This window comes from Nitrospirota bacterium (genome assembly GCA_040757335.1).
Lineage (GTDB): Bacteria > Nitrospirota > Nitrospiria > 2-01-FULL-66-17 > 2-01-FULL-66-17 > JBFLXB01.
Genome location: JBFLXB010000010.1, coordinates 1 through 57,446 on the forward strand (window position 1 = coordinate 1; position 57,446 = coordinate 57,446).

A 57,446-nucleotide genomic window follows, 5' to 3' on the forward strand; every position below is an offset into this window, starting at 1 on the left:
CTATCAGGCGCTCACCGACCTCTCCGCGGATTTTTCCCAGTCCACCACAGTCCCGGGGTTCGCCACCACGCTGCAATCCAAGGGCAAGTTGTACCTGGCCAAGGGCAAGATGCGGTGGGACTACACGGAGCCGAGCAACCAACAGATCTACGTCAACGACCGGCGGATCCAGTACTACATCCCGGCCCACAAACAGGTCATCGTGAGCACGCTGGCGCCGGAGAACGACGACCAGATTCCGCTGCACCTGTTGATGACCTTGGAGCGGTTGGACCAAGACTTCGCCGTAGCCTGGGAAGACCCGGCGTCCCCGCGCCGCGAGGGAGAGTATCGATTGCGGCTCGTGCCCAAACAGCCGGCGGCGGAGCTGGAGTACGTGACGGTGGGCGTGGACGTGGAGCGCCGGGTGGTCACCTCGGTGGCGCTGTATCCGAAGAACGGCAACGTCTCCTCGTTCGTGTTTTCCAAGCTCGCGGTCAACCCGCGACTTGACGCATCATTGTTCTCATTTACAGTGCCTTCGGGTATTGAAGTGGTCGAGACCCCGACGCTCCGGTAGGGGAGCCTGTCCATGAGCGGTCATCTGCGGCGTTGCCGCTGCGCTTGCTTCGCCAAGCGAGAGGAACGGACCATTGCCAGCGCGAGAAATCCGCGCGAAGCGCTTTCCGCTCCTCACGTACGCACACAGTACGCTCCGGTGCGGTGCTCGCGTCGCCTTGCGACCCACCTTGGGGCATGGCAATGTCGGGAGTCCCCGAAGGGGGCATCTGGCTGTTCCTGAACAGGCTCCGACGGGCCGGCGTCGGGGAAGACCGCAAAAGGCACTCCGTAATGATGATTAATGTGCGCCACCTCCGGCGCATCTTTCAAACCAAGAAAGGACCGGTCACGGCCGTGGACGACGTGTCGTTCGCCGTGGAACGGGGCGAGATATTCGGCTTCTTGGGCCCAAACGGCGCCGGAAAGACGACCACCATCGGGATGTTGTGCACGTTGCTGCGCCCGACCTCGGGCACCGCGATTCTCAACGGGTACGACATCGTGACGCAGCCGCACTTCGTGCGCAAATCGATCGGGTTGGTCTTCCAGGATCCCAGTCTCGACGAACGGCTGACCGCCAGAGAGAATCTGGAGTTTCACGCCCGGCTGTACAGCGTCCCGCTCGACGTGGCGCGCGCCCGGATCGACCGGATGTTGGAGATGGTCGAATTGGTGAGTCGGCAGGACGATCTGGTCAAAAACTTCTCCGGAGGGATGAAGCGACGCCTCGAGATCGCGCGGGGCCTGATCCATCACCCCCGTATCCTGTTTTTGGACGAGCCGACCCTGGGACTGGACCCTCAAACCCGTTGCCTCATCTGGGACTATATCCATGAGCTGCAGGAGACGGAGGAAATTACGATCTTTCTGACGACCCATTATATGGAGGAGGCCGAGCACTGCCGCCGGATCGCCATCATCGACTACGGCACGCTCGTGGCGCTCGACACGCCGTTGGGGTTGAAGAAGACCGCGGGAGGCGACCGCATCGCGGTGACCACGCATCAGATCGACCAGGCCATGGCGTACCTGGCCGCGCGCGGGTTGTCGCCGGTCAAAGTCCGGGAGCGCGAGCTGTCGTTCGAGGTCCCAAACGGCGAGGAATTCCTCCCCGCGTTCGTCCGGCAGGCGCCGTTCGACGTCACCAGCGTGAACCTCACGCGGCCGACGCTGGAAGACGTGTTCCTTCGAAAAACCGGGCGGCACCTTCGGAGCGAAGGCGACGGTGCTCGGAGGGACTCGTGAGCGCGACCCCGTCGACGGGGCGTCTCCGACCGGCGCCGGTGTTCGGCGCCACCTCCAGTCGGTGGGCGGACGACCTCACCGGGATTTACACGATCTGGCTCCGAGAAGTGCGGAAGTTCTGGCGGGACAAACCCCGCATCATCGGCGCCACGGTACAGCCCGCGTTGTTCCTGCTGTTGCTCGGGACCGGGATCGGCCAGGGCATTCCCCACGCGTTCGGAGTCGAGACCTCCTCCCGGGAATTCGCGCCGGGCGTGCCGGACTACTTGACCTTCATCTACCCGGGCATCATCGCGATGACCCTGCTGTTTACATCGGTGTTTTCGGCCATCTCGATCATCTGGGACCGGGAGATCGGGTTTTTGAAGGAGGTGATGGTTGCGCCGATCTCGCGGGCCGCAGTGTCCGTGGGCAAGACCTTGGGCGGCAGCACCGTGGCGATGCTCCAAGGGTGCTTGATGCTTTTGTTCGCGCCCTTTCTGGACGTCCACTTTTCGTGGGCCGCGGCCGCGGCGCTGCTCCCTCTGCTCCTGTACATCTCGTTTTCCCTCACCGCGATGGGGATCGCGGCGGCCTCCCGCATGCGGTCGATGCAGGGGTTCACCGTGATCATGAACTTTCTGACGCTGCCGATGTTTTTTCTCTCCGGCGCCATGTTCCCGGTGGACGGTCTGCCGCGCTGGATGACGGTGCTCGTCACGCTCAACCCTCTCACCTACGGGGTGGACGCGCTGAGGTCGGTGGTCATCGGTTTTCACCGCTACGGCGTTCTTCAGGATTTGGTGGTGATGGGGGTATTCGGGGTGGCGATGCTGGCGCTCGCGGTGAGGGGGTTTGAATCTCGTGACTGACGACCAACGACCGCGCGGCGGGGCGCGGCGACGCGATACCACGCCCGGGTCGGGTTTCCAACGCACGCTGGCCTCCGCGTTGTTGGTGGCGGGCCTCGCGCCGCCGACGATCGCGTTCGCCGCGTGGCTCACGGCATCCCAGGAGTGGATGGCGTGGAGCGCCGGCGCCGCCATCGCGCTGTACGCGGCGTTGGCCGGGGCGGTGGCGTGGCTCGCCGTCGCGCTGTCTCGCCGGTTGGCCGGACCGGTGGCGGGGCTGCGGGAGGGCATGCGCCGGATCGGCGACGGGGATCTTGATCACCGGCTGGATATCGCGGCCGACGACCTCGCGCAACTCGCCTCGGCGTTCAACGCCATGGCGGGGCGGTTGGCGGAGTCCTGGCGTACCCTCGAGCAGACCGTGGCCGACCGGACGCTGGCTCTGACCGCCGTGCATACCGTGGCGGTCACCGCGAACCGCTCGTTGGATCCGGACGAGATCCTGGGGAGCGTGCTGGACCGCTTGCCCGTCGTCCTCAACCTCGAAGCCGCGTTTATCCGGCTGCTGGACGAGCAGGGGCTCAGGCTGCGCGCCCAGCGCGGCGTGCCCGCCGAGGTGCTGGAGGCGGCGGCCGTCTGCCCCATCGGCGAGGGGTTGTCGGGCCGTGTGGCGGCGCACGGGGCGCCCTTGGTGGCCGATGCGCAGTTCGAGGGGTTGGGCGAGTCCGGCGAGGCGGCGCTGTTTCGTGAAGGCTTCCGGTCGGCCGCGTGCGTGCCCATCACGGCCAAGGACCACGTGGTCGGCACCCTGGCCGTGGCCAGTCGCTACCCCCGCACGTTCACCCCGCAGGATCTCCAATTGCTCACGTCCATCGGCAACCAGATCGGCACGGCGCTGGAGAACGCGGGTTTGTACGAGCGCGCGTGCGCCATGGCCAAGGAGTCCGAAGCACTCAATCGGCTCAAGACCGAGTTCCTTTCCAACGTAGGACACGAACTGCGGATTCCGCTGACCGCGATCATCGGATTCGCGGAACTGCTGCTCGAACGCATCCCGGGCGATTTGAACGGAGAGCAGGAGCGCTACGTGCGCACCATGCTTGACAGCGGGCGCGAATTGCTCGGCATGATCAACAACCTGCTGGACCTCTCCAAGATCAAAGCGGGGAAGACGCCCTGGCGCGCGGCGGACTTTGACCTCCGACCGCTGCTCGAGGCGGTGGCCGACACGGTGCGGCCACTGATCGCCAAGAAACACCTTCACCTCGCCGTGGACGTGGAAGCCGACGAGGGGCCGGTGGTGGCGTTCGCGGACGAGGGGTTGGTCAAACAAGTCCTCCTGAATCTGCTGTCCAACGCCGTGAAGTTCACGCCCGCCGGCGGCACGGTCAGCGTGCGCGCGCGGGCCGCGTCCGATGCGCCAGAGGCGGTGGAGGTGCGCGTCGAAGACACGGGCATCGGCATCCCGCCGGGCGATCTGGAACGCATTTTTTACGAGTTTCACCAGGTGGACGGCAGCCCGACGCGGGATCACCCCGGAACCGGGCTCGGGTTGGCCATCACCAAGCGGCTCGTCGAGCTGCAGGGCGGGCGGATCTGGGCGGAGAGCCGCCTGGGGGAGGGCAGCCGCTTTACCGTGCGGTTGCCGCTGGGGCGGATGCCGGAAACGCCGCAGCCTGTTCCGGCCCGGCAGCCCAGCATCATGGAGTCGGTGATGGAGTCGTTGGTCGCCACCGCGGCCGCCCGGACCATCGATGCGCGGCGTACCCCCAAGTTCGTGACCGCGTCGCCGCGCATCGCAGCGCGGCTGCGCCAAAGCCTGGAACCGGAAGGCTACGAAGTGGAAGCCATGACATCGGATGGCCTGGCCACGTTGCGGGCGCGGCCGGCCAGGCCGTTTGCGGTGGTGATCGACGCGCGGGAGGAGGTCGCGGCGCGCGCGTCGTTGGGCGCCTTGCGGGCCGCGCCGGACGTGCCGGCGGTGTTGTTGGGCGTGTCCGACGACGGCATCCGCGCGTGTGCCGTGGCCGTGGTCGGCGTCGTGCCGTCACCCGTGACGCCGGAATCCCTGCGGGCGGTGCTCCGCGCGTGCGGGGTCTTGGGCGCGGTCAGGCGGCGGTCGATTACCGTGCTGGTGGTCACCGACGCCAACGCGGGCGTAGCCCTTCGGCAGGCGCTCAGGGCGGACGGGGTGGCGGTTCAGCGAGCGGACCCGGACGAAGCCGTGAACATGACGAGCGAACTCGCGCCGGACCTGCTCCTGCTCGATGTGGGGTGCGCCGACCCGTTTGCGCTCGCGCAGCGCCTCGCGTCGCACGCCGCCGCGCGGGCGGTGCCTCTGGCGCTCGCGGTTCCGGATCACGCCGAGACCGGGGCGTGGGCCCGCCTGGCCACGCAGGCCCGTCTGGCCTCGGCCGGCGGCGAATTGTTCCGGGACGAGTTGGTGGGCGCGTGCTACCGGTTGGAGCGCGCGTTGCCGGAGCGCGCGGGCCTGGTCGATCACGCCACGCGGTTGTACACCGGACGCTACCTTCATCACTGTCTGGTGGAAGAGGTGGAACGGGCCTGGCGGCTCCACCGGCCGTTCTCGGTCGTCTTGTTCGAGCCCGACGCGGCGGCGCGGGCCGAAGCAGGCGACGGGGGCAGAACCGAGCGGCTGTTGCGGGAGCTGGCCGACGTTCTGCGTCGGCACACCCGCTCCGTCAACCCCATCTGCCGATACGGACCCGCCACGTTTGCGGTGCTGCTCGCGGAAACCTCGAAGGAGAGCGCCCAGTTCGTGGCGGAGAAGCTGCGGCGCCTGATCACCGAATCGACGTTCGCGGTGCGAGGGCTCGAAACCGGCGGAGCCGGTGGAAACGCGGGCTTTTCCGTGACCGTGAGCGGCGGGGTGGCGACGTTTTTCACGGACGGCGAGACCGCGGAAGACGTGTTGACCTCGGCCCGTCGCGCGCTCAGACGCGCCAAGCAGGGCGGGGGTAACCGGGTCGAAGCCGCCGAACGCGCGGCTCGGGGAGCCAACCGGCAGACCGACGCGCGGGCAGCGGGGGAGCCTGAGAGTTAAGCGACGAGGCAAGCCCAAGGAGGTGCTCTGATGGCTGATCAGAATTCATTCGACGTGGTCTCCGAGGTCAACGTCCAGGAAGTCAAAAACGCGCTGGATCAGACCATGAAGGAGATCACCCAGCGCTTCGATTTCAAAGGCAGCAAGAGCAAGGTGACGCTGGAGGAGAACGAAACCGCGCTGGTGCTGATCTCGGACGACGAGGCCAAGCTGAAAAGTGTGACCGACATTCTCCAGAACAAATTGGTCAAACGCGGGGTGTCCCTCAAAGCGCTCGACTACGGCAAAGTCGATCAGGCGCTGGCTGGCACCGTGCGCCAGCGCGTCGCCATCACGCAAGGCATTCCGTCCGAAAAAGCCAAAGACATCAGCAAAGCCATCCGCGACGCGAAATTCAAAGTCCAAGCCCAAATCCAGGGCGACCAGCTCCGCGTCACCAGCAAGAGCCGCGACGAACTGCAGTCGGTCATCGCGTTCCTAAAGGGGAAAGACTTCGGGATTCCGCTGCAGTTCACGAACTACCGGTGACGACGAGTCAGCTGCCTCGACGAAAACGGGACCTCACCTGCGATTTGCCGGGAAGCTGTTCCGGTGCAGGATGCCATCGCCGGAAGGGATGCGTATAACGATTTAGTCGATGACCTAAATTTAGTCGATCGACTAAATTTTAGATGCCAGCTCTATTTTTTGATGAGCAGTTTCTGTCGCGACTTACCCCGGTTGGCGAGGAATCGTTGTTGACTTCGAGTTCGATTCGTTCTATTCCTGGACCGAGCGCAAGCTAACATCTAAAACGAGCGGCTAAAGCCCACCTAATTTGCTGAGATGCAAGCACAACTGACATTGTTTGAGGAGTCTGCCGAATACTCGGTGGATCTCAAAACATCGAGATCCGGCACTTTTGTTGACAACCTGTCCCTGCCGGTTCACCGGTGGTTCCGATATTCGGCTGGTTTTGCGGCGCAGTGGGTCGAGCAAGTTCTGGCAGACTGGGGGATTAAGACTGGAGGCGTGGTCCTCGATCCATTCGTAGGCTCCGGCACGGTTCCGGTGGTGTGCGATACGCTCGGAATCGAGAGCGTGGGAATAGAAGCTCATCCTATTGTCGCCCGCATTTGCAGGACAAAGTTGTTGTGGACTACACCCGTTGATCGTGTCGCCAAATTTGCTGAGGAAGTTTTGAACCGGGGGTGTGGCCTGAAGCACAAGGCGTCCGATTACGCGCCCTTAATACAGCGCAGTTTCGATGAAAACGCGCTTGCGGTCCTGACTGGCTTGAAAGAATCGTGGTCAGCACTGCAGGACAAATCACCTGAATCCGAACTCGTCTGGCTTGCGCTGACGGCAATTCTACGGCCGACGTCAAAAGCGGGGACCGCACAATGGCAGTACATCCTCCCCAATAAGACCAAGAGCAAGGTTCTAGCACCTTTGGTCGCATTTCAGCAGCAAATCGAGATGATGAAGTCTGACATGCGATGGATGCAACGCCGTGTGATTGAATCCAAAGCACAAGTTATCGCCGGAGATGCCCGGAATCTGTCCCAATCAATCAATCAAGAAGTGGATGCCGTCATCACGTCTCCGCCTTACGCGAACAACTACGATTACGCCGACGCCTTGCGGTTTGAAATGACCTTCTGGGGAGAGGTCAGCGGCTGGGGCGACATCCATGAAGCCGTACGCAAGCACCTTATCGTCTCATCGTCTCAGCACTCGTCACGTGAGCGGTTGAAACCCGAAGCCCTATTGGCAACCGAGGAGGTCAAGCCAATCAGAGACGAACTCGCAAAAGTGGTTCGGCGGCTTTCCACAGTTCGAGAAAACTACGGGGGGAAAAAGCACTACCACACGATGATCGCGGCCTATTGTCGCGACATCAGCCTCGTACTGCGCCAGTTGCGGCAAGTCTGCAAGCCAGGAGCCCGCATGTGTTGGGTCATTGGCGACTCAGCTCCGTATGGTGTCTACTGCCCCGTCGAAGCATGGATTGGCGAACTGGCCCTAGATGCAGGGTTTAAGCGTTATCAATTCGAGAAGCTCCGAGATCGAAATATCAAGTGGAAGAACCGAAAACACCGTGTTCCACTGAAAGAAGGATTGCTTTGGATCGAGGCGTGACGCGTGGCTGAATCGCTTGCACACACGTTCGGCCAGATCGTCGGAAACGTCCTCGAAGAGGCGATTGAACCTCACCTGCGGAAATTCGCTCTTGAACACGGTTTGTATTTGGACAAGAAAGGCCCGCGCAAGGCCAGAGACGGGAAGAAGGTTACGTGGACCGATCTCTATGGCAATGCCCACGACCTGGACTTTGTCCTCGAACGTGGGGGGACGGATGGGAGCAGGGGTGCACCGGTGGCGTTCATCGAGACGGCGTGGCGCCGATATACGAAGCACTCGCGGAACAAAGCACAGGAGATTCAGGGTGCAATACAAGTCCTGGCCTTGACGCACAAATATAGTTGTCCGTTTACTGGCGCCATTCTTGCTGGCGTTTTCACCGAGGGGGCGCTGACGCAACTGAAGTCGCTTGGTTTCCAAGTCCTGTTCTTTCCATACCGCTCCATCGTCGAGGCTTTCCAAACGGTGGGTGTTGACGCAAATTTTGATGAGGATACTCGGGAGAGGGAGTTCCGTAAGAAGATCAGCCGCTGGAAAAACCTGAGTAAGAAGGCAAAACGAGGCGTCGCAGAGCATCTCGTCACGAAGCACGAGAGGGACATCGCTAATTTCTTGGGTGTACTTGAGAAGACCGTGACGCGGCGAATCGACAAAGTCATTGTCATCCCTTTGCACGGTCGCGAAACAGAATGTTCATCCATCACAGAGGCCATCGAATTCCTGGCATCCTACGAATCCGCATCCGTGCAGGGCCCTGTCTTCAAATACGAAGTTCACATTCGCTACAACAACGGCGACAAGGTCATGGCCGAATTTACAGAAAAAACCGCGGCGATGGATTTCCTCAAGAAATATTGAAGATCCCTTACCGTATTGATGATGGATGTTGAGACGCATCGAAGATATCGAACCCGAACTGGCCCATATGACCACAAATGCAATCGATATGGTTTGCAGCGTCATCGATTCTAGGCCGGAGCACACTCTCTTGGCTCGTCAGGCAGAATGGCACATCTGCGGTATCCACTATCATTGCGAGAGATTCTACGAACAATACCGTCGTTTCGTGGAAGAGGCGGCTGCGAGGGTAGCTACAGGTGCCGAGGCGGTCGTGATGTATTCGCCCGACTCACAGAGAATGTTTTTCGAGTTTTATGCACTCGTAGTGCTCGCTCGTATTGTCCTGGACAACTTGCGGCACTATGTTGCCCCGGCCTTTACGACCAGGTTCGGCGAGATTCCGAAGTCCGTGACCGCGGTGTTAAAGGGCGAGACTAACTGTCCTCTGTATGAAGAGATTCGGGGCAACGCTCTCCTCGCATACTTGATTGATCTGAGGGATTGTCTTGTGCATTACCACTCATTTGCCGTAAGCGACAATGTGCTTCTGATTCAGGAAGGTGCCACTACCCCAGGGGCTATGGACAGGCACTCTTTCTTCGCCGGGATGGCTCGTGCGTTCTTCAGGCGTGTGAATAACTGTGGGGCTTCCGTCAATGTCTATCTGCCGGACAAGATATTTGAAACCCATTCCGGTCACAGGAGGCTGGCAGACTTCACTTATGACAAGAAGTGGCACATCCTGTCGATGGCAGTAGGGTTCGCGAATTTAAGTGTAAGTGCTGTCGCGAAGGCTCTTAAGGTTCTTCAAGAAACGGACACTCCGATCTTTCGTTACGCCAAACGGTGCTCGACCTGAGAACAAGCCGTGAAAAGTTTCCTCATCGACATGGATGGTGTCCTGGTCCGGGGGCCGCAGTTGGTGCCGGGGGCGGATGTGTTTATTGAAAGGCTGACCCAGCAGGGGCGGAAGTTCCTGGTGCTGACCAACAACTCGGAGCGCACGCCCAAAGACCTCGAGCATCGGCTGAAGCAGATCGGCCTCAGCGTCGGGGCGGAGCATATCTATACGTCGGCACTGGCGACCGCGCGGTTTCTCAACAGCCAGCGGCCCAAGGGCACGGCGTTCGTGATCGGGGAGTCCGGGCTCATGGGCGCGCTGCACGACGTGGGGTACGTGGTGACCGAGTATCACCCGGACTATGTCGTGGTCGGGGACACCCAGCACTACGACCACCAGCGCATCACCCAAGCCATCCGGTTGATCAACGACGGCGCGCGGTTCATCGCCACGAATCCGGACGTCACGGGGCCCACCGAATCCGGCATCATTCCCGCCACCGGATCGTTGGTCGCGCTCATGGAGAAGGCCACCGGACGCCACGCGTACTTCGTGGGCAAGCCCAATCCCTTGATGATGCGGACCGCGCTGCACCAGCTCCAGGAGCACTCCGAAAACGCGGTGATGGTCGGCGACCGGATGGACACGGACGTGGTCGCCGGGATCGAGAGCGGCATGGAGACCATCCTCGTGTTGACCGGCGTCACGCGGCGCGAAGACGTGGACCGTTTTCCCTATCGCCCGGCTCGGATCGTCGAGTCGGTCAGCGCGATCGAGTTGTAACCCCGCCCGGTGCTTGTCCCGCCCGATCGAGCAACTCGAGGCGCCAGCGCGCTCACCGGCGGTCGGCGCGACCTTTCAAGCACCCACATCCCCCTTGACTGGCGAGGCGAGATTGTCTAGCATCGCCCTCTCAATCTGACCGAGGCTGTGCGCAGCGCGGTCTGCGCCGGCTGGAAGCGGGGGAGCGTCGGGTATGAAATCGTTTCCTGTTGCCGTAGGTCCGTCGTCTGGAGAGGCGTCGGCGATTGCGGGCGTGCAATATCTGTTCGTGGCGTGCAATGTGACGCGCGTGGTCACTGTGGATGGCCGGAACGTGGGCCGAACCGACGAAGTGATCGAACTGCCTGCCGGCGAACACACGGTCAGCTTGCTCGCTCCGCCTCAAAACTTTCGTCCCAAAGAACGACGGATCACCCTCGCCGGGACGTCGCCGGAAAAGCCCATGGTGGTTCGTTTCGAGACCCGATAGCCGCGTGGAGCCACAGACGGCCGGTTTGACTTGGCCGGAATAGGTTTGTTAACATCACGGCTCGTTTTACCCAAACTGTGGTCGCCTGACGAGGACCCTGATGCCCAAGGACACCAAAACCAAGACTGAACCCAAGAAATCCCCCAAGGCGGCCGCCTCCGAGAAGGAGCGCGACCTGGCGGAGATTCGTGACGCGCTCGAGCAGCAACGCAGGGCGTTGCTGTCCGACGCAGGGGAGATGATCGGGCAAGGCATTACCTACGGGGCCGAGAACCTCCCGGATCTCGGCGACCAGGCGAGCGCGGTGACGGATCAGAACTTCATGCTGCGGCTCAAAGAGCGCGAGCAGAAGCTGCTGAAAAAGATCGACGAGGCGCTGGAGCGGATGGCGAACGGCACGTTCGGTGTGTGCGAGTCGTGCGGCGGCGAGATCGGGATCAAGCGCCTCAAGGCTCGTCCGGTCACCACGCTGTGCATCGAGTGTAAGACCAAGCAGGAAGAGGACGAAAAGGTTCGTCAGTAGTCCCACCGCTGGTTTTCCCGCCGCATGAGCGCTGCCAAGAATCTCGGCGGCTGCCTGATGGTGATCGTGGCGATCCTGGGGTTTTACGTCGCGATCACGCTCAGCTTTACGTTCTGGGCCTTGCCGATCGCGGCGATCCTGTTTTTCATCTCCCTTATCCTCTTTTCGCTCGCGCTGGGGTCATCGGATCGGCGCTGATCGACCTGCGCGAACCGATCTCCATACTCGGACATGTCCGACCCGTCAGACGCGTCTGAGCACGATCCCGAAGTCCTGGCCTTGATCCGCGACGAGATCGCGCGCCGCGGCGCCATCACGTTCGCCCGCTTCATGGAATTGGCCCTGTACGCGCCAGGCGCGGGCTACTACATGCGCGATGCGGAGCGGATCGGGCCGCGCGGGGATTATTACACGAGCAGCAATCTGCACCCTCTGTTCGGCGAGCTCATCGCCAAACAACTGGTCCAGATGGCAGAACGCCTCGGGCCCTTGCCCGTCACGTTCATCGAACAGGGCGCAGGCCGGGGCGCGCTGGCGTTCGATATCGTCCACGCGCTGGTTCACGCGACGCACCTGCCGGCGTGGAGGTACCTGATCGTCGAGAGGAGTCCCGCGATGATCGCGCGGCAGCGGCTTCTGCTCGAACCGGTTCTGGCTTCGGGGCGCGTGGAGTGGGCGGACGGGCTGCCGACGGAGCCGCTCGACGGGTGCGTGTTGTCCAACGAGTTGGTGGACGCGTTTCCCGTGCACCGCGTGGTTCAGAAGGACGGCCGGCTCCAAGAGATCTTCGTCGATGCGGCGGGCGAGGGCGTGGCGGAGCGAGTCGATACTCCTTCGACACCCGCCTTGGCCGCTTACCTGGATCGCGTGGGCGTCACGCTGGACGAAGGGCAGCAGGCGGAGATCAATCTCGCGGCGATCGATTGGATGCGCGCGGTCGGGCGATCGCTGCGCCGGGGGTTTGTGCTCACGATCGACTACGGATATCCCGCGGATGAATTGTACGATTCGAGCCGTCGGCGGGGCACGTTGTTGGCGTATCATCAACACCGGGCCGGCGAGGCCTTCTTTGAACGCATCGGGCGGCAGGATCTGACCGCGCACGTGGACTTCACCACGCTGGCATGGGCGGGCCGGGGCGCCGATCTGGAGGTGGAGGGGTTTGCGGATCAGACGAGCTTCTTGCTCGGCTTGGGCGCGCACGACGCGGCCGAGCGGCTGCTCGCCGCTGCGACCGACGCAGCCGAGCGTGAGCGCACGCTGGCGAGCATTCGCGGCCTGCTCGACCCGCACGACATGGGTCGCCTCTTCAAGGTCCTGATCCAACGCAAGGGCGTGCCCCCGAGCCGCCTCCTGGGCCTCTCCCTGGGCTCGGGCCGAGCCGGCCGGCTCGGCCCCGCAACCGCCCGATAAGCCGTCGAATCTGCTTGACACTCAAAACAGCAGTCGATTAAGATGTCACCCCTGCTCTACAGCCGGAAGTGTGGTCACGGCGGCAGAGCCGGCAATCGGTATTTCGTCTCCGAGGAGGTCCCGTGCCTGGAGAGTACGTTCCTCAGCAGTACCTGCCGATTCTGATTTTCGCCGGCATCGCGGCGGTGTTCGGGTTCGCCCAACTCTTTGTCGCGTCGTTCGTCCGGCCGCACGACCCCTATCGTGACAAGCTCCAGCCCTACGAAAGCGGCGTCCAACCGTTCTCGGATGCGCGCATCCCGTTTCCGATGCGCTACTACGTGATCACCATGCTCTTTGTCATTTTTGACATCGAAGCCGTGTTCCTGTTTCCGTGGGCCGTGGTGTTCAACCAGATCGGCCTCTACGCGCTGGTGGAAATGGTGCTGTTCATCGCCATCCTGCTCGTGGGCTACGTGTACGCGTGGAAAAAGGGGGCGTTGGAATGGGAGTAGGCGGCGCGCTCGACTCCACGCTGATCACCACGAAAGTGGACTCCGTCATCAACTGGGCGCGCAAGTCCTCGCTCTGGCCCATGACGTTCGGCTTGGCGTGCTGCGCCATCGAAATGATCGCCTCGGTGTCGGCCCGGCACGACATCGACCGCTACGGCGCCGGCGTGTTCCGCGCGTCGCCCCGCCAGTCGGACCTGATGATCGTCGCCGGCACGGTGTGCCGCAAGATGGCGCCGATCATCCGCCGGATTTACGACCAAATGCCGGAACCTCGGTACGTCATCTCGATGGGGTCGTGCGCGACGTCCGGGAACATTTACAACAGCTACTCGGTCGTGCAGGGCGTCGACCAGATCGTCCCGGTGGACATCTACGTCCCCGGGTGCCCGCCTCGCCCTGAAGCCCTCTTCGACGGGATCTTGAAGCTGCAACAGAAGATTATGCAGCGCAAGGTATTGACGAAAGCCTAGGCGTGCATCCCCTGGCGCAATTCGTCCAAGACCGGTTTCCCGGTGCGATCACCGATGTCACGGAAGCCTTCGGCGAGTTGACGGTTTCCCTGCGCAAGGATCGCATCGTGGGAGTGTGCCGGGCCCTGCGGGACGACCCCGCGTGGCGGTTCGACCTCTTGAGCGACGTGTTGTCGGTGGATTTCCCGGACGACGAGGAGCGCTTCGAGGTGATTTACCATCTCTGCTCCATCGAGAAGCACCACCGCGTCAGGCTCAAAGCGCGGGTGTCCGAGGATGACTGCCGCATCGAGTCGGTGACATCGGTGTGGCCGGGCGCAAACTTTATGGAGCGCGAAGTCTACGACCTGATGGGGATCGAGTTCACCAACCACCCCGATCTGCGGCGGATCCTCCTCACCGACGATTTCGACGGCCATCCGCTCAGGAAAGACTACCCCACCGAGGGCACGGGATGGCGCAACACGTTCGAGTTCTTGCCAAAGGGTGAGGGGCCCTCAGTCGTATGACGCTGGGAGCCTGTCCATGAAAAGTCATCTGCGGCGTTGCCGCTCTTACGGTACCACGGCCGCCTCACCGTCTCGGCGGCGCTCGTGGATAGGCGCCACTTCTTCGTGGCGCCACTCGCCTCACGTACGCACTCAGTACGCTCCGCTCCGGTGCTCAGCGGCGCCTGGCATCTGGCTTTTCCTGAACAGGCTCCGCTCTCGCAGGTTAGTCAGACAGGCTCCCGGTGAGTGTACTTATGGCTGACGCTACCAAGACCCAGCGCCCGGTCTCGAACGGGCAGCGCGACGACTTCGGCGTCATCTACCACGAGCCCGAAGCGCCGGCCGACGATCGCGCGGTGCTGCGCACCGAAGAACTGTTGCTCAACATGGGGCCCCAACACCCCAGCACCCACGGGGTCCTTCGCGTGGTGCTCGAGCTGGAGGGCGAACGGATTCTCAAAGCCACGCCGCACCTGGGGTATCTCCACCGTGGCACCGAGAAGCTTGCCGAAGGCAAGACCTATCAGCAGATCGTGACGTTGACGGACCGGCTCGATTACGTCTGCGCCATGACCAACAACTTCGCCTACGTCCGGGCGGTCGAGAAATTGTTGGGGGTCAAGGTGCCTCCGCGCGCCGAATACGTCCGGACCATCGTGGCGGAGATGCAGCGCATCTCGGGCCACCTGTTCTGGTTGGGCACCCAGGCGCTCGACATCGGCGCCATGACCGTATTTTTCTACACGTTTCGTGAACGGGAGATCCTGATCGAGCTGTTCGAGAAGCTGTGCGGCGCGCGCCTGACGTACAGTTACTATACGATCGGCGGGGTGAGCAACGACCTCACGCCGGAGATCATCAACCGGCTCCGTGCGTTCCTCAAAGCGTTCCCGGACAACGTCTCCGAATACAACACGCTACTGGAGAACAACCGGATCTGGCTGGCGCGCACTAAAAACGTGGCCGTCATCTCGGCCCAAGACGCGGTGGCCTACAGCCTCACCGGGCCCACGCTGCGAGGCTCGGGCGTGAACTACGACATCCGGAAAGCCGAGCCCTACGCCGCCTACGCCGACGTGGACTGGGAAGTGCCGCTGGGCAAGAACGGCGACACCTACGATCGCTACTTCATTCGCATCGAGGAGATGCGGCAGAGCGCGCGGATCATCAGCCAGTGCCTGGACAAGCTCCCCGACGGTCCGGTCTCCATCGACGTGCCCGGCATCACCTTTCCGTCCAAGGATCGGGTCATGGTGGACATGGAGAGCCTGATCCATCATTTCAAGATGGCTTGTGAAGGCATCAAAGCGCCCAAAGGCGAGGTCTACTGCGCGACCGAGGTGCCCAAGGGTGAGTTGGGGTTCTACATCAACAGCGACGGCGGGAACCACCCCTACCGCTTGAAAATCCGCTCGCCCAGCTACGTCCACCTGGGCGCGTTCGACTATATGGCGAGGGGGTATCTCATCGCCGACATCGTGACGATCTTCGGCACGTACGATGTGGTGATGGGGGAGTGCGACCGCTGATGAGCCCGTCCAGGAAAGGCCACGGGCTCCGCTTTCGCGGCTACCGGAGAGGCGTTGATGCTGTCTGAAGCCGCCAAGACCAGGATCCAGGAGCTGTTCCCGCGCTACCCCGACAAGCGGTCGTGCACGCTCGCGGCGTTGCGCATCGCGCAGAAGGAACAGGGATACATCAGCGAAGAGGCGATGGCCGACATCGGCGTGCTCCTGGAGCTGACCCCGGTGCAGGTGTACGAGACCGCCACGTTCTACACGATGTTCACCCTGCAACCGGTCGGCAAGTACCTGATCCAAGTCTGCCGAACCCTCTCGTGCGCGCTGGTTGGGGCGGGGAGCCTGATCCGGCACCTGGAGCAGAAACTGGGCATCACCGCGGGTGAGACCACGCCCGACGGCCTCTTTACCCTGAAAAAGGTCGAGTGCCTGGCGGGGTGCGGGGCGGGCCCGATGATGCAGATCAATGATGAGTACTACGAGTATCTGACAACGGACAAGGTGGACCGGATCCTGGAGGATCTCAGACGCGACGGCAAGTCCTCGTTGGCGTCCGGTCCATTCCTCATCCCCCTGCAGATGGCATAGGCGACCGTGCCCAAGTACGAACCGGTTCTCCTGAAGAACATCCTGACGCCCGGTTACGCCGGGGATCTGGCGGCGTACGAGCGCGCCGGCGGGTACCAGGCGATCCGCAAGGTCCTCAAGGAATACCAGCCCGAACAGGTGATCGACCTCGTCAAGAGGTCGGGGCTTCGCGGGCGCGGGGGTGCGGGATTTCCCACCGGCACGAAGTGGAGCTTCATCCCCAAAGACCCCTCGGTGCCCAAGTACCTCTGCGTCAACGCGGACGAAAGCGAACCGGGCACGTTCAAAGATCGCGAGCTGATCGAACGCGATCCGCACCAGATGATCGAAGGGACCTTGATCGCCGCGTACGCGATCGGCGCCAAGGTCGCCTACATTTATATACGGGGAGAATTCACCCTGGGGGCCAAGGTCCTGGCGCGCGCCTTGGACGAAGCCCGCGCCAAGGGCTACATCGGAACGAACGTCTGCGGGAGCGGGCGTGAGATCCAGGTCTGGCTGCACCGCGGGGCAGGGGCCTACATTTGCGGAGAGGAGACCGCGCTGATCGAATCGATCGAGGGCAAGCGCGGGCTGCCCCGAGCCAAGCCGCCGTTTCCGGCGATCAACGGGCTGTACCAGCGGCCCACGGTGGTCAACAACGTCGAAACGCTGGGCAACCTGCCGCACATCATCAACCGCGGCGTGGAGTGGTACACCTCCCTCGGCACGGCCAAAAGTCCGGGCACGCGCATCTTCTCGGTGAGCGGGCACGTCAACCGGCCCGGGAACTACGAGGTCCCGCTGGGGATTCCGCTGCGCGAATTGATCGAGGAACACGCGGGCGGGGTGCGCAACGGGCACCGCATCAAAGCCATCATCCCCGGCGGAGCGTCCGCAGCGTTCTTCACCCCGGAGCACCTCGACGTGAAACTGGATTTCGAGTCGGTCGCACAAGCCGGGTCCATGCTCGGGTCCGGCGGCGTGACGATCATGGACGAGACGACGTGTATGGTGTGGGCCGCCTACAACCTCATGGGGTTTTTCCACCACGAGTCGTGCGGCAAATGCACGCCCTGCCGCGAAGGCAGCGGCTGGCTGCACACGATCCTCGGACGCATCGAACACGGTGAGGGCCGGGCCGAGGATTTGGCTCAACTGGAACACCTGTGCGGCAATATCGCGGGCAAAACCGTCTGCGCGTTCGGCGATGCCGAGGTCGCGCCGGTTCTGAGCACGCTGAAGCATTTCCGAGAAGAATATGAAGCGCACATTCGCGAGAAGCGCTGTCCAATGGGTGAACGCGTGTTGGCCCACGCGGGGCACTAACCGGTGACGAGGCGGACATGACCACGCAGACCCCAGTGGCGACCAACACCGTCACGCTGACGATCAACGGCCAGTCCGTGACCGTTCCCAAGGGGACCTTGCTCATCGAAGCGGCCAAACATGCGGGCGCCGACATCCCCCATTTCTGTTACCACCCCAAATTGAAGCCCGACGCCAATTGCCGGATGTGTCTGGTCGAAATCGAAAAATCGCCCAAGCTGCAGACCTCATGCAACCTGCCTGTCGCCGAGGGCATGGTGGTGTCCACGCATTCCCCCAAGGTGGCGGAGGCGCGGGCGGGGGTGTTGGAGTTCATCCTCGCGAACCATCCGCTCGATTGTCCCATTTGCGACAAGGGCGGGGAGTGTCAGCTCCAGGACGAATCGCACGCGTACACACCCAACTACAGCGCGTTTCGCGAGACCAAACGCTTCTTTGACAAGGAGTACTTCGGTCCGCTGATCGACAAGGAAATGACCCGCTGCGTGCAATGTCTGCGGTGCGTGCGGTATTGCGACGAGATCGTGGACTCGCGCGCCCTGGGTTCGCGCGATCGCGGCAACGCCCTTCAGATCGGCGCGCAGGTCGGCCACGATTTGGACTGCGAGTTCTGCGGCGGGTGCATCCAGATCTGCCCGGTCGGGGCGCTCACCAGCCGGGTCGCAATGTACGACTACCGCCCCTGGCAGCTGAAGAAGATCGAGACCATCTGCCCGCACTGCGGCGACGGCTGCCGGCTCAAAGTCGAGAGCCGCGACAACGTGGTGCTCCGGATCACGTCGGACCACGGGCGCGGCCGCAACAACGGCGATCTGTGCGCCAAGGGCTACTTCGGATTCGACGTGGTGAACCGAGCCGATCGACTGCGCAAACCGCGCATCCGGCGCGAGGGGCGTCTGGGGGACGCCTCCTGGTTCGAAGCCAGCGCCCTGGTAGCCAAGCGCTTGGCGGCCATCAAGACGCAGTACGGCGGAGCCGCGATCGGGGGGATCATCTCGGCGCAGGCGCCGAACGAAGACGTCTACGTCTTCCAGAAGTTCATGCGGCTCGTGCTCGGGAGCCCGCACGTGGACAGCACGGCCCGCCTGGGGCATCACAACGCGGTGGCGGCGCTGCGGGAGATCGTGGGCCACGGACGCATGACCGCGTCGTACGAGGACATCGACCGGGCACAGACCATCGTCGTGGTCGGGGCGGACCTCACGGAAACCAATCCGGTCTTGTCGTATCGCGTCAAACACGCGGCCCGTATGGGCGGCGCCGCGCTGGTCACGATCGGGCGATATGGGACCAACCCCGGCGCGTTCGTGAGCAATCTGGTCAACCGCGCCGCGCATCCCCTGGTCACCAAACCCAATCGGGAACGCACGGTGGTCTTGGGGATGCTCAAGGCCGTGATCGAGTCCGGCAAGAGCGATCCGGCGCTGCCGGCCGGTCTGCTCGACCGCGTGCGGCAATTGGTCGGCCGCGTGAGCTGGGACACGATCGCGGCGCACGGCGGCGTATCCCGTCCGACCATCGAGGCCGCGGCCGCGGCGTACGCCGCGGCCGAACGCGCCGTCATCCTGTTCGGACGCGACGTCGTGCGCTCTCCCGAGGCGGTGGACACGATTCGCCTGATCGCGGATCTCGCGATCGCGGCCGGAAAACTTGCCAAACCCGGCTGCGGCCTGTGCCCGGTTTGCGACGAGGCCAACGAGCTGGGCGCGGTGGAGCTGGGCGCGGCCCCGGAATACTTGCCGGGCCTCGCGCCGGCGAACGATCCCAAGGCCCGCCAGACCACGGCGGCGCTGTGGAAGGACGAACTGCCCGCCGGCCCCGGCTGGTCCATGATGGACATGCTGGAGCAGGCGCGCTCGGGAAAACTCAAAGCATTGTATCTGGTCGGCGAGGACCCGCTGGGCGATCTTCCGGCGTCGGCCGACCTGCGCGGGGCGCTCGAGAAGCTGGAGTTGCTGATCTGTCAGGACTCGTTCGCGGGGCCGTCCGCCGAATGGGCGCATGTGTGCCTGCCGTCGGCGAGTTTCGCGGAGAAAGAGGCGACCTGGACCAACCAAGAAGGACGGGCGCAACGGGGCAAACAGGCCGTGGAACTGATGGAGCAGGCGCGCCCCGACATCGACATCTTTTCGGAAATCGCGGGGGCGATGGGGTATCCCCTTGCCTACGCGGGTCCGCGCGACGTGACGGCCGAGATCGCGCGCGTGGCGCCCGCGCTGGCGCCCAAAGCCGCGGCCGGTCATCCCGGCGCAGTCCACCCGTCGGCCTTGGAAGGGTACCTCGCCGGCGGATACGCTCGGGACATGGAGCGGCGATTCGCGGTGGGCGCGGCGCCTGACGGGACCTCGGAGTATCCGTTCCACCTGACCATCACGCGATCGTTGTTTCGATCCGGGGCGTTGCTTGCGCGGTCCGAGGTGCTGGCCAACGCGCCGCACCAGGGCGTTCTGCTGATGCACCCGGACGACGCGGTCAGGCTGCGCGCGGGTGATGGATCGACCGTGCGCCTGCGATCCCGCCTGGGCTCGGCTTCGGTCAAAGTCAGGGTCAGCTCCAAGGCGCGACCGGGACAGGTCTTGTTTCCCGAACACTATTCGGACGCGGTGCGCGACCTGGTCGGCGTAGAGGTCAACCCCCTCACGCGGGTACCGGTGTTCGGCGACGCCGCGGTGGCGGTGGAGATCGAGCGATGAGTGGAGTGGGACAGATCGTGGTGATTTTGCTCACCATCGGCGTGGTCATGGGGACGGTGCTCATTCACGTCGCGTACCTGACCTTGGCGGAACGGAAAGTGTTGAGCTGGATGCAGGATCGGATGGGACCGATGGAGGTGGGCCCGCGCGGACTGTTGCAGCCGATCGCGGACGGCATCAAGCTTCTGCTCAAGGAAGACATCGTTCCCAGCGGAGCGAACAAGATCATCTTTACGCTGGCGCCCATCCTCTCGCTGATCCCGGCGCTGATCGGGTTTGCCGTCATTCCATGGGGCGACGGGAAGGTCGAGCTCTTTGGGTTGGAATTCCGGCCGTTCATCACGGACCTCAACATCGGCATCCTGTATTTGCTGGCGTTGTCCTCGGTTGGCGCCTACGGCATCCTGCTCGGCGGGTGGGCGTCCAACAGCAAGTATTCGTTGCTCGGAGGATTGCGTTCGGCCGCGCAGGTCATCAGCTACGAACTCGCGCTCGGGATGTCCCTCGTCGGGGTCCTGCTTATGGCGGGGTCGCTGTCGCTGGTCAAGATTTCCCAGGCGCAGGCCGGGGGCTTCTGGCACTGGTACGCGTTCGCGCTCCCGTTCCCGCAGATCGTTGCGCTGGTCCTGTACACGATTTCGGCGGTCGCCGAGACCAACCGCCTGCCGTTCGACCTTCCGGAGGCGGAAAGCGAGCTGGTGGCGGGTTTCTTCACCGAGTACAGCGGGATGCGGTTTGCGTTTTTCTTTCTCGCGGAGTACGGCAACATGATCCTGGTGTCCTGTATCGCCACGGTCGTGTTCCTCGGCGGCTGGCACGCGCCGTTCCCGTTCCTGGACTTCGTTCCCGGCATCGTGTGGTTCCTGCTCAAGGTGTACGCGTTCCTGTTCTTCTTCATCTGGATCCGCGGGACCCTGCCGCGCCTGCGATACGACCAGCTGATGACCTTTGGGTGGAAAGTGATGATCCCGCTGGTGCTGGCGAATATTCTGATTACGTCCATCGCCGCGTACTTTTGGATGAACTAGGAGCCGATCCATGAATGGCCATCTGCTGCGTTGCCGCTGCGCTTCCGGTCCTCACGTACGGAGTCAGTACGCTCCGGTCCGGTTCTCACGGCGCCTTGCATCTGGCGCATTCCTGAACCGGCTCCGGTCATCGGCCTCGGGGATACTCTCTTAGAAGAGGTTGCGCCATGTCGCTCGCGAACGCGGTCAACAAAGTCATTTTCGGCGAGATCCTCAAGGGGCTGGCGTTGACCTTCGGTCACCTGTTCCACAAGCCGATCACGCAACAGTACCCGCACACCAAACCCAAACTGCCCGACGGCTACCGCGGGATCATGTCGCTCCTGCGTTACGACGATGGGACCGAGCGGTGCGTGGGCTGCGCGCTCTGCGAGATCGCGTGTCCCTCCGGCGTGATCAAGGTCGTCAGCGCCGAGGAACCGGACCGGCCGCTCAACCGCTACGCCAAGACCTATACCTTCGACGTCACGCGCTGCGTGTTCTGCGGGTTCTGCGTGGACGCATGTCCGGTCGATGCATTGGCCATGACCAAGGAGTTCGAGTGGGCGTCCGAAAACAAGCGGACGTTGTTCCTGGACAAGGAGCAGCTGCTGGCCAACGGTGACCGCTGCTTCCCGGTCCGCGGGAAAAAGCCCGCGTACCTTGGGTCGATCGAGGGCGATTGGTACCTCGACAAGGTCAAAAATAAACATTATCCCACGCACGCCGAGACCGATTGATGGCTCAGGTCCTGTTCTTCTATTTCGGCGCGATCGTGGTGGGCACCGCGGCACTGGTGGTGACGCTTCGCAACCCCGTGTACAGCGCCATGTCCTTGTTGATCACGTTCTTTCACGTGGCGGGGTTGTTCGTCCTGCTGAACGCGGAGTTTATCGCCGCGATTCAGGTGCTGGTGTACGCCGGCGCGATCCTGGTCCTGTATCTCTTCGTCGTGATGTTGTTGAACCTCAAGCGCGAGGAGCGCTACCACCAACAGTACCTGCTGGGGGCGCTGTTGGGCGCGGTCATTCTGACCGAACTGGTCCTGATCTTGTTTCGCACCCGGTTTCAGCCCGCGATCGGCGCGTACACGCCCGCGCAGATCCAAGCCATCGGCAACACCGAGGCCGTGGGCAAAGCCCTGTTCACCACCTACCTCCTGCCGTTCGAGGTGGCCTCGCTGGTGTTGCTGGTGGCCATGATCGGCGCGATCGTCTTGGCCAAGCGAGTCGTACAACCCTGATGGTGCCCCTGTCCTACTACCTTGCGCTGTCCGCCGTGCTGTTCGTGATCGGCGTGGTGGGCGTGTTGATCCGCAAGAACATCATTATCATTCTCTTGTCGATCGAATTGATGCTCAACGCGACGAACATCAATTTCGTCGCGTTCTCCCACTACCTCCAGGACATCACCGGCCAGGTGTTCGTGTTCTTCGTGATGACGGTGGCGGCCGCCGAAGTGGCGATCGGCCTGGCCATCATCATCGCCTTGTACCGCAACCGCTCGACCATCAACGTCGAAGACATCAGTTTGATGAAATGGTGATACCGGTATCGCGCCCGGGGAACCCGTAATGGCCTCGCTTGTCCTCATCCCATTGTTGCCCTTCCTCGCGTTCCTGATCACCGGCCTGCTCGGGAAGTGGATCAGCGATCGCGCGCATTGGGTCGCAGTATCCGCGGTCGGAGTTTCGTGGCTGCTGTCGGTGATGGTGTTTTTCGAGGTGGCCTCGGGGAGCGGGCCGCTGCACGTCACGGTATACGAGTGGATCGCCTCGGGCTCGTTGCGCGTGAACATCGCGCTGTACGTGGATCAACTCGTCGCGGTGATGCTGCTGCTCGTCACCACGGTCAGCGGGCTGGTGCACCTCTACACCGTCGGCTACATGCACGGGGACAAAGGGTACGCGCGGTTCTTCTCGTACATCGCGTTGTTCACGTTCTCCATGCTGATGCTGGTGATGGCCGACAACTTCCTGCAACTGTACGTGTTCTGGGAGGCGGTCGGTCTGTGTTCGTATCTTCTGATCGCGCACTGGTACGAACGCAAGTCCGCCTGCGACGCCGCGACCAAGGCGTTCGTGGTCAACCGCGTCGGCGACTTCGGGTTCGGGCTGGGGATCTTGCTGGCGTTCGTGACGTTCGGCTCCCTGGACTACGCGACTGCGTTCCAACTCGCCCCGGATCACGCGGGGCGGACCGTGAATCTCCTGGGCTGGGCCGGCGGCGATTGGCAGGTCGGCGTGATCACCCTGATCGCGCTGCTCCTGTTCGTGGGGGCGATCGGCAAGTCCGCACAGCTCCCGCTGCACACGTGGTTGCCCGACGCGATGGAGGGTCCCACGCCGATCTCGGCGTTGATCCACGCCGCCACCATGGTGACTGCCGGCGTGTTCTTGGTGGCCCGCTTAAACCCGATCTTTTCCCTCTCACCCGTGGCTATGGACGCGGTGGCTTGGGTGGGCGGCTTGACCGCGATTTTTGCGGCCACCATCGCCATCACGCAGTTCGATATCAAGCGGATCGTGGCGTATTCGACCGTGAGCCAGCTCGGGTACATGATGATGGCCTGCGGCCTCGGGGCGTACACGGCCGGGATCTTCCACCTGCTCACGCACGGGGCATTCAAGGCGTTGCTCTTCCTGGGTTGCGGCAGTGTGATCCACGCGCTGGCGGGGGAGCAGGACTTGCGGCGGATGGGCGCGCTGCGCTGGGCCATGCCCATCACCTACTGGACGTTCGTGGCGGGCGCGGTCGCGCTCGCGGGGCTCCCGCCCTTCGCGGGCTTCTTCTCCAAAGACGAAATTCTGTGGGAGGCGTTCTCAGCGGGCGGGGTGGGCGTGGCGTTCTGGTTCATCGGGCTCGTCACCGCGTTTCTAACCGCGTTTTACATTTTCCGGCTGGTGTTTTCGGTCTTTTTCGGCACGTCGCACGTTCCCAAGGAGGTGCGACATCACCTCCACGAGTCGCCCGCGGTAATCACCGTTCCGTTGGTGGCGTTGGCGGTGCTTTCGTTGGTGTCGGGCTGGGTGGGGGTCCCGGTCGAAGGGCTGAACGCCATCGGCCCGTTCTTGGCTCCCGTACTCGACGCGCACCCGGCTGCAGTGCACGCGGAGAGCCACGCGCTGGAGTACGCGCTGATGCTGGTCTCGGTGCTGGTGGCAGCGGCCGGGGTCTGGCTCGCGTACCTGTTCTACGTGCGTTCGCCTGAGCTGCCGGGCCGACTGGCCGCATCCGCGGCCGGCTTGTACCGCCTGTCGCTCAACAAGTGGTACGTGGATGAGGTGTACGACCGCCTCTTCGTGCGCCCCACCGTGGCCGCGGCTCAGGCGTTGTGGAGAGTGATCGACGTGTTGGTGATCGATGGCGCCGTCAACGGCGTCGCCCGGGTCACGCAAGCGTGGGGTACCGTGCTGCGGGTGATGCAGAGCGGGCAGCTCCAGCACTATGCGTTGTTTATGGCGGTGGGGGCGGTGTTGGTCGTCGGCGTCTACCTCTTGCGGTAGTGGTGGGAGCCTGTCCATGACTGGTCATCTGCGGCGTTGTCGCTCTCTTAAGGTGCCACGGCCGCCTCACCGTCTCGGCGGCGCTCGTAGCTTGGGCGCCACTTCTTCGTGGCGCCACTCGCCTCACGTACGACCCAGTACGCTGCGGTGCGGGCGCTCGCTCCGCCTTGCATCTGACGCAGTCCTGAACAGGCTCGGCTTCGCCGGAGACGCAAAGAGTCAAAGGCAAGCAGGAAAAGAGAATGGGTGACTCTTCGTTCCCGATAGTTTCTCTGGTGGTCTTTCTGCCGCTGGTGGGGGCGCTGGTGCTTTTGGCGCTGCGCGACGTGGAAGCCGTGCGGTGGACGGCGCTGGGTGCGACGGTCGCGGCGCTGCTGGCATCGCTTCCCCTGTGGTCGGATTTTGATCGGGGCAGCCACGCGTTCCAGTTCGTCGAACGCTACGACTGGATCCCCACGTTCAATATCGAGTACGCGGTGGGCCTGGACGGGATCAGCCTGTTGCTGGTGCTGCTGACGACTTTTCTGTCGCCGATCGTGATCCTATGCTCGTGGCGGTCCATCGAGAAACGGGTCAAAGAGTTCATGGCGTCCGTCCTGCTCATGGAGACCGCCATGCTCGGCGTGTTCGTGGCGTTGGACTTCGTCCTGTTCTACGTGTTCTGGGAGGCCATGTTGATCCCGATGTACCTCATCATCGGGGTCTGGGGCGGACCCAACCGGATCTACGCCGCGATCAAGTTTTTCCTCTACACCCTGGCCGGATCGCTCTTGCTCCTGGTCGCGATGATCGCGTTGTACTTCGCGGGCGGCCACACGTTCTCGATCCCGGCGTTGATGGGACAACCGTATTCCCCGCAATTCCAGTTCTGGGTGTTTCTGGCGTTTTTCCTGGCGTTCGCGGTGAAGGTCCCCATGTTTCCGTTCCACACCTGGTTGCCGGACGCGCACGTGGAAGCGCCCACGGCCGGGAGCGTGATCCTGGCCAGCGTGCTCCTGAAAATGGGAGGGTACGGATTCATCCGGTTCTGTTTGCCCATGTTGCCCCAGGCGTCGGCCCTGTTCACGCCCCTGATCCTGGTGCTCTCGGTGGTGGCGATCATCTATGGGGCATACATGGCGCTCGCTCAGAGCGACCTCAAGAAGCTCATCGCCTACTCCAGCGTGAGCCACATGGGGTTTGTCATGCTCGGCCTGTTTGTGTTCACGGTGCAGGGCATCGAGGGCGCGATGCTGCAAATGGTCAATCACGGAATCACCACCGGCGCCCTGTTCCTGTGCGTGGGCCTGGTCTACGATCGGACGCACAGCCGCCTGATCGCGGACTACGGCGGCCTCGCCAAGACCATGCCGATCTATGCCGCCATGCTGGTGATCTTCTCGCTGTCATCTTTGGGGTTGCCAGGGACCAATAGTTTCGTGGGAGAGTTCCTGGTGTTGTTGGGGGCGTTCATCACGTACCCCGTGTTCGCTGTGGCGGCGTCGCTCGGCATCATTCTCGCCGCCGTGTACATGTTATGGATGGTGCAGCGCGTGGCGTTCGGCGAGGTCAATCCCAAGATTGCCCGCCATCCTGATCTGAATCTGCGAGAGCTCGCGACCGTGGCCCCGCTCGCGGTGGCGGTGTTCTGGATCGGAGTCTACCCGGCGCCGTTGCTCGATGTTCTGCACGTGTCGGTGGATCACCTGCTCGAGCAGACCCGGCTGACGAGCGGCGATGTTGCGGGCTTGGGGTGGTCCGACTTGTGGGGCATGGTCCGGGCCGCTTTCGCCTCATAGCACGGTTGAGGGCATGATGGAATTTTCGTGGATGCAATTGATGGCGATCGCCCCGGAGATGGTGTTGACCGCGGGCGCGTGCGCGCTCCTGCTCTTTGATCTGGTGATCCCCAAGGAGCAGAAGGATAAGCTGGGGTACTTCGCGATCGGCGTATTGTTGATCGCCTGCTACGGGAGTTGGAAGCTCGCTGACGTGGAAACCGACGTGTTCTCCGGGATGTTCGTGCTCGACCCCTACTCCGCGTATTTCAAGGTGTTGGTCTACCTCGCCGGCGCGCTGACGATCCTGCTGTCGATGACGTACCTGGAAGTGGAGCGCATCCACTTGGGCGAGTACCACGCGTTCGTGTTGCTCGCGACCGCGGGCATGATGGTCATGGTGTCCGCGGGCGACCTGATCATGATCTATCTCGGGTTGGAGCTGCTCTCGATCTCGTTGTACACCTTGGCGGGGTTCAAACGGCACGAGAGTCGGTCGGTCGAGGCGTCGGCGAAATACCTGATCCTAGGATCGTTCTCCTCCGCCATCCTGTTGTACGGGATTTCCCTCCTGTACGGCATCGCCGGGACGACCAATCTCAAGGCGTTGGGGGCGTTTTTCGCCCAGGGCTCGTTGGACAACCCCGGTCTGTTCATGAGCATGGGGTTCCTGGTGGTGGGATTCGGATTCAAGGTGGCCGCCGTGCCCTTCCACATGTGGACGCCGGACGTCTACGAGGGGTCGCCCACCCCGGTGACGGCCTACATGTCGGTCGCACCCAAAGCCGCGAGCTTTGCGGTGTTCTTGCGGGTGTTCGCCGAATCGTTGGGCGCGCTCAAAGCGCACTGGCAACCGATCCTCATCACGCTCGCCATCGCGACCATGATCATCGGTAACGTGGTGGCCATCGTGCAAGACAACATCAAAAGGATGCTCGCGTACTCGTCGATCGCGCACGCCGGCTACGCCCTCATCGGAATCATCGTGGGCGGAAGCCTCGGCACGATGAGCCTGATGTTGTACCTGATGATCTACGCGGTGATGAATCTCGGCGCGTTCGGCGTGGTCATCCTGCTGCGCAAAGGCACGCTGCGCGGGGAGGAGATCGCGGATTTCACGGGCCTCGCCAAAACCAACCCCATCGCCGCCTTGATCATGTTGATTTTCATGTTCTCGCTCGCGGGTATTCCACCCACTGCGGGCTTCGTGGCGAAATTCTATGTGTTCATGGGCGCGGTGGAGGCGGGGATGGCGTGGCTGGCCGTCATCGGGGTCTTGTTGTCAGCCGTGTCCGCCTACTACTACCTGCGCGTGGTCATGGTCATGTACATGCGCGAGCCCGAGGGCCGGTTTGACCTGGCCACGTCCCCGGCCACGCAGTTTGCCCTGGTCGTCACCACGGTCGCCATCCTCTTCTTCGGCATTTACCCCACCCCGCTGATCGATTACACGAAGGCCGCGATCCTGCAGGCTCCGTAGGCGCCTGTCCAGGAATGGTCATCTGCGGCGTTGCCGCTGCGCTTCCGCTCCTCACGTACGCACCCAGTACGCTCCGGTGCGGTGCTCGCGGCGCCTTGCATCTGACGCATTCCTGAACAGGCGCCGCTTCGCGGTAGTGGGACATTCCTAGCGGGCTGACTGTCCGATCGCGGCCCGTGCGGCTCGATGATTCGGCTCGACCAGCAAGATTCTCTGGTAGCGCGCCAGCGCCTCGTCCCGTCTACCCATCCGCGTCAGCAGTTTGGCGGCCCGCTCGAGAAGGTCCGCGACCCACGGCTCGTCCGGGATGCCTTGCTCGTACGCGGCCAGCGCGAGATCCCACCGACCCGTCCGCTCGTAGGCGTTGCCCAGGTTGAGTCGGGCGTTGATGAAGAGCGGGCTGAGACGAACCGCCGTGGTGAACTCCGCAATCGCGCGATCCAAATCACCGAGTTGTGCGTAGGCGATGCCCAGGTAGTTGTGCGTGACGGCAAAATCAGGAGCCAGGGCGGCTGATTGCTCAAAGGCGTCTCGGGCCTTGGTCGTCTCACCGGCCTCCAACCATCGCATCCCTTGGTGGTTGCGGGCCAGCACACTGGTCGGATACCGATCGAGGGTGTGCGCCCAGAGCCGGTCGGCGTCGCGCCAGACCGACGTTCGGGCCGCGTCCACGGCGACTGCGAGGGAGGTCAACGCGGCCGTCAGCACTCCGGCGCCCACTCCGAGCGGCGGACGGCTCACCAGCGCGTGGCCGATTCTCCGGAACACTTCACCGCCTGCCCAAGCCAGTCCGATTCCGGCTAAGTACACGCGGTGGTCCTGATACAGGGTCACCCGGCTGATCAACGGCAGGGCGGCGAGGGGAAGGAGCGAGACCCAGAACCAGGCCACGCACCAGCCGATGCGGCGATCGAATCTGTACACGACGAGCGTGGCGATCGCCGCAACCAGTATCCCCCCGACGAGCACGGCGCCCTCGGTCGGTGCGATCCGCCACAGCCACCCGTGATCCACGGCCGAGCCGATTGGCACAAACCAGGACCAGAGCGAGGTGAGGAAGATCTTGATCGCGAACAGGGCGGGCTGCCAGATGCCCTCGTCGATCAGGCGTTCTGTCTGGCTGCCGGAAAGAATGAACGTGCGCCATGCGAGGTAGGCGGAGATGAGTCCCCACCAGGGGAGCGATTGGCGGATCGTTGCCGCGAAACTTCTCTCCCGATCCGACGTTGCGCGATCCCATACGATGATTAAAAGCGGGAGGACGACCGAGGTCTCCTTGGTGCCCAAGGCCAGCCCGCCCAGGATCAAACTGGCCGCAAGCCACCTGATGGCGGCGGGGCGACCGTCGCTCCATCGAGCCCACGCGGCCACGGCCCCCAGCGTGAAGAAGGTCGACAGCAGGGAAGACCTGGCGGAGACGTAATTGACGGCTTCGGCGTTGATCGGGTGCAGGGCGACGAGTCCTGCTGCGAGGACGGCACTCCACGGCTGGCCCCACAGCCGGATCGCCAGAACCGACGTGAGCAGAATCACGCTGAGGTGGATCGCGATGTTCACGGCGTGAAACCGCGCCGGGTTACGGCCCCACAATGCGACGTCCAGTCCGAAGCTCGCGGTAATCACCGGCCGGTAACTGGCTTCGAATCGCGCGCTCCAGGTTTCCGGTCGTGTAAACCACGACGGCATGGACTTGAGCGAGTCGATCGCGCGGTTGTTGACGATGGTGTGGGAGTCGTCCCACACGAAACCGTTGCGCAGCGCACCGTGGTACGCAAACACGGTTGCAAACAGGAGGACGACGAGGGCTGCGCGATGGAAGCCGGTCATCGACTCGCTCCGGTCAGGTCAGCGGGATCCCCGCGCGGCGAACCGTTTGGCGTGCGCCTGCGCTTCGGCCAACACGCGTCGTTCGATGTCCGGAGTTCGCGCAACGATGAACGGCGGGAGGCGTTCGTTGGTGGCGGGCGTGGTATGGTCGCGTTCGTCCAGGAAACGCGGCGAGAGTCCGGCGGCGGCCAACACCCCGAGCCCGCCGACGATGTCCCAGGGATTTTTCGGCGTCACGCTGACGACCGCATCGGCTTCCCCGTAGGCCACGAGGGCAAGCTTGTACGCGATGCTGCCGATGGCGGTGAGCGGAAGCTCGGGACTCCATCCCGCGAAACGATCTTTGGAGAGGTCGGTGCGGCTGACCAGGATGCGAAGACCGGTCGCGGCGGCACGCGCGCCGGGCAGGGTCCGTGTGTCGGCCGGTCGGCGGCCGGTGGTGACGGCTCCGGCCATCACGACCCCGCTGGGAGGGTGCGCGATCGCCCCGGCGACCACGCGGCGCCGCCACACCAGGCCGACCGACACCGCGTATTCGGGCAGGCCTTCGACGAACTCGCGCGTGCCGTCGATGGGGTCGACCACCCAGGTGAACGCGCCTTGCACCGAGTCCACGAGGCTTTCTTCCGACAGCCATCCGTCCTCGGGAAACCGTGCATCTTTGGCGGCGCGGATGATCCGATCCGCGGCCCGGTCGGCGTCGGTCACCCAGTCGTTCGGTCGTTTCTCTACCGCGACGAAACGGTCCCGGAGCGCCCACACGGCGCTCGCGGCATCGCGCGCCGCGGTTTCCATCGCCGCGAACCGCGTCTCGATCGCCTCCTTCCACGCGGGCGAGGCGTCATCAAGGATCGATGATTCTGGTGGACGTGCCGTCACGATCGTGGCTTGAACGGTGTTGCTCCATCATGGCATTGATCGCGCGTGAAGACAACCGCGCTCGTCTGGACGTGCTTTTAGCGCCGTGTTAGGATGGGACGCGACCCATGGTACAGAAACCGCTGCTCATCATCGCCGCCAGCGAAGTCGACTCCAACCTCTACTACGCCACCCGCTTTCTGGCGCCCGACGCGTTTGTGTTCCTCCGCGATCGCGGCCAGTCCATCATGCTCATGAGCGATCTGGAAATGGATCGAGCCAAGGCGCAGGCCCGGGTCGACACGGTCCTCTCGTATACGGCATACGAAGAGCGTGCCAAGGCCAAGTTGAGCGAGCGGCCGCGGACCGTGCACGTGGTCCACGAGCTCTTGAGTGAACGCGGGATCAAGGAACTCGATGTCCCCGCAAATTTTCCGATCGAGTACGCGGATCTGTTGCGAAGCATGGGCTACGCGATTTCGGTGCGGCCCGATCCGCTGTTTCCAGAACGTGTGCTCAAGCAGCCGCACGAGGTGGAAGCCATTTCCGCCACCCAGCGGGCGGTTGAAGAGGCCGTGGCCGCGGCGATGCAGACCCTTCGCGACGCGGACGTCCGCAACGGCGTGCTTCACGTCGGCGGCGACGTGCTCACTTCCGAACGGATCAAACAGATCATCAACGTCAAACTCATGGAGCGCGACTGCGTCGCACAGCATACCATCGTCGCGTGCGGGTTGGACGCGTGCGATCCGCACAACGAGGGGTCGGGCCCGTTGCTTGCGAACCAGCCGATTATTTTCGACGTGTTCCCGCGATCCAGCCGTAGCCGGTATTTCGCGGACATGAGCCGCACCGTGGTCAAGGGGCGCGCGAGCGACGGCATGAAGCGGTTGTACGACACCGTGCTCGACGCCCAGGAATGGGGTGCGGCGCAGGTCAGAGCGGGGGTCGACGGCCAGACGATTCACGAAGGGATCTGCGAGCGCTTCAGGAGCAACGGATACGAGACCGGTCTGAAAGACGGCCGGATGCAGGGGTTCTTTCACGGCACGGGTCACGGCGTGGGCATCGACATCCACGAAGCCCCGCGCGTGAGCAAAATCCATCACGTGTTGCAGGCGGGCGAGGTCGTCACGATCGAACCCGGTTTGTATTATCCGTCCATCGGCGCCGCGCGGATCGAGGACATGGTGTTGGTCACCGCGGACGGCGGTATCAATCTCACGCGCTTCCCCAAAGAGCTCGAACTGTAGAGCCTGTTCATGAGTGGCCGTCTGCGGCGTTGTCGCTGCGCATCCGGTGCTCACGTACGCACACAGTACGCTCCGCTCCGGTGCTCGCTCCGCCTTGCATCCGACGCACTCCTGAACAGGCGCCAGCCGACTAGTCGGCTGGTAAGGGCGTGACGACGTGGCGGGTTTGCGTTCTGAAAAAACTGTGGCCGAGTCGGCGTCGGAAATGGTTCAGGTCGTATTGCCCAACGACACTAACCCCTTGGGCAACGTCCTGGGAGGCCGGGTGATGCACTGGATCGACCTGGTGGGGGCGATCGTGGCCTATCGTCACTGCCACGGTCCGATCGTGACGGCGTCGATCGACCGTCTGGATTTCCGGCATCCCATCAAGCTGGGAGAAATCGCGCTCCTGAAGGCGCGCTTGATCTACGTCGGGCGAACGTCGATGGAGGTCGTCGTGGACGTGTACGTGGACGATCCGCCGAGCGGGACGCGCAAACAGACCAGCACCGCGCGCGTCACCTACGTGGCCATCGACAAGAAGGGCCAACCCGTCCAGGTGCCGGGTTTGCGCCTGACGTCGGACGAGGAACGTCGTCTGTTCGAGGAGGCGTTGGCTCGACGCCGAGCCGAGGGGCGGGCCTAAAGAGCGTGGGGTTCCGTTTTTGGGATTCTCGGCTATCCTGTCTGCGATAACTCCATGCGCGCCACCGTCCAGGTTCAGAAGTTCAATCCCGAAACCGACGCCGCGCCCCGGCTGCGCGAGTATCAGCTCGACGTGGCGTGGCGCGGGAACACGGTCCTCGACGCCCTATTTCAAATCAAACACGAGCTGGATGGCTCGTTGACGTTCCGCGCCTCCTGCCGGAGCGCCATCTGCGGATCGTGTCCGATGGTCATCAACGGCCGCGAGCGGCTCGCTTGCCAGACGCTGGTGGCAGACGAGATCGACCGCTGCGGGCGGATCGAGGTGCGGCCGTTGCGGCAGATGCGGGTGATCAAAGACTTGGCCGTGGAGCTCGATCCCTTCTGGGGCAAGGTCCGCGCGATCACCCCGTACCTAACCCCGAAACCGAACCGTGACGCCGTGGCGCTCCCTCAAGATGTCGAGGGCGGGTTCCACAACGTGGACGCCTGCATCATGTGCGGAGCGTGCGTGTCGGCCTGTTCGAGTCTGGAGGTCTCGCCGGGCTTTCTCGGGCCGGCCGCGCTGGCCAAGGCGTACCGGTTCGTCGCCGATCCTCGCGAGGGCCGGACGCGCGACCGACTGGAGTCGCTGGGCGGCGAACATGGGATCTGGGATTGCGTGCGCTGCAATTTCTGCGTGGAGGTCTGCCCCAAGGACGTCAAACCCATGGAAGCGATCATTCGGCTACGCCGCGAGGCCCTGCGAGAGGGACTGACGGACCACCCCGGCGCCAGGCACATCACCACGTTCATGGCGATCGTGCGACGCGAGGGCCGACTCAACGAGGCACGGATGCCGGTGGCCATGGTGTGGCCGAACCTGCGGCGGATGCTCGCCATCGTTCCGCTCGGGATCAGAATGTTTCTGAAAGGCAAAGTTCCGGCGTGGTTTCACCGGCCGATCCCGGGCATCCGGGAGATCCGCCGCCTGTTCGATGCCAGGGAGACCTCCAAATGAAGTACGCATTCTACACAGGCTGCGCCGCCAAAGGCGCTTGCCCCGAGCTCTATCAGTCGGCCGTCAAAGTGGCCAAGCTGCTGGGCATCGAACTGGACGAAATGACCAGCGCGGCGTGCTGCGGAGCGGGCGTCGTTCGAGAGGGGGACGCCGACCTGAGCCTGGCCATCAATGCCCGGACGTTCGCGCAGGCGGAAGCCAAGGGGCTGCCGGTCTTGACCATCTGCGGCACCTGCCAGGGCGTGTTGGCGAATGCGAATAAGACGCTCAAGGAGGACCCTGCGGCGCGCGATCGGGTCAATGCAATGCTGGCGCCCGACGGGATCGCGTACCGCGGCACCGTCGACGTCAAACACTTCCTGTGGGTGTTGATTCAAGACGTGGGGCTGTCGAAGCTGCGTCAAGCGGTCAAACGTTCGTTGGCCGGGCTGCGCGTGGCCCCGTTTTACGGCTGTTATATCCTGCGCCCGTCCAAGGATTTGGGGCTCGACGATCCGAACAACCCCACGTCGCTGGAGGAGTTGATCACCGCGTTGGGTGGGGAGCGCATCGACTACAGCGGCCGGATCAAATGTTGCGGATTTCCGCTGGTCTTGGAGAATGAACCAATGGCGCTGGCCATGGGCGGAAACGCGACCGCCGAGGCCAAAGGCGAGGGCGCCGACTGTATGGTGACCCCGTGTCCGTTGTGCCACATGAGTTTGGATATTTACCAGGAACGCGCCGGTCGCCAGCGCGGCGAGCGTTTGGACATGCCGGTGTTTCACCTTCCGCAACTGGTCGGCCTTGCCCTCGGTCTCTCGGAGCAGGACCTCGGATTGTCGCGCCACATGGTTCCGGTGACGAAGGCGATGGGTAAAATCGCGTCGCCGACCTCGTAATCGACCGGGCATAGGGCGACTGCCGGGTCGCCCAGCTTCCCTTGCAGAAGGCCGCGCAAGTGGGCTAAGATGCGGCTCTTAGCTTCAGAGGGTTCGCCACGTCCATAGTTAGGGAGCGGGGGATGGGACGGCGCAAGATCAGTGTGATCGGGGCCGGCAACGTCGGCGGCACCACGGCCCAGCGGTTGGCGGAGCGGAACCTCGGGGACGTCGTGTTGTTGGACATCAACGAGGGACTCGCCAGGGGCAAGGCGCTCGACATCATGGAATCGGCGCCGCTCGAAGGATTCGACACCCGGGTCACGGGCACCGCGAACTACGAGGACACGGCAGAATCGGACCTGGTCGTGGTCTCGTCCGGCGTTCCCCGCAAACCAGGGATGAGTCGCGACGACCTGCTCAGGATCAACGCCGAAATCGTGCAGACCGTGGTCCGGGAGGTGGCGAAACGCTCTCCCCGGGCGATTCTGCTCATCGTCTCCAATCCGCTCGACGCCATGACCTACGTGGCGTATCGAGAAAGCGGGTTTCCGAAGGAACGGGTGATGGGGATGGCGGGGGCGTTGGATGCGGCGCGGCTGCGGACGTTTATCGCCATGGAGTTGGGCGTGTCCGTGGCCAACGTCCACGCGTTGGTTCTCGGTGGACACGGCGACACCATGGTGCCGCTCATGCGGTACACCACGGTCAACGGGATCCCGGTGGATCAACTGATCCCGGCCGACCGGCTGGACGCGTTGGTCAAGCGAACGAGGGAAGGCGGGGCGGAGATCGTCAATCTGCTCAAGACGGGCAGTGCGTTCTACGCCCCGTCGGCAGCGGCGGTGGAGATGGCGGAGGCGGTGTTGGCCGATCGGCATACCGTGATTCCCAGCGCCGTGTATTGCATGGGTGAATACGGAATCCAGGGGCTCTTCGTGGGCGTTCCCGCTCGACTCGGTGCACGTGGTGTCGAGTCGATCGTCGAAGTGGATCTCTCGGCTTCGGAGCGGTCGCAGTTGGAACGGTCCGCCGCGGCGGTCCGCGAACTCTGCGATAAAGTTGACGCCGCCCGAAAATAAGAAAAAGTCCGTCCCAGTGTCAGTCACAACGATTCTCCTCGAAGGCGTCCCACCCGACGGCACTCTCGATCTCGCGGCGTATGAAAGGGCCGGTGGCTACGAGGCGCTCCGGAAGGTGGTCGCGGGGTTGGCCCCGGAAGACATCGTTGAGGAGATCAAGCGCTCGAATCTTCGGGGCCGCGGCGGAGCGGGGTTCCCGACCGGCAAGAAGTGGGAAATGGCGCTTGCGAAGCGCGGCCGGGTCAAATACGTGTGCTGCAACGCCTCCGAAGGCGAACCCGGAACGCTGAAAGATCGCCACCTCATTCGGGCCAATCCCCACCTACTGATCGAGGGCGTCATCATCGCCGCGTACACCGTGGGCGCGGATGAGGCGTACATCTTCCTGAAGGACAAATTTCACGAAGAGCATCGGATCCTAGCCGGCGCTCTGGACGCGGCGCGAAATAAGGGATACTGGGGATCGTCGGTGCTCGGCTCGTCTTTTGGGGTGACGGTGCACCTCTTCCGCGGTCCAGACGCCTACATCGCGGGCGAAGAAACCGCGATGCTGGAGTCGATCGAGGGCAAGACGCCCCGACCGCGGCAGAAGCCGCCGTATTATCCGATCCAATACGGGCTGTTCGGCCTGCCCACGCTGGTCAACAACGCCGAGACCCTCGCCAACGTTCCCAAGATCGTGCTGCGGGGCGGCGCGTGGTTCGCGGCCGTGGGTTCCCCGACCAGCCCAGGCACCATGCTCTTCAGCCTCACCGGTTCCGTGGTGCGACCCGGCGTGTACGAACTCCCTCTGGGAACACCGCTGCGCTCGCTCATCTACGAGACCGGAGGGGGGATCCCCGAGGGCCGTGCGCTGAAGGCGGTCTTCCCCGGGGGGCCATCGCAGACCGTCCTGACGGCGAAAGACCTCGATGTTCCCCTTGATTTCGATTCGCTCAAGCGGATCGGGTCGGGATTGGGAACAGCCGGGGTGATGGTGTACGACGACCACACGTGCCTGATCCGCGTGGCGATCGAGTTCGCGCGGTTCTACCAGGAAGGATCGTGCCGGCAGTGCCCGCCGTGCGAGCTGGGCACGCAAAACATCGCCGACCTGCTGGCCAAGGTCGAGAACGGGGAAGCGGCTCCCAAGGACCTGGACTTTTTGGTCCAGGTGTTCGGGTTGGTGAGGGGGCGAGGATATTGCGACCTCGTGAGCAGCGCGGTGCGATCAGCCGAGGGCACCCTCAGGCTTTTTCGCGACGAATACGACGCGCATATCGCTGGTCACGGCTGTCCGTTCCCCCAAGCCGTACCGCGTCCAAAGGCCCTATGACCCCGCGTTTTGTTGCCCGGATGGCCTAGGACTCCGCGCTCATTGACAAGGTTTCCAGCCCGATGCTACGATACCAACACTTTTCAAGTATTTTTGCAGCGGTTTCAATCACATCGGCGAAGACAACGAGGGCGACTCATGTTGGTTATCACGGAGAAGGCGAGTGCCAAAATCAAGACGCTACTGGCTGACGAAAACAAGCCCCACCACGGTCTGCGGGTGTATGTCTCGGGTGGGGGGTGCCAGGGATTCCAGTACGGAATGACGTTCGAAGAGCACGCGAATCCCGACGACACGATCGTCGAGGCGCATGGCGTCAAGGTATTCATTGACGCGCAGAGCGCGCCGATGCTCACCGGCGCGGAGGTCGACTACGTCGACAGCCTGCAGGGATCAGGGTTTGCGATCAAGAATCCGCAGGCCAAGTCTTCCTGCGGGTGCGGAAGTTCGTTCAACGCGTAACGGCCAGGCCACGTGGCGAGCGCTCGTTATCAACCGGAATGGGACAATGCGGAGCGCGCGCTGGCGGATCGCCCGCGGCTGGACGCGGATGAATTCTGCACCGCGGCGTGGCGCGAGTGGTTGACGGCGATGGTCGTAGTCGAGATGGCGCGGTCCGAAACGCGCGTTTCGTGGCACTAGTCGGGACGTGGCGCATCCAGTGACGGAGCTCCTGGCGGTAACGGACGTGTTGGGCCGGCGGGACGACAACAGAAGGAGGAAGGCGTATGTCGGTCAGGATCACTGAGGAATGTATTTCATGCGGGGCCTGCCTGCCGGAGTGCCCGAATGAAGCGATTTTTGACAGCCGGGCGGCGGCTGAGGCCGCCGGGTGGCACGTTTCCGAGGGAGACGGAATGGCCGACGGCCTGTACGTGATCACCTATGATCGGTGCACCGAATGTGTGGGCCACTATGACGCGCCGCAGTGCGCGGCCGTGTGCCCGGTGCCGGATTGCTGCGTGTCGGATCCCCAGCATCCCGAGACCAAAGACGTGTTGCTCGAGAAAGCGCGACGACTCAATCCCGACAAGGAGATCGACCCGAACAAGGTCTGGTCCGGCGTGCGCGGTTAATCAAACCCGCGAAATGAGACACGAGAGGCTGGGCGGGCGAACCCCGTCCAGCCTCTCGTCTTTTGCGTCGACACAGGATCGAACGCATGGAGGCCTTTTCTCGCGACGAGGTGGAATTCCTCAAACAGGAGGGCCCGTTTGCCTGGAAAGAACGTCTGACCCAGCGAATCAAGACCGCGCTGGAGGCTCTCCACGACGCGCTGGCCGCACGGCTCACCCCGGACGCTCTGCTCGCTCCCGAGGAGATGGACTGGACGAGGTGGCAGCTCGTTCGCGGCGAACGGTTCGGCGACCGACCCTACGCCTACGTCGACTTCCCGCAGCATTTTTTCCGAGACGAGAAGTTTACCTACCGGTCGATGTTCTGGTGGGGGGAAGGGTTGTTTTTCGCACTGATCCTGGAAGGGAACCTGCTCGATCGGTATCGGGCCAATCTCGACAAGTCGTACGCAGCCGTGGCGGACCAGGAGTTGTCCTTATCGCTGGCCCAAACTCCCTGGGTGTGGCGCGCTGCAGGACCCAGCGTCCTTGCGATTCAGACGGACAACCGGGACTCGGTGATATCAGCCGCGCGAAACCGAACGGTGCTCAAACTGCAGCGCTGGGTGTCGCTCAATCGGCTGATCGAGCCCGACATGATCGTGCGTGAAGGCGTGGAAACGTTCAGCCGGCTGTTGCCGGTGATTGCCAGGAACTCCTGAGAGCAAGCGACAGCGAGCCCGGCCAGGAATGCGTCAGATGCAAGGCGCCGCGAGCACCGGACGGAGTACTCCCAATGGGCTTTTACGTGAGAACGCGGTTTGTGCGTGGCGAAGCAACCGGATGCACAGCGGCAACGCCGCAGATGGCCATTCCTGGCCGGGCTAAAACTGGTTTTTGAAGTAGACCAGGAGGTCGCGCACTGACAGGACACCCACCATCTTGCCCTCTTCGGTGATCACGAGGTGACGGATGGCGCGTTCGCTCATCAAGGCGTTGGCTTCAACCGCGCCCTTCTTGATGTCCAAGGTAATGATTGGGCTGCTCATGACGCGGTGAACGGGCGAGTGGTCGACATCGAGGCCTTCGGCGACCCCTCGGCGGACCACGTCGGTCTCGCTGACGATTCCGATGTACTCTCCGTGCGACTCGACCAGCAGCGACCCCACGCCTTTCTCGCGCATCAGACGGGCGGCGTCGCGCACCGACGCGTCGCGATCGATGGCCTTGATGTCGCGGTTCATGAGGACGGCGAGTGGGAGCATACCGGCGTTTGCTCGGGGAGTGACGGCATCCGAGCACTCGACGGCGGGATTATACAGAGGTCGAAAGAAAGGGGTCAAGCCGCGAGCGGTGCGCTGGCGCCGGTTGACAGGCGTGAGACCGAGCCGCTATCCTCACGCGACCGAGGTCACTCATCGTGGTCCAACTCGACGTTCCAATACAGGTAGTCTTTCCAGACCGATGGAGTATGAGACAGGCCGATGGTCATGGCCAGCGCCGGATTCCAGGCGGGTCTGACCGGCGCCTTGATCAGCTTCATCCGAGCCTCGCCCGGCGTGCGGCCGCTCTTGTGGTTGTTGCAGCGCCAGCACGCGGTGACGATGTTCTCCCAGCTCTTTCGTCCGCCCCGCGCAATGGGTACGACGTGGTCGAACGTGAGATCCTCGGTCCGAAAGCGTTTGCCGCAATACTGGCACTGGTAGTGGTCGCGGATGAAAATATTCGCGCGCGAGAACTTGACGCCGCGGCGAGTGGGTTCGATCCGGACCAGTTTGAGCAGGCGGAGCACCGCAGGCAACGGAAACGTGGTGGACACCCCGCGAATGCGCCGATCGTAGACTTCGAGGACCTCCACCTTTTCCTGCCACAACAGCGTGATAGCCTTCTGCCAGTGGATGATCCGAAGGGGTTCGTACGTGGAGTTCAGCAGCAGGGCTTGATCCATCAGCGCAGCTCGTTCCCGGTGCGTAAAATCCAGTTTATCAACTTTGGGTGCGAGGCGCAACGAGCCTGCGGCCGGGCTCCGGTCCCGTCGTGATCCGGCCCTACCGAGACAAAACGCCAGTGATCGACCCCTCGGTCTACGTTGACCCGGGAGCCCAGATCGTCGGGGACGTGGTGATCGGCGCGCACTCGAGCGTGTGGTGTAACGCCGTGGTGCGCGGCGACGTGAACGTGATCCGTATCGGCGCCCGGACCAACATCCAAGACCTCGCCATGCTCCACGTCACCCGGCGGACAGCGCCGTTGCACGTGGGAGACGAAGTCACGATCGGGCACGCGGCCATCCTTCACGGCTGCACGGTCAAGAATCGATGTCTGATCGGAATGGGCGCCATTATCATGGACGGGGCCGTCATTGGCGAGGAATCGATCGTGGGGGCCGGAGCGCTGGTGACCGAGGGAACCGTGATCCCCCCGCGAAGCCTGGCGGTTGGGGCCCCGGCCGCGGTGCGACGCGCGTTGCGTGCGGAGGAGATCGCGTTCTTGGCGGAAAGCGCCGCGAATTACGTCAGCGACGCGGCCGACTATCGAGCCGATCCGTCGAACAACCAGCGATAGACTGCGTCGTGGATCGCGGGGCGGAACGCGGCGATGCTCTGGTTGTCGCGGGTCGGGTGGACGCGATTGGTGAGCAGGATCACCGTCAGGTCGCGGTCGGGATCGACCCAGACCGAGGTGCCGGTAAACCCGAGGTGACCGTAGGCGCGCTGGGAAAAGAACCGGCCCGACGTTGACGGCGGCGTCGGCACGGTCCACCCGAGCGTCCAGCCGCCTTGTCCCAGATCGGACTGGCGGGTCAAGAATTGGGTCGTCAGATCGGCCGGCCATAACGCGGAGCGACCGAGCGTCGCCTCCCGCCACGCTCGAACCAAGCCCCGCACCCCCAGCGCATCGCCGAACAGTCCGGCGTGGCCTGCCACGCCGCCCATGGCATAGGCGTTTTCATCGTGGACCTCGCCCCGCAACACCCGACCTCGCCACGGGCAGCGTTCGGTGGCGGCCACGCGGCGCCCGGTCGACCATTCACGCTGCTTCGGGTCTTGGACCGGAAGGTATCCCACTGACGACAGGCCGAGCGGCGTCAACAGGCGCTGGTGGGCCAACTCATCCAATGGGTGGCTCCCGCTCTGCTCCGCGACGGCGCCCAGCAAGATGAATCCCAGATCGCTATAACGACTTTCGGCGCCCGGTTCGCTCAGGAGAGGCTCCTGTACAACGGTCGTCACGATGTGACGCTTGCCCTCCGGGGTGGCCACGAGCGCAGGTTCCAGGTCCTGATACAGAGGGCGCCAGGCGGGCAATCCGGCGGTATGGGTCAACAGGTGCCGCAACGTGACGCGAGCCTTGGCGCCCTCCGCCCAGCCGGGGAGGTGGGTGGCCACCCTGTCGTCGAGCGAGAGCCGGCGTTCCGCGACCAGCGACAAGGTGAGGGCGGCGGTGACCAGCGGTTTGGTGAGGGACGCGAGGTCAAACACCGTGTCAGGGGTCATCGGTTCCGCCACCGGGTCCGCGGCGGCGGAACCGTAGGCGTCGAAAAACACGATCTCTCTCGCCACGTCCACCAGGAGCACGCCGCCGGGAAACACGGCGTTGGAGACGGCATCCGTCATGGCGGCATGAAGGGGATGAGGCACGGCGGACATTATACTCCGATCGTGGTGTGAAGCGGCCCGCACCCGTGGTTCTGTCCAGCGCCCTTGTGCTATGATAGCGGCGTGTTTCGCCTGAGCAAATCGCCGTCTTTACCGTCGCAAACCCTTCAAACCGCGCAGGCGAGCGCCGAGAAAATCCACCCATTGACCGACGGCGCGATCGCCGCCCTGGTGACGTTGTTGGAACGCGAATCCAAACGGGAGAACGTGGCCATCATCCGCTGTCGTCTGGAAGAACTGGGAGCCCTGGCGTTGCCGTGGCTGGACGCTGCGGCTGCGGAACGAGACACTCGGGACGGAGCCGCCGCAGCGTTGGCCACCCATATCCGTCGCCAAGCCCTCGACGCGGAGTGGAGCCGCTGGGCGGGCGCCCTCGACGCGGATCTCGAGGGCGGCGCGTTGTTGATCGATCGGTTCGGCGACCCCTTGCGCGATCCGTCGGAGGTCTCGCACCGCTTGGACCAGTTGGCCGACCGGCTGGGCCGCCAGCTGACCGGGGCGTCGGATGTCGAAGAGAAACTCACGCGGCTCAGGGCCTTCCTCTTTTCGCAGGTGGGATTTCGCGGCAACACTGCGTCGTATGACGACCCCCGGAACAGCTACCTGTCGGATGTCCTGGCTCGTCGACGGGGTATTCCGGTCTCGTTGTCGGTCGTGGTGATGCTGCTGGCGCGGCGGCTCAACCTGCCCATCGTGGGGGTTGGCATGCCCGGCCACTTCCTCGTCCGATACGGAACCCAGCCGTCCGGGCCCTACCTGGACGCGTTCGGAGGCGGGCGGGTGTTGACGCGTGAAGACTGCGCGGCGTGGTTGCGTGCGTCGGGGTTGACCTTCGATCCCCGCATGCTGCGCCCGGTGGGCCCCCGCTACATCGTCGCGCGCATGCTTCGCAACCTGGTGGCGGTCTTCACCAAACGAGGAGCCTCGACCGAAGCACAACTGTTGACCGGATATCTCAAGCGCGTCGTCGGCGTGTCCGAATCCGGCGCCGCGGGCGTGGCTGGGGTCAAACTTCCGGACGCTGACGGTCCGGCGTAACGCGAACCCCATGCGTTCGAGCGCTCCGTGAAGATCCCATTTCCGACCACACCGCCGGCCGCCGCGCTGGTCGATATCACGATTCTCGGCCGACGGTACCGCGTCCGGTCCGACGTCTCGTTGGTGTGGGCGCTCTATGACGAAGGCTACATCGCCGCCAGCAATCGGTTCTGTTGGAACGGCACGTGTCTGTACTGCACGGTGACGCTGGTGCTGCCGAACAGCACCCTCGCCGTGAAGGCCAAAGCCTGCGAGGTGTATCCCACGCAGGGACTGGCCGTGATTAAACTCGGCGGGGAGTTCTGTCTGCCGGCGCGCCTCGCGTCGTGAAAGTCGACCTTACTCCGTTCAAATCGCTGCTGAGCCCGCACCGAGGTGCGATGGTCGAGGCCTCGCTGCTCGTGATGGGGGTCGCCACGCTCAACCTGGCGCTCCTGTGGCTGTTCCGGTACTTCGTCGACCATGTGTTGGTCCGCCACGACACCACCGCCCTGTGGCGCATCATCTGGGCCGCGCTCGCCCTCTTCGCGCTGCACAGCGCGATGTCCGTCCGTCAATATGTGGTTATCGCCCGCGTCGGCCAGCGCATCGTCACCGCGTTGCGGCTGCGTGTGGTCGAGCATCTGACGACACTCTCGCTGGATTTTTTCGTCAAGCGGCGGACCGGAGAGCTCATGTCCCGCGTGACCAACGACGTCGGGACCGTCCAGCAGGTGGCCACGACCCTTCCCGTGGACCTGGCCAAACAGGCGGTCACCTTCGCGGGCGCGATGGCTTTGTTGCTGTATATGAACTGGCGCCTCTGTCTGGCCGTGTTGGCGGTGGTGCCGTTGGTCGTATTGGTGGCGCGAATCTTCGGACGTCGGCTGAAGACGCTCTCGACCGAGAGCCAGGACCGCACCGCTGAATCCGCCACCATCTTGGAGGAAATGATTTCCGGTATCAAACTGGTGAAGTCGTTCGTGATGGAGCGCTGTGAGCGTGAGCGGTTGGCGGCGCAACTGGCTCGGGCGGACGCCGTGGCGTTGCGGCGTGCGACGCTGCTCGGGGTGTTCGTGCCCGTGATCACGTCGCTCACCCTAATCGGGGCGTTGGGCGTGTTGTGGTACGGCGGGGTGCAGGTGATCCGGGGGGCCATGACCCCCGGGGACCTCGTGGCGTTCCTGTTGTTCGGCGGAATTCTGATGGGACCGTTTTCGGCCGTCGCGCGGCTGTTCACCCAGATCAAAGAGGCGCAGGGCGCCATGCAGCGCGTGAACGAAATCCTGAACGAACGGCCGACGGTGCAAGACGCGGCGCGGCCGGCCCCATTGGGAGTGGTGACGGGACGGGTCGAGGTCCGCGACGTGGTGTTTGCCTATGACAACGGCCGCCCGGTTCTCCAGGGCGTCAGTCTGACCGCTGAGCCGGACCAAATCGTGGCGTTGGTCGGGCCGAGCGGCGGCGGCAAAACCACGCTGGTGCATCTTATCCATCGGTTCTACGACCCCTCGTCGGGCGCAATTTTCGTCGACGGTCGCGACATCCGTTCGATCCGCCTCGCGGACCTCTATGCGCTGATCGCGTTCGTCCCGCAGGAGACCATACTCTTCGGGGGCACGGTGGAGGAGAACATCCGGTTCGGGCGGCCCGCCGCGACGCGCGAAGAGCTCGCCGCGGCGGCGGGAGCCGCCCACGCTCACGCCTTCATCCAAGCGTTGCCGAACGGCTACGAGACCGTGGTGGGTGAAAAAGGCGTCCGCCTGTCCGGCGGACAACGGCAGCGCATTGCCATCGCGCGGGCGATCCTCAAAGATCCGCGCATTCTGTTGCTGGACGAGGCGACCTCGGCGCTCGACAACGAGTCCGAAGTGCTCGTGCAGGACGCACTCGATCGACTCATGAAAGGTCGGACCACCATCGTGGTCGCCCACCGACTGTCCACGATCCAGCGCGCGGATCAGATCCTCGTGTTGGATCAAGGGCGGATCGTGGAGCGGGGGACTCACGTCGAATTGCTGGCCACCCGCGGCCTCTACCACCGCCTGTCTCTGGCGCCTTCGGCTGGGACGGGTCTGTGAGTCGGGCGGGTGCGTCGGCTGACAGGGCCGGAGGAGGGTAGGAAACGTGCTCGAAGCGTTCGAACCCGTTAAACAAGCCGTTGCGGAGAACCGCCTGCGGCTGGCGATCCAGAAACCCAAGGCACGCAAATTGTTGATCCTGCCGACGCCCGACCAGCGGCGGTGGGCACCGGCCGGTTTGGTGTGGTTTGCCCGCGCGCTGGGGGTACTGTTCATCGGTTCGTCGCTGGCTGCTGCCTACGCGTGGTTGACGTGGGAACTGATGCATATGATCTTCGCCTGTACGATCAGCCTGGTGTCCTTGCGATACCTCGATCGCATTGCGGCCCACTTTACTCAGGACAAAGCCTTGTCCGACGAAGCGTTCTTCCACGCGGGCCGTGAATCCGGGTTGATCGAGCTTGAGCCCGTCACCGGCAGCGCGGAATCCCGCTGATCGTTCCGATACGAGTCGCGCACCGCACCAAAGAGACGCGTCTGTGGACAGCCGACTGAGCGTCCTGGACCATCCGTCCGATCGCCCGCGCGAACCGGGGCGACGTGTTGCATTGGCGGTGGGTCTGGTCCTGCTCGTCTTCGCCGCCCACGGCGGTTCGCTCGCCGGTGGATTTCGGTACGACGATCATCACGTCATCGTGGAGAACCCGGCGATTCGTTCGTGGACCGCCAGCACGCCGTCAGAGGGCGCCGGCTTCCGACCCGTCACCATGATGTCGTTTGCGATCAACCACGCGGTGTTCGGCGACGGACCGGTCTCGTACCTCGCCGTCAACCTCGGACTGTACGCGTGTTTGACGCTGATGGTGTTCGCCGTGGGAAGCCTGTTGCTGGGCAGCGTGGCTTGGGGGGCGGTTGCCGGAGCGATCTTTGCGGTCCATCCGGTCAACACGGAGTCGGTCAATTATATCTCCGCGCGGTTCTCGCTGTTGGCGGGCTTGTGGACCGTGATCTCTGTGTGGGGGTTCGTGAAGGCCGTAGACTCCGGGCGGGGGAGATGGCTCGCCGTGGCGCTCGGGGCATTCGTGCTCGCACTGCTGAGCAAGGAGTCGGCGTTGGCCGTCGTGATCCCGTTGGCGGCCTATGCGTTCGTCCTGCCAAGCGGATTGCTCGCTGACGCGCGTCGCGGACAGGTTCACCGTCGGCTGCTGGCGGTCGTCCCATTTGGAATCGTGGCGATCATCTACCTGGCGGCTCGGTCTTCCGTGGTTGGACAGGTGCCCGTGGAGCCGCACACGGCGGTCCATCCGGTCTGGACCTTTGTCGAAATCGTGTGGCGCTCGCTGAGCCTCTGGGTCTGGCCGTGGCCGCTCGGCACGGTGCACGAGCTGACGTTCGTCCAGCGCGCCGACATCGCCCTCGGCGCGCTGCTGGTCGCGGCTTCGGTGGCGTGGCTTGCGCTCGGCCTCGCGTGGTGGCGGCGCGCACCTCTGGCCGTGTGGCTGTCGATCTGGATCGTGTCGTCGTTCCTCATGCTGGCGCCGCTCCCGTGGATCACCACCAAGGCGTTGCTGATGGAGAACCGCATCCTCATGGCATCGGCCGGTCTGGCATGGCTCACGGCCCGCGGCGTTCAGCTCGCGTGGCGACGATGGGCGGATCGGTTGGGGGCTCGCTCCGCCGGGAGGACGACGGTCCTCGTCGCTGGGACCGCCCTGCTGGTCGTCGCGGTGCTGGTCGATCGGTCGCGGTCCGCGGTGTGGAGCGATGAGCGCCGGCTGTGGGCCGAGGTGGTGGAGCGAGCTCCGGACAACGCGTCGGCGTACGTGGAACTCGGTCGAGCCTATCGCGACCACGGGGAGCTGGACAAGGCGGAGGCGGTGTTGCGTCGCGCGGTGACGCAGCTTCCCGACTATCCGTTGGGATACTGGAATCTCAGCGCGGTCTACGCATCACAGGGGCGATACGACGAGGCCCGGCTGATGGTGATCCAGGGGATTGCCCGCGAGCCCGGGTTTTGGAAGGGTCACCACCTCTTGGGTGAAATCGAACTCAAGACGGGACGACTTCAGGATGCCGCCACCGCGTTTACGCGAGCGGTGGCACTCAATGCGTGCGACGTGGAGGCGCTGACCCGCCTGGCCGCGATCGCGTACCAGCAAGGCGACGCGACGGAAGCGAGGAGGCGATATCAGGACGCGGTGGCCTGCGATCCCGGCAACCGAGAGGCGCTGAACAGCCTCGCGGGGCTGGCGATCGCCCGCCGAGACTGGGAGGAAGCGCTCGCGTATGCGGACGCGGCGCTCCGCGCAGCCCCAGAGTTTCTCGAAGCGGAGTATCACCGTGCCGTGGCGTTGACCGGTCTCGGTCGCGGGGAGGCGGCGCGCGAAGCGCTTGAGCGCGTGTTGGCCCGTATGCCTGAAGAACCGCGGTACGCGGCGTATCGCCAGGCGGTCGCGGATCTGCTCAACGCGAGCAGGCCCTGATCACGAGCCGCGCGTCGGATCAGGCGGGCTTTCGCATGGCGTCGATCAGAATTTGCGCGACCTCGGCCCGGGAAAACTCCGGGGGCGGCATGACGCCGGTGCTCAACATCTCTCGGACCTTGGTACCGGACAGGGCGACGTGATTGGCCGCGTCGTGGGGACACGTTTTCGCGGACGCCATGCTGCCGCACGTCTTGCAGTAGAACGTGTTGTCGAAAAATAACGGGGTGATGCCCAACTCACCGTCCTTGAACTCGGCAAAGATATGGTGCGCGTCGAACGAGCCGTAGAAGTTGCCGACGCCGGCGTGATCGCGCCCGACGATAAAGTGCGTACACCCCCAATTTTTCCGCACGATGGCGTGAAAGATGGCTTCCCGCGGTCCCGCGTATCGCATCGCGGCCGGGAGCAGGCCGAGCAGGGTCCGGTTCTTGGGGTAATAGTTAGCCAGTAAGGCCTGGTAACAGCGCATTCGTACGTCTGCCGGAATGTCGTCCGACTTGGTTTCGCCGACCAAGGGATGGATAAAGAGCCCGTCCACGATTTCGAGCGCGCACTTCTGGATGTACTCGTGCGCGCGGTGAATAGGGTTGCGGGTCTGAAAGCCCACCACGGTCTTCCAGCCTCGTTCGGCGAAGGCCTTTCTGGCGTGGGCGGGGTCGAGACGATACTCGTGAAAATCCGGGTGAACCTGCCGCCGCAACACATCGACCTTCCCGCCCAGCAGCACCTCGCCGCGTCGGAACAAGTAGTCCACCCCGGGGTGTTTGCGGTCCTCGGTGCGGTAAATCGCGCGCGCCGCGTGGGCCTTGTCGCGCTGATACCGCTCTTCGAGGTGCAGAATCGCGGCCACCGCTCCCGACTCGTCCACCAGCGAGAGGTCGCGGCCGTCTCGGAGCGAACTCGCCTGGTCCTGATCAACCGCCAGGATGATGGGGAGACTCCACGGCAAGCCGTTGGCCAGATGCATGCTGTCGCGCACGCTCTCATAGTCCTTCCGCCCCATAAAGCCCTCGATCGGGCTGTACGCCCCGACCGCGATGAGATCGAGGTCCGATCGCTCGCGCGCGTTGAGCGTCACCTTGGGCAACTCGCCGGCGCGACGTTCGAGCTCGGCTCGCTGGTCGGGGGGGACCATTCGGTTGATGAGGACCCCACCGTGGGGGATGGACAGCGTGGACATGTTCGGCAGCTCCTTTACTTCCAATTGACGAGCGAAATGGATGATGGCCAAAAGAGAGGGGCGTTCCAGGGAACGCCCCTTCACGCGGACATCGTTGAATGCTATGACGCTTTATTTTCGATCACGAGCTTGTAGTGGTCCCCTTCCTGCTCCATCGAGATGACGCGATACCCGTCGGATCTCACGCTGCGCGGGACGTTTTCAGCGGGTTCCCCCGCGTCCAGCAGGACCTCGAGGATCTGAAGGGGGTCCATCTCCTCGAGCTGCAGTTTGGTCTTCACATAATTCATGGGGCACGCCACGCCCAACAGGTTCATCTTAATGACCGGGGCCGCAACCGGTTGAGGCGTCGGCGCGGCCGACACGGCGGGCCCTGCATTCAGTTGCGGTGTCCCCTGCGCCACTTTGAGCGAGGCGTCGATCTTCGCGAACGCCTGCCGACAGGCGTCGGCGAGCGCCTTGGCGTCGCGGACAAACGCTTTCGCGTCATCGAGTGTGAGGTGCGACTTGATCGTCTGGCTCCGCCGCATGGCCGCGTCGTACGCCTCGCGCGGCACCACGCCCTTGTCCACCATCCGTTCCGCGAACTCTTTGAGCACGAGTTCGTTGCTGGTCGGCTCGATGGCCTGGGTGACCAACAGGCCCTTGGCCGCGGCCACGATGCCCAGTTCAGCCCGCATCACGGCGTCCACCGGCTTGTGTTTCTCGATCAGGACGCCGGCGTGGGCGAGTTCGTACTTGGCGTCTTCCAGGTGTTGTTCCACCATGTTGATGACGCCGCCCGCGCACTCGCCCGCCCCGGCCTCGTCCAAGGAGAAGGGTTCGTACGCGCCGTAGTCCAGGTACTGGGCGGGCGCCTGGTCGTGGGCGGGAAGCGTGGTGTAGGGCTCCAGCGCTTTGACGATCGGAGCTTTGCCCACGCGGTCGGTAAACGCGGTGAACGATTCGCCTTGTTGGCGGTGTTCGCGGTAGTAGGCCAGCAAGGCGTCCACCACTTCCGGGATCCGCTTCGCCGGATACTTACCGGCCAGTTGACCGAACGCCACGCCCTGATCGGTCGACCGGCCGCCTAGGTGCAATTGATACGCCGGGATCAAGTGGCCTTCGATGCGATGCCCCAGGCCGTGAAAACCGATGGACGCGATGTGGTGCTGGGCGCAGGAGTTGGGGCAGCCGCTGATCTTGATGTCGACCCCCTTCAGGTCCTCGGCGAACGCGGACCCGCTGTGGGCCAGATGGTCGGTGAGCGCGCTGCCGACTCCCTTCGAGGAGGTGATGCCCAATCCGCACGTATCGGCACCGGGGCACGTGATCACGTCACCCACGCGGTCCGCGCCCGGATTGCCGAGCCCCAATGCGGTGAGCGCGTCGTACAGGGCCGACAAGTCCGCGTCGGCGACCCATCGGAGCAGGAAGTTCTGCTGCACGGTGATGCGGATCGACCCGTGGGCGAATCGCTCCGTGACATCGGCCAGGCCCCGAAGCTGCGCGGTGGTGAGGTCTCCGATCGGAAGGGTGACGAGCGCAGTGGAATAGCCGGGCTGTTTCTGGGCCTTGACGTTGGTGGCGAGCCAGGCGTCGAACCTCGGCGTGCGGCTACCGTTCGTGTGTGTTCGCTTGGCGCCGTTGGTCGGAATCGGTTCCGGTGTCAGATCGAACGGTGCGAGCGTGGATGCTTCGCGACCCTCGCGAATGAACGCGTACTCCTCGGTGTACAGGGCGTAGAATTTCTCAAAGCCGATCTTCTCGATCAGGAACTTGATGCGCGCGAGGCTTCGGTTCTTGCGGTTTCCGTGTCGGTTGAACACGCGCAACACCGCCTCGCAGCGCGGGCGCAGCTCGTCGGCCGGGACCCATTCCTCAAGCAGGTAGGGCTTTTTGGGGCTCGGTCCCAGACCCCCGCCCACGGTGAGGCGGAACCCGGTCTCGGTGCGGCCGTTGACCACCCGGTTCACGGCCAGCACCCCGAAGTCGTGAATCCCGGTCAGGGCGCAATCGCTGGCGCACCCGGAAAACGCGATCTTGAACTTTCGGGGCAAGTTTTCGCACACCGGGTTGCGCAAGAAGTGATACGCCACGCCCTTGGCGTACGGTGTGACGTCGACCACTTCGCCCTGGCAGACCCCGGCGTAGGGGCAGGCGGTGACGTTGCGAACCGTGTTGCCGCACGCTTCGCGGGTGGTGAGCCCCACCTCGGCCAACTGCCGCATGATGGCGGCCGTATACTCCAGCTTGACGAAATGGAGCTGGATGTCCTGCCGAGTGGTCAGATGTGCGATCCCGCGGGAGTAGCGATCGCCGATGTCGGCTACGCGACGAAGCTGGTCCGCGTTCATCCCCCCGAACGGGATCTTGATCCGGACCATCTGCACGCCGTCTTGCCGTTGGCCGTAGATGCCGTGTTGGAGCCGAAAGCGCCGGAAGACCTCGGGGTGGATCTCGCCGCGCAGGAATCGCTGCGCCTCGCGCTCGTAGTTGGCGATTTCTTCCTCGATCTCCTGGGGGATGGTTTGAGTGGCGACGGCCGTCGGTGTCATGACGTGCTCCTTACCGTGAACGCGTTAGCGCGCGACCTTCGTGCTCGCATGCGTGTGCAATCCGCATTCTTTGTGCTCAGGGGACTCCCACCACCAGCGTCCAGCCCGGATGTCCTCGCCCGGTTTGATTGCTCGGGTACAGGGCGCGCATCCGATGCTGGGGAATCCCTCGTCGTGCAGCTTGTTGTACGGCACCTTGTGGGCCTTGATATAATCCCAGACCTGCGATTCTGACCAGTGGATCAACGGGTTGATTTTGGCGATCCCGCGGTGCGCGGCGTCGTGTTCGACCATCGGCGTGTCGGATCGGGTCACGGCCTGGGCGCTTCGCAGCCCGGTGATCCACGCCTGCAAACCGGACAACGCGCGATTTAACGGCTCGACCTTCCGCACCCCGCAGCACTCCTTGCGGTTCTCGATGCTCTGATAGAACAAATTGACCCCTTTGCTGCGAACCATCTTCTCGACCGCGTCCGCTTGAGGAAAATAGGCCTCGATCGAAATGCCGTAGCGGTCGCGAACCGCGTCCATGACCTCGTATGTTTCCGAATGCAGGCGGCCCGTATCCAGGCAGAAGACCCGGGGAGAAGGATGCAGCTTGCGCAGCATGTCCACCAAGACGACGTCTTCGGCCCCGAAGCTGCAGGCCAGCGCCACCTGTCCCTGAAACGTGTCGAGCGCCCACTTGAGCACGGCCTCGGGCGGTTGGGTGGTGAACCGCTGATTGATCGTTTGAAGTTGTTCCTGGCTGTGGCTGGCAGTGGTCGTCATGATCGAGTCAGCTCCTCTTCATAAGTGCTTAAGAAAGGTAAGATTCCCGCTCGAAGCTCGGACTGTTCAGAGCCCAGACGGTCCAACCCCTCTGAATTACTCAGGATTTAGATACTATAGGGAGGGACAATGGAGCATGTCAAGGTATTTCCTGGGAAGCGGGCTTTCCGGGCGCCTTGTCAGAATTCGGTCCGATTTGTTATCGTTACGGTCAGAGTGTCCCGCCCAGATTCTGCGTGAGATAGAGTTGCCCTGGTATTCGATATTCGCCATCCTGGCCCTGGTCTTGGCCAACGGGTTTTTCGCAGCCGCGGAGATCGCCATCCTCACGGTCCGGAAGGGCCGGATCTTGCAACTGGTCGAGGCCGGAAAACATCGGGCCAAAGATGTACAACGGCTTCAGGCCGATCCCGAGCGCTTTCTAGCCACCATTCAAATCGGCATCACGGTGATCAGCGCCCTGACCGGTGCGGTGGGCGGCGTCACCGCGATCGAGAACCTGAAACCCTATCTCGAAGGCATCCCGAATCCCGTGCTCCGAAGCGCCAGCGAGGGCATCGCGCTCACCATCGTGGTCGTCTCCATCTCCTATCTCTCGCTCGTCTTCGGGGAACTAGTCCCGAAGTCCCTGGCCCTGCGGTATCCCGAGCACATCGCCCTCTGGGTCGCCTGGCCGATCGACGCGCTGGCGCGACTGTCCTCGGCGGCGGTCAAAATTCTCACGTGGTCGAGCCGGCTCATCTTGAGACCGTTGGGCGCTCCGTCGCGACCGGCGTTTATGCCCGAGGAGGAGATCAAGAGCCTCTTATTACAGGGCCGTGAATCCGGCGTAATCGATTCGACCGAACAGGAGTTGATCCACTCGGTCTTCGAGTTCGCGGACATTTCGGTCAAGGAAGTCATGATCCCTGCCCCGCGGATCCACGCGATCAAGCTGGATACACCGCTCGACGCGGTCTTGGCCGACATTGTCGAGAACAAGTTCTCCCGGTATCCGGTCTACCGCGAGGAACTCAACGACATCTGCGGCGTCGTGTACACCAAAGACATTCTGGATGCCATGGTGCGGCGCTTGCCCATCGACATCAAGGCCCTCATGCACCCGGCCTACTTTGTGCCCGAGAGCATGAAGGTGAGCCACCTCCTCAAGGAGATGCAGCGACGCCACGCTCAGATGGCCATCGTGGTCAATGAATACGGCGCGGTCGAGGGCGTGGTGACCATGGAGGATTTGATCGAGGAGATCGTGGGCGAGATCAGGGACGAATACGATCTCGAGGAACGGGCGGTGGAGCGCATGAAGGACGGCTCCTTGGTGGTGGACGCGTCGCTGTCGGTCCGCGATCTCAAGGAAGAGTACGGCCTCCCCATTCCCGAATCCCCGCTCTACGAGACTTTGGGCGGGTTCGTGATGGCCCAGTTGCAGAACATCCCGCGAAGCGGAGCCATCACACACTACAATCAGCTCAAATTTACGATCGTGGACATGGAAGGCCGGCGAATCATGAAGGTGAAAATAGAAAAGGTTCCAGGTTACGACAAGACGGCAGTGTCGTAGTTTTCTCTCGTTTATCTCGTTCCAATCGTTTCCCTTACAAACTCCTGATATCTCCGTCGTAGCGCCAGCGTAACAGGACCGGGCTGTCCGGACCCTATGAGACGTCCGTCCACCCGCGTAACCGGCAGCACTTCCATTCCGGTACTCGTCAGAAACACCTCGTCGCCCTCCCGCAGCGACTCCGGCGAGATGGAGCTTTCCTCGGTGACGAAGCCGTCGCGGCGGGCCAGATCCAGCACCACCTCGCGGGTGATGCCTTGAAGGATGCCGTCGGAAAGGGGAGGCGTCCGAAGGCGTCCGTCCTCCACGCAGAAGATATTGCTGACTGTTCCCTCGGCGACGAATCCTGATCCGGTACAGAGCACGGCCTCATCTGCGCCCTGTTCGGTGGCTTCGCGTTTGGCCTGGACGTGGGCCATGAGGCTGAGCGATTTGACGTGCGGCGCCAAGGCTGCAGGCCGCAGGCGGCTCTCGTTCAGGACTACGATCGAGGCGCCGGACGTGTACAACCGCTCTGGGTAACCGGAGAACGGCTGTTCCACGGCCACCAGGGCCGGATCAACGGCCTCACTCGGCTCCCATCCCGGAGACACGCCGCGGGTCAGCGTGGTACGGACCAGGGCGTGCAGGGGCTCGTTGCGGTCGATCAACTCGCGGATGAGCCGAGCCAACGTCGGCGGATCGGGGAGGGGGGTGATGCCCAGCGCGCGGGCTCCGTTGAGCAGGCGCGCGACGTGGCGTTCGAGCAGGAACGGTCGTCCCTCGTACACGCGGAGCGTATCGAACACCCCGTCGCCGTAGCGAAACCCGCGGTCGTGCACCGAGACGACCGCCTCGCTGTCGCGCACAAAGGTTCCGCCCACCAGGGCCCACATGCTCAGCGGACTGCGTCGATCAACGCTTGCGCTTTGTACAGAGTCTCGGCGTGCTCTTTTTCTGGGTCCGAGTCCGCGACGATCCCCGCGCCCGCGTAAAAAGCCAATTCGCCGCGGGAGAGCGTCAACGTTCGGATCACGATGTTCCAGTCCATGTGCCCGGACCAGGACACGTAGCCGATTGAGCCGGTGTACAAGCCTCGCGAGACCGGTTCCAGCTCCTCGATGATTTCCATGCAGCGGATCTTGGGCACGCCGGTGATGGTGCCGCCGGGAAACATGGCGTCCAGTACGTCGAAATTCGTCGCGTTGTTGCGTAGCGTGCCGCGGATGTTGGACACGATGTGGATCACGTGGGAGTAGTGCTCCGTGACCATGAGCTCATCCACCTTGACCGATCCGTAGGCGCAGACGCGGCCCAGGTCATTGCGTTCCAAATCGACCAGCATCAGGTGTTCGGCCCGCTCCTTGGCGTTCAGCAGCAGATCGGTTGTCAGCCGCGCGTCGTCAGCCGAGTTCGCGCCGCGGGGCCGCGTGCCCGCGATGGGCCGAGTCTCCACTTCGCGCCCCGCGCGGCGCACCAGTCGCTCCGGAGATGAGCAGATCACGTGCGTGTCGCCGAGGTCCAGAAACGCGGCGAAGGGCGAGGGATTGATCGTGTGGAGGCGTCGATACACGTCCAGGCCGTCGCGTCCCGCATACGGAGCGGTGAACCGCTGCGCCAGATTGGCTTGAAAAATATCGCCGGCGGCAATGTAGGCCTTGGCCCGCTCCACCATGGCGCAGTAATCCTCGCGGGACATGCCGGTTGCAACGATTGGGCGCGTCTCCCGGAGATTGGACGGCGACGCCACCGGATGCGTCACTGTAGCCAGGAACGCCTCCAACCGTTCTCGCCCCTCCTTCAAGAGGCCGGCGCGCGACTCACCGGCAAACCGCTCCGGAGCTGGGCAGAACGACGCAGTCAAGGTGCGTTCCGCGAGATCGAATGCGCCAACGAGGTCCACGAAGAGCCAGTACAGATCGGGAAACAGCGCCGCGCGAGCGGGATGACCGGGCCGGAGATGGCGGCGGGACAAGCCGTACCCCAAACAGCCGACCACGCCGCCGACAAACGGCGGCGCGCCGGGAGGCATGCTAACCCCAGAGCCGTCCATCAGGGCAAACGCGTCGCGGAGCGGATCAGCAGTCGGCGTCCAACTTTGCCACTGATCGTGCGGCGTCCATTGCCTCAGGAGTCTGTTGCGGGCTTCCAAGATCTGGTACGGGGACCCGCCGATAAACGAGTAGCGCGCTTGGGCACCACGGCCGGCCGGGGCGCCGCTTTCGAGTAGAAACGAGGGCTGATCACGTAAGATCGCGTGATACGCGTCGAGGGGCGTGAGATGGTGAAACGGGATTCTGGCCAGCAGCGGAACCGGGCCGGGGGCATTCAGAAATTGCGAGGCGTTGATGAGCACGCGCCATCTTCCCGCGGCGTCCCGGACAGTGTCAAGCGCGTTGGGTTTGCGTGAACCCTGCGTCAGCGTTGACACGCCTTTGCCCGCGGATATACTTGCCCCGGTTGCGCGAGGCTGGGCAAGGGTTTCCGGCCCGCGCAGGTCTTTCTAGCACACTATGGCGAGCGACACCGTGCAGTCTGCCCCGTCGGGTTCCTCGCCGACGTCGGATCCCGACGATCCCCAGTTGGTCGAGTCGGCCCGCGAGGTCATGCGGGCGCTGACCAAGGCCGTCAAAGCCTCCAAGATGTACCTCCCTGAGCATGACATTTGTCGCCGCTTTCGCGACGAGTTCGCGACGCGACTGGCGCGACACCTGGATGAACACGGGAACCTCCCGCTGACGATCCGAGGGTATGAGTTCTTGGTCGGGACCACCCCGGTCTATGAGGAACCCACCCGATTCGAAAACCTGGCGTTTCGGTGTTCTTCGGACGGGCTGAGAGAGCTCGTCTTACACCAAGGACTGACCAGGGGAGAACTCGATGCCGTGCTGGGGGTGTTGACTGCTGAGTCGCGGCCGTTGGACAGCGATATGGTGACCAGGTTGTGGGAGTTAGCGCTGCCGCACGTGACCTACCAGGTCGCGGAAGTCCAGGACGGTCCGGAGACCAGTAACCCAGGGCTCTCGTCCTTGCCGGCGCCAACCGCTGCGCTGGCCGGCGCGGATCGGCCGACCTCCGGCACGGAATCCGCTCCTTCGGTTCCGGAACCAGAGTTGATTCCCGAAACGCCGATTGATTCGGGCAGCGTCGTGTTCACGCTGACGGATGAAGAGATCGCCTCGCTGCAGCAACAGGTGACTGACGACACCGCGCAGGACTACGTGGAACAGTTGATCGATATCCTGGTGTCGATCCTTGCGCTGGACGATGACGAGCAGTCGTTTCTGGAAGTGTTGCAAGTGCTGGACGATATCGTGGCCACGTGCGTGCGACAGGGCCGGTTCATTCGCGCCAGAGACATCGTCGCGAGGCTGCTCGCGCTGCGTGACGACGAAGCCAGGGTGTCGGAGCGTAGCCGAGAACTCATTCGGGTCGTGTGGACCCAACTCGGGCGCTGGGAGCGCGTGGCGGTGCTCGAAGAGGCGCTCAATCAACCAGGCACGTGGGACCGCGACGCATTGGCCGCCTACATGGGCGTCCTCCCGCCGGCGGCGGTCGAGGCGTTGATCACGTTGCTCGAACGCGCGCAGACGGCCACGGGGCGACGGATGGTGTGCGACGCGCTCGAAGCGTTCGGGGCGGAAGGCGTGGAGGCGATTCTTCTGGGACTTCCCTCCGCGCCGTGGTACGTGGCGCGGAACCTGATCCACGTGCTCGGGTCGGTCAAGGACCTTCGCGCGATGCCGGCGTTGGAAACTGCGATGCGTCATGCCGAGGTACGGATCCGCAGGGAGGCGCTCAAGGCCATCGACGCGCTGGGCGTGGAACATGTGAAACACGCGCTCCCCAAATGGTTGAACGATGCGGACGAAGGCGTGCGGCTGCACGCCCTCAAACTGGCGCGCCGGCACGCGTGGCCCGGGCTGTTCAACGCGCTGTCCGACGTGATCGCGGACCACGCGTTCGTCCATCGCAGCGAGGTGGAGCAGCGCGAGTGGTTCGACGCGCTGGCCGCGGTGGGGGCTGACGCCGCGCTACCACTCATCGCCCGATACTTGACGCCGGAACGCGCGTGGCCGTGGATCTTCGTGACGCGCCACGATCCCCGCGCTCGTCACGCGGTGGCGGCGGCTCGACGCATCGGCACGCCGGCTGCGACCGCTCTGCTGCGAGACGCTGCGGCGCGCCGTGGACCGGTGAGCGACGAGGCGCGTCGCGCCCTGCGCGAGTTGGAACGGGCCGCGTGATGAAGGCCGGGGCCGCTCAAAACGCCGCGCCCAAGTTGTTCGAAGCGCTCAAGGGCAGCCGCATTCGGGACGAGAACCTTCACCGTATCGGCAAACGTCTGGTCTACCAGATCCACATCCTGCTCAAGA

At 63.6% G+C, this 57,446-nt stretch carries 56 protein-coding genes (1 of these 56 running past the window's edge); 46 read left to right on the forward strand and 10 right to left on the reverse strand.

Features of this window, described 5'->3' with window-relative positions:
* The 27 genes from AB1451_07170 to AB1451_07300 all read left to right on the forward strand — a co-directional run.
* On the forward strand, positions 1-559 hold a 559-nt coding region (locus AB1451_07170; GenBank protein ID MEW6682690.1), incomplete at its 5' end, for an outer membrane lipoprotein carrier protein LolA.
* A gap of 272 nt (positions 560-831) precedes the next feature.
* The gene (locus AB1451_07175) at positions 832-1,785 is read left to right on the forward strand and encodes an ATP-binding cassette domain-containing protein (GenBank protein MEW6682691.1); all 954 of its coding nucleotides are present in this window, start codon (positions 832-834) and stop codon (positions 1,783-1,785) included.
* The gene (locus AB1451_07180; protein MEW6682692.1) at positions 1,782-2,636 is read left to right on the forward strand and encodes an ABC transporter permease; all 855 of its coding nucleotides are present in this window, start codon (positions 1,782-1,784) and stop codon (positions 2,634-2,636) included. Before AB1451_07175 ends, AB1451_07180 begins: the two co-directional genes overlap by 4 nt.
* Positions 2,629-5,679, forward strand: a complete 3,051-nt coding sequence (locus AB1451_07185; GenBank protein MEW6682693.1) for an ATP-binding protein — start codon at positions 2,629-2,631, stop codon at positions 5,677-5,679. Before AB1451_07180 ends, AB1451_07185 begins: the two co-directional genes overlap by 8 nt.
* A 30-nt stretch (positions 5,680-5,709) precedes the next feature.
* Positions 5,710-6,207: a YajQ family cyclic di-GMP-binding protein gene (locus AB1451_07190; protein MEW6682694.1), complete on the forward strand. Its 498-nt coding sequence runs from the start codon at positions 5,710-5,712 to the stop codon at positions 6,205-6,207.
* A 297-nt stretch (positions 6,208-6,504) separates the two neighbouring features.
* Positions 6,505-7,800, forward strand: coding sequence for a DNA methyltransferase (locus tag AB1451_07195; GenBank protein ID MEW6682695.1), 1,296 nt, complete (start codon positions 6,505-6,507; stop codon positions 7,798-7,800).
* A 3-nt stretch (positions 7,801-7,803) separates the two neighbouring features.
* Positions 7,804-8,661 carry a DNA methylase gene (locus AB1451_07200; protein MEW6682696.1) on the forward strand — a complete coding sequence of 286 codons (858 nt, stop codon included), beginning with the start codon at positions 7,804-7,806 and terminating at the stop codon, positions 8,659-8,661.
* Positions 8,662-8,686: 25 nt separating this feature from the next.
* Complete coding sequence (locus tag AB1451_07205; protein ID MEW6682697.1) at positions 8,687-9,502, forward strand: hypothetical protein; 816 nt, start codon at positions 8,687-8,689, stop codon at positions 9,500-9,502.
* Between the two features lie 9 nt (positions 9,503-9,511).
* The gene (locus AB1451_07210; protein MEW6682698.1) at positions 9,512-10,267 is read left to right on the forward strand and encodes an HAD-IIA family hydrolase; all 756 of its coding nucleotides are present in this window, start codon (positions 9,512-9,514) and stop codon (positions 10,265-10,267) included.
* A gap of 193 nt (positions 10,268-10,460) precedes the next feature.
* On the forward strand, positions 10,461-10,736 hold the full coding sequence (locus AB1451_07215; GenBank protein ID MEW6682699.1) for a PEGA domain-containing protein: 276 nt from the start codon (positions 10,461-10,463) through the stop codon (positions 10,734-10,736).
* Positions 10,737-10,836: 100 nt separating this feature from the next.
* Entirely contained in the window at positions 10,837-11,259 is a 423-nt protein-coding gene (gene dksA, locus AB1451_07220) for an RNA polymerase-binding protein DksA (protein ID MEW6682700.1), read from the forward strand.
* A gap of 24 nt (positions 11,260-11,283) precedes the next feature.
* A complete protein-coding gene (locus tag AB1451_07225) occupies positions 11,284-11,457 on the forward strand; it encodes a hypothetical protein (protein MEW6682701.1) in 174 nt (57 codons plus the stop codon).
* Between the two features lie 33 nt (positions 11,458-11,490).
* Positions 11,491-12,672 (forward strand): SAM-dependent methyltransferase, encoded by a 1,182-nt coding sequence (locus AB1451_07230; protein ID MEW6682702.1) that lies wholly within the window; start codon positions 11,491-11,493, stop codon positions 12,670-12,672.
* 122 nt (positions 12,673-12,794) lie between these two features.
* Positions 12,795-13,166 (forward strand): NADH-quinone oxidoreductase subunit A, encoded by a 372-nt coding sequence (gene ndhC / locus AB1451_07235; protein MEW6682703.1) that lies wholly within the window; start codon positions 12,795-12,797, stop codon positions 13,164-13,166.
* Positions 13,157-13,636 carry an NADH-quinone oxidoreductase subunit B family protein gene (locus AB1451_07240; GenBank protein MEW6682704.1) on the forward strand — a complete coding sequence of 160 codons (480 nt, stop codon included), beginning with the start codon at positions 13,157-13,159 and terminating at the stop codon, positions 13,634-13,636. The genes ndhC and AB1451_07240 overlap by 10 nt, the downstream gene beginning before the upstream one ends.
* Before the next feature lie 2 nt (positions 13,637-13,638).
* Positions 13,639-14,145 carry an NADH-quinone oxidoreductase subunit C gene (locus AB1451_07245; GenBank protein ID MEW6682705.1) on the forward strand — a complete coding sequence of 169 codons (507 nt, stop codon included), beginning with the start codon at positions 13,639-13,641 and terminating at the stop codon, positions 14,143-14,145.
* 338 nt (positions 14,146-14,483) lie between these two features.
* A complete protein-coding gene (nuoD, locus tag AB1451_07250) occupies positions 14,484-15,656 on the forward strand; it encodes an NADH dehydrogenase (quinone) subunit D (protein MEW6682706.1) in 1,173 nt (390 codons plus the stop codon).
* Positions 15,657-15,713: 57 nt separating this feature from the next.
* A complete protein-coding gene (gene nuoE / locus AB1451_07255; protein ID MEW6682707.1) occupies positions 15,714-16,235 on the forward strand; it encodes an NADH-quinone oxidoreductase subunit NuoE in 522 nt (173 codons plus the stop codon).
* Between the two features lie 6 nt (positions 16,236-16,241).
* Positions 16,242-17,543 (forward strand): NADH-quinone oxidoreductase subunit NuoF, encoded by a 1,302-nt coding sequence (nuoF, locus tag AB1451_07260; protein ID MEW6682708.1) that lies wholly within the window; start codon positions 16,242-16,244, stop codon positions 17,541-17,543.
* 17 nt (positions 17,544-17,560) lie between these two features.
* Positions 17,561-20,236, forward strand: a complete 2,676-nt coding sequence (gene nuoG / locus AB1451_07265) for an NADH-quinone oxidoreductase subunit NuoG (protein MEW6682709.1) — start codon at positions 17,561-17,563, stop codon at positions 20,234-20,236.
* Positions 20,233-21,264 carry an NADH-quinone oxidoreductase subunit NuoH gene (nuoH, locus tag AB1451_07270; GenBank protein MEW6682710.1) on the forward strand — a complete coding sequence of 344 codons (1,032 nt, stop codon included), beginning with the start codon at positions 20,233-20,235 and terminating at the stop codon, positions 21,262-21,264. Before nuoG ends, nuoH begins: the two co-directional genes overlap by 4 nt.
* Positions 21,265-21,431: 167 nt before the next feature.
* Entirely contained in the window at positions 21,432-21,983 is a 552-nt protein-coding gene (gene nuoI / locus AB1451_07275) for an NADH-quinone oxidoreductase subunit NuoI (protein ID MEW6682711.1), read from the forward strand.
* The gene (locus tag AB1451_07280; GenBank protein MEW6682712.1) at positions 21,983-22,486 is read left to right on the forward strand and encodes an NADH-quinone oxidoreductase subunit J; all 504 of its coding nucleotides are present in this window, start codon (positions 21,983-21,985) and stop codon (positions 22,484-22,486) included. The genes nuoI and AB1451_07280 overlap by 1 nt, the downstream gene beginning before the upstream one ends.
* Entirely contained in the window at positions 22,486-22,788 is a 303-nt protein-coding gene (nuoK, locus tag AB1451_07285; GenBank protein ID MEW6682713.1) for an NADH-quinone oxidoreductase subunit NuoK, read from the forward strand. The genes AB1451_07280 and nuoK overlap by 1 nt, the downstream gene beginning before the upstream one ends.
* 28 nt (positions 22,789-22,816) lie before the next feature.
* A complete protein-coding gene (gene nuoL, locus AB1451_07290; GenBank protein ID MEW6682714.1) occupies positions 22,817-24,748 on the forward strand; it encodes an NADH-quinone oxidoreductase subunit L in 1,932 nt (643 codons plus the stop codon).
* A 242-nt stretch (positions 24,749-24,990) separates the two neighbouring features.
* Positions 24,991-26,526 (forward strand): NADH-quinone oxidoreductase subunit M, encoded by a 1,536-nt coding sequence (locus tag AB1451_07295; GenBank protein ID MEW6682715.1) that lies wholly within the window; start codon positions 24,991-24,993, stop codon positions 26,524-26,526.
* A 16-nt stretch (positions 26,527-26,542) separates the two neighbouring features.
* A complete protein-coding gene (locus tag AB1451_07300; GenBank protein ID MEW6682716.1) occupies positions 26,543-27,985 on the forward strand; it encodes an NADH-quinone oxidoreductase subunit N in 1,443 nt (480 codons plus the stop codon).
* A gap of 147 nt (positions 27,986-28,132) precedes the next feature.
* Here AB1451_07300 and AB1451_07305 read toward each other — a convergent pair whose 3' ends face one another.
* Together AB1451_07305 and AB1451_07310 are read right to left on the reverse strand one after the other, a co-directional pair.
* Positions 28,133-29,812: a tetratricopeptide repeat protein gene (locus AB1451_07305; protein ID MEW6682717.1), complete on the reverse strand. Its 1,680-nt coding sequence runs from the start codon at positions 29,810-29,812 to the stop codon at positions 28,133-28,135.
* A gap of 18 nt (positions 29,813-29,830) precedes the next feature.
* The gene (locus tag AB1451_07310) at positions 29,831-30,691 is read right to left on the reverse strand and encodes an inositol monophosphatase family protein (GenBank protein MEW6682718.1); all 861 of its coding nucleotides are present in this window, start codon (positions 30,689-30,691) and stop codon (positions 29,831-29,833) included.
* Positions 30,692-30,798: 107 nt separating this feature from the next.
* Here AB1451_07310 and AB1451_07315 point away from each other — a divergent pair, with 107 nt between their 5' ends.
* From AB1451_07315 to AB1451_07360, 10 genes are all read left to right on the forward strand, one after another.
* Positions 30,799-31,923 carry a Xaa-Pro peptidase family protein gene (locus AB1451_07315; GenBank protein ID MEW6682719.1) on the forward strand — a complete coding sequence of 375 codons (1,125 nt, stop codon included), beginning with the start codon at positions 30,799-30,801 and terminating at the stop codon, positions 31,921-31,923.
* 205 nt (positions 31,924-32,128) lie between these two features.
* Positions 32,129-32,551: an acyl-CoA thioesterase gene (locus AB1451_07320; protein MEW6682720.1), complete on the forward strand. Its 423-nt coding sequence runs from the start codon at positions 32,129-32,131 to the stop codon at positions 32,549-32,551.
* Between the two features lie 54 nt (positions 32,552-32,605).
* A complete protein-coding gene (gene sdhB / locus AB1451_07325) occupies positions 32,606-33,550 on the forward strand; it encodes a succinate dehydrogenase iron-sulfur subunit (protein ID MEW6682721.1) in 945 nt (314 codons plus the stop codon).
* On the forward strand, positions 33,547-34,431 hold the full coding sequence (locus AB1451_07330) for a CoB--CoM heterodisulfide reductase iron-sulfur subunit B family protein (protein ID MEW6682722.1): 885 nt from the start codon (positions 33,547-33,549) through the stop codon (positions 34,429-34,431). The genes sdhB and AB1451_07330 overlap by 4 nt, the downstream gene beginning before the upstream one ends.
* A gap of 122 nt (positions 34,432-34,553) precedes the next feature.
* A complete protein-coding gene (gene mdh, locus AB1451_07335) occupies positions 34,554-35,492 on the forward strand; it encodes a malate dehydrogenase (protein MEW6682723.1) in 939 nt (312 codons plus the stop codon).
* A gap of 16 nt (positions 35,493-35,508) precedes the next feature.
* Entirely contained in the window at positions 35,509-36,807 is a 1,299-nt protein-coding gene (locus tag AB1451_07340) for an NADH-ubiquinone oxidoreductase-F iron-sulfur binding region domain-containing protein (GenBank protein MEW6682724.1), read from the forward strand.
* 138 nt (positions 36,808-36,945) lie between these two features.
* Positions 36,946-37,269, forward strand: a complete 324-nt coding sequence (erpA, locus tag AB1451_07345; GenBank protein MEW6682725.1) for an iron-sulfur cluster insertion protein ErpA — start codon at positions 36,946-36,948, stop codon at positions 37,267-37,269.
* A gap of 12 nt (positions 37,270-37,281) precedes the next feature.
* Positions 37,282-37,449, forward strand: coding sequence for a hypothetical protein (locus AB1451_07350; protein ID MEW6682726.1), 168 nt, complete (start codon positions 37,282-37,284; stop codon positions 37,447-37,449).
* An 86-nt stretch (positions 37,450-37,535) separates the two neighbouring features.
* Positions 37,536-37,883 carry a YfhL family 4Fe-4S dicluster ferredoxin gene (locus AB1451_07355; protein MEW6682727.1) on the forward strand — a complete coding sequence of 116 codons (348 nt, stop codon included), beginning with the start codon at positions 37,536-37,538 and terminating at the stop codon, positions 37,881-37,883.
* Positions 37,884-37,969: 86 nt separating this feature from the next.
* Positions 37,970-38,584 (forward strand): hypothetical protein, encoded by a 615-nt coding sequence (locus AB1451_07360; GenBank protein MEW6682728.1) that lies wholly within the window; start codon positions 37,970-37,972, stop codon positions 38,582-38,584.
* A gap of 162 nt (positions 38,585-38,746) precedes the next feature.
* On the opposite strand, the gene AB1451_07365 is transcribed toward AB1451_07360, so the two are convergent.
* Positions 38,747-39,127: a CBS domain-containing protein gene (locus tag AB1451_07365; protein MEW6682729.1), complete on the reverse strand. Its 381-nt coding sequence runs from the start codon at positions 39,125-39,127 to the stop codon at positions 38,747-38,749.
* A 146-nt stretch (positions 39,128-39,273) separates the two neighbouring features.
* The gene (locus AB1451_07370) at positions 39,274-39,810 is read right to left on the reverse strand and encodes an HNH endonuclease (protein MEW6682730.1); all 537 of its coding nucleotides are present in this window, start codon (positions 39,808-39,810) and stop codon (positions 39,274-39,276) included.
* Between the two features lie 89 nt (positions 39,811-39,899).
* Here AB1451_07370 and AB1451_07375 point away from each other — a divergent pair, with 89 nt between their 5' ends.
* Complete coding sequence (locus AB1451_07375) at positions 39,900-40,427, forward strand: gamma carbonic anhydrase family protein (protein MEW6682731.1); 528 nt, start codon at positions 39,900-39,902, stop codon at positions 40,425-40,427.
* On the opposite strand, the gene AB1451_07380 is transcribed toward AB1451_07375, so the two are convergent.
* Positions 40,394-41,512 carry a serine hydrolase domain-containing protein gene (locus AB1451_07380; protein MEW6682732.1) on the reverse strand — a complete coding sequence of 373 codons (1,119 nt, stop codon included), beginning with the start codon at positions 41,510-41,512 and terminating at the stop codon, positions 40,394-40,396. The two genes, AB1451_07375 and AB1451_07380, sit on opposite strands and share 34 nt — an antisense overlap.
* Before the next feature lie 72 nt (positions 41,513-41,584).
* Between AB1451_07380 and AB1451_07385 the strand changes: the two genes are divergently transcribed.
* From AB1451_07385 to AB1451_07405, 5 genes are read left to right on the forward strand one after another with little or no spacing between them, the layout of a single operon-like run.
* Complete coding sequence (locus AB1451_07385; GenBank protein ID MEW6682733.1) at positions 41,585-42,559, forward strand: transglutaminase-like domain-containing protein; 975 nt, start codon at positions 41,585-41,587, stop codon at positions 42,557-42,559.
* 27 nt (positions 42,560-42,586) lie between these two features.
* Positions 42,587-42,889 (forward strand): hypothetical protein, encoded by a 303-nt coding sequence (locus AB1451_07390; GenBank protein ID MEW6682734.1) that lies wholly within the window; start codon positions 42,587-42,589, stop codon positions 42,887-42,889.
* A 50-nt stretch (positions 42,890-42,939) separates the two neighbouring features.
* Positions 42,940-44,619: an ABC transporter ATP-binding protein gene (locus AB1451_07395; GenBank protein ID MEW6682735.1), complete on the forward strand. Its 1,680-nt coding sequence runs from the start codon at positions 42,940-42,942 to the stop codon at positions 44,617-44,619.
* Positions 44,620-44,665: 46 nt separating this feature from the next.
* Complete coding sequence (locus AB1451_07400; protein MEW6682736.1) at positions 44,666-45,055, forward strand: hypothetical protein; 390 nt, start codon at positions 44,666-44,668, stop codon at positions 45,053-45,055.
* Between the two features lie 43 nt (positions 45,056-45,098).
* Positions 45,099-47,042: a tetratricopeptide repeat protein gene (locus AB1451_07405; protein ID MEW6682737.1), complete on the forward strand. Its 1,944-nt coding sequence runs from the start codon at positions 45,099-45,101 to the stop codon at positions 47,040-47,042.
* Between the two features lie 19 nt (positions 47,043-47,061).
* On the opposite strand, the gene sat is transcribed toward AB1451_07405, so the two are convergent.
* From sat to AB1451_07420, 3 genes are all read right to left on the reverse strand, one after another.
* Positions 47,062-48,225, reverse strand: a complete 1,164-nt coding sequence (gene sat / locus AB1451_07410) for a sulfate adenylyltransferase (GenBank protein ID MEW6682738.1) — start codon at positions 48,223-48,225, stop codon at positions 47,062-47,064.
* 101 nt (positions 48,226-48,326) lie between these two features.
* Positions 48,327-50,762 (reverse strand): sulfurtransferase TusA family protein, encoded by a 2,436-nt coding sequence (locus AB1451_07415; GenBank protein MEW6682739.1) that lies wholly within the window; start codon positions 50,760-50,762, stop codon positions 48,327-48,329.
* A gap of 24 nt (positions 50,763-50,786) precedes the next feature.
* Positions 50,787-51,533: a phosphoadenylyl-sulfate reductase gene (locus AB1451_07420; protein ID MEW6682740.1), complete on the reverse strand. Its 747-nt coding sequence runs from the start codon at positions 51,531-51,533 to the stop codon at positions 50,787-50,789.
* 247 nt (positions 51,534-51,780) lie between these two features.
* On the opposite strand from AB1451_07420, the gene AB1451_07425 reads away from it, so the two are divergent.
* Positions 51,781-53,091, forward strand: coding sequence for a hemolysin family protein (locus tag AB1451_07425; protein MEW6682741.1), 1,311 nt, complete (start codon positions 51,781-51,783; stop codon positions 53,089-53,091).
* An 11-nt stretch (positions 53,092-53,102) separates the two neighbouring features.
* Here AB1451_07425 and AB1451_07430 read toward each other — a convergent pair whose 3' ends face one another.
* A complete protein-coding gene (locus AB1451_07430) occupies positions 53,103-53,966 on the reverse strand; it encodes an aminotransferase class IV (protein MEW6682742.1) in 864 nt (287 codons plus the stop codon).
* Between the two features lie 2 nt (positions 53,967-53,968).
* Entirely contained in the window at positions 53,969-55,426 is a 1,458-nt protein-coding gene (locus tag AB1451_07435; protein MEW6682743.1) for an anthranilate synthase component I family protein, read from the reverse strand.
* A 172-nt stretch (positions 55,427-55,598) separates the two neighbouring features.
* Between AB1451_07435 and AB1451_07440 the strand changes: the two genes are divergently transcribed.
* Both AB1451_07440 and AB1451_07445 read left to right on the forward strand, forming a co-directional pair.
* The gene (locus AB1451_07440) at positions 55,599-57,317 is read left to right on the forward strand and encodes a HEAT repeat domain-containing protein (protein MEW6682744.1); all 1,719 of its coding nucleotides are present in this window, start codon (positions 55,599-55,601) and stop codon (positions 57,315-57,317) included.
* A protein-coding gene (locus AB1451_07445) for an HD domain-containing phosphohydrolase (protein MEW6682745.1) crosses the window boundary here: on the forward strand, positions 57,317-57,446 show its start. The gene runs 1,337 nt beyond the window's last position; only the first 130 of its 1,467 coding nucleotides appear in the window; it begins with the start codon at positions 57,317-57,319; its stop codon lies off the right edge, out of view. Before AB1451_07440 ends, AB1451_07445 begins: the two co-directional genes overlap by 1 nt.

Excerpts from the sequence above, each read along its gene's own strand:
- erpA (MEW6682725.1), top strand. The coding sequence starts at position 36,946 with ATGTTGGTTATCACGGAGAAGGCGAGTGCCAAAATCAAGACGCTACTG.
- nuoI (MEW6682711.1), top strand. The coding sequence starts at position 21,432 with ATGTCGCTCGCGAACGCGGTCAACAAAGTCATTTTCGGCGAGATCCTC.
- nuoG (MEW6682709.1), top strand. The coding sequence starts at position 17,561 with ATGACCACGCAGACCCCAGTGGCGACCAACACCGTCACGCTGACGATC.
- AB1451_07330 (MEW6682722.1), top strand. The coding sequence starts at position 33,547 with ATGAAGTACGCATTCTACACAGGCTGCGCCGCCAAAGGCGCTTGCCCC.
- AB1451_07360 (MEW6682728.1), top strand. The coding sequence starts at position 37,970 with ATGGAGGCCTTTTCTCGCGACGAGGTGGAATTCCTCAAACAGGAGGGC.
- AB1451_07365 (MEW6682729.1), bottom strand. The coding sequence starts at position 39,127 with ATGCTCCCACTCGCCGTCCTCATGAACCGCGACATCAAGGCCATCGAT.
- AB1451_07280 (MEW6682712.1), top strand. The coding sequence starts at position 21,983 with ATGGCTCAGGTCCTGTTCTTCTATTTCGGCGCGATCGTGGTGGGCACC.
- AB1451_07430 (MEW6682742.1), bottom strand. The coding sequence starts at position 53,966 with ATGTGGGCCCTGGTGGGCGGAACCTTTGTGCGCGACAGCGAGGCGGTC.
- AB1451_07240 (MEW6682704.1), top strand. The coding sequence starts at position 13,157 with ATGGGAGTAGGCGGCGCGCTCGACTCCACGCTGATCACCACGAAAGTG.
- AB1451_07230 (MEW6682702.1), top strand. The coding sequence starts at position 11,491 with ATGTCCGACCCGTCAGACGCGTCTGAGCACGATCCCGAAGTCCTGGCC.
- AB1451_07370 (MEW6682730.1), bottom strand. The coding sequence starts at position 39,810 with ATGGATCAAGCCCTGCTGCTGAACTCCACGTACGAACCCCTTCGGATC.
- AB1451_07420 (MEW6682740.1), bottom strand. The coding sequence starts at position 51,533 with ATGACGACCACTGCCAGCCACAGCCAGGAACAACTTCAAACGATCAAT.
- AB1451_07305 (MEW6682717.1), bottom strand. The coding sequence starts at position 29,812 with ATGACCGGCTTCCATCGCGCAGCCCTCGTCGTCCTCCTGTTTGCAACC.
- dksA (MEW6682700.1), top strand. The coding sequence starts at position 10,837 with ATGCCCAAGGACACCAAAACCAAGACTGAACCCAAGAAATCCCCCAAG.
- AB1451_07295 (MEW6682715.1), top strand. The coding sequence starts at position 24,991 with ATGGGTGACTCTTCGTTCCCGATAGTTTCTCTGGTGGTCTTTCTGCCG.
- AB1451_07225 (MEW6682701.1), top strand. The coding sequence starts at position 11,284 with ATGAGCGCTGCCAAGAATCTCGGCGGCTGCCTGATGGTGATCGTGGCG.
- nuoE (MEW6682707.1), top strand. The coding sequence starts at position 15,714 with ATGCTGTCTGAAGCCGCCAAGACCAGGATCCAGGAGCTGTTCCCGCGC.
- nuoL (MEW6682714.1), top strand. The coding sequence starts at position 22,817 with ATGGCCTCGCTTGTCCTCATCCCATTGTTGCCCTTCCTCGCGTTCCTG.
- sat (MEW6682738.1), bottom strand. The coding sequence starts at position 48,225 with ATGTCCACGCTGTCCATCCCCCACGGTGGGGTCCTCATCAACCGAATG.
- AB1451_07215 (MEW6682699.1), top strand. The coding sequence starts at position 10,461 with ATGAAATCGTTTCCTGTTGCCGTAGGTCCGTCGTCTGGAGAGGCGTCG.
- sdhB (MEW6682721.1), top strand. The coding sequence starts at position 32,606 with ATGCGCGCCACCGTCCAGGTTCAGAAGTTCAATCCCGAAACCGACGCC.
- AB1451_07315 (MEW6682719.1), top strand. The coding sequence starts at position 30,799 with ATGGTACAGAAACCGCTGCTCATCATCGCCGCCAGCGAAGTCGACTCC.
- AB1451_07190 (MEW6682694.1), top strand. The coding sequence starts at position 5,710 with ATGGCTGATCAGAATTCATTCGACGTGGTCTCCGAGGTCAACGTCCAG.
- AB1451_07205 (MEW6682697.1), top strand. The coding sequence starts at position 8,687 with ATGTTGAGACGCATCGAAGATATCGAACCCGAACTGGCCCATATGACC.
- AB1451_07320 (MEW6682720.1), top strand. The coding sequence starts at position 32,129 with ATGGTTCAGGTCGTATTGCCCAACGACACTAACCCCTTGGGCAACGTC.
- AB1451_07195 (MEW6682695.1), top strand. The coding sequence starts at position 6,505 with ATGCAAGCACAACTGACATTGTTTGAGGAGTCTGCCGAATACTCGGTG.
- AB1451_07355 (MEW6682727.1), top strand. The coding sequence starts at position 37,536 with ATGTCGGTCAGGATCACTGAGGAATGTATTTCATGCGGGGCCTGCCTG.
- nuoK (MEW6682713.1), top strand. The coding sequence starts at position 22,486 with ATGGTGCCCCTGTCCTACTACCTTGCGCTGTCCGCCGTGCTGTTCGTG.
- AB1451_07415 (MEW6682739.1), bottom strand. The coding sequence starts at position 50,762 with ATGACACCGACGGCCGTCGCCACTCAAACCATCCCCCAGGAGATCGAG.
- mdh (MEW6682723.1), top strand. The coding sequence starts at position 34,554 with ATGGGACGGCGCAAGATCAGTGTGATCGGGGCCGGCAACGTCGGCGGC.
- nuoH (MEW6682710.1), top strand. The coding sequence starts at position 20,233 with ATGAGTGGAGTGGGACAGATCGTGGTGATTTTGCTCACCATCGGCGTG.
- AB1451_07395 (MEW6682735.1), top strand. The coding sequence starts at position 42,940 with ATGGTCGAGGCCTCGCTGCTCGTGATGGGGGTCGCCACGCTCAACCTG.
- AB1451_07300 (MEW6682716.1), top strand. The coding sequence starts at position 26,543 with ATGGAATTTTCGTGGATGCAATTGATGGCGATCGCCCCGGAGATGGTG.
- AB1451_07380 (MEW6682732.1), bottom strand. The coding sequence starts at position 41,512 with ATGTCCGCCGTGCCTCATCCCCTTCATGCCGCCATGACGGATGCCGTC.
- AB1451_07175 (MEW6682691.1), top strand. The coding sequence starts at position 832 with ATGATGATTAATGTGCGCCACCTCCGGCGCATCTTTCAAACCAAGAAA.